The 55662-nt window shown below is 43.3% G+C and carries 62 protein-coding genes and 2 tRNA genes (2 of these 64 only partly in view); 33 read left to right on the forward strand and 31 right to left on the reverse strand.

All coding sequences use genetic code 11. The annotated features are described in order from the left end of the window. Nucleotides 1-165, reverse strand: partial view of an N-acetyl-alpha-D-glucosaminyl L-malate synthase BshA gene (gene bshA, locus BMX56_RS00545; protein WP_090638252.1) — the start only. The gene continues 978 nt to the left of window position 1, outside the view; 165 of the gene's 1143 nt are visible here — the first part of the coding sequence; its start codon is at nt 163-165; its stop codon lies beyond the left edge, outside the window. A gap of 234 nt (nt 166-399) precedes the next feature. After that, entirely contained in the window at nt 400-1803 is a 1404-nt protein-coding gene (locus BMX56_RS00550; RefSeq protein WP_090638257.1) for a tetratricopeptide repeat protein, read from the reverse strand. Between the two features lie 233 nt (nt 1804-2036). Between BMX56_RS00550 and BMX56_RS00555 the strand changes: the two genes are divergently transcribed. Together BMX56_RS00555 and BMX56_RS00560 are read left to right on the forward strand one after the other, a co-directional pair. Beyond that, a complete protein-coding gene (locus BMX56_RS00555; protein WP_090638262.1) occupies nt 2037-3578 on the forward strand; it encodes an L-piperidine-6-carboxylate dehydrogenase in 1542 nt (513 codons plus the stop codon). Between the two features lie 26 nt (nt 3579-3604). Next, entirely contained in the window at nt 3605-5251 is a 1647-nt protein-coding gene (locus tag BMX56_RS00560; RefSeq protein WP_090638267.1) for a S8 family serine peptidase, read from the forward strand. A 192-nt stretch (nt 5252-5443) separates the two neighbouring features. Here BMX56_RS00560 and BMX56_RS30445 read toward each other — a convergent pair whose 3' ends face one another. After that, a complete protein-coding gene (locus BMX56_RS30445) occupies nt 5444-5575 on the reverse strand; it encodes a hypothetical protein (RefSeq protein ID WP_255369735.1) in 132 nt (43 codons plus the stop codon). A 314-nt stretch (nt 5576-5889) separates the two neighbouring features. Between BMX56_RS30445 and BMX56_RS00565 the strand changes: the two genes are divergently transcribed. Next, entirely contained in the window at nt 5890-6297 is a 408-nt protein-coding gene (locus BMX56_RS00565; protein WP_090638272.1) for an SPW repeat domain-containing protein, read from the forward strand. A 56-nt stretch (nt 6298-6353) separates the two neighbouring features. Here BMX56_RS00565 and BMX56_RS00570 read toward each other — a convergent pair whose 3' ends face one another. After that, nucleotides 6354-7043: a PAS domain-containing protein gene (locus BMX56_RS00570; protein ID WP_090638276.1), complete on the reverse strand. Its 690-nt coding sequence runs from the start codon at nt 7041-7043 to the stop codon at nt 6354-6356. Between the two features lie 95 nt (nt 7044-7138). After that, on the reverse strand, nt 7139-8347 hold the full coding sequence (locus tag BMX56_RS00575) for a BamA/TamA family outer membrane protein (protein WP_143065337.1): 1209 nt from the start codon (nt 8345-8347) through the stop codon (nt 7139-7141). Nucleotides 8348-8790: 443 nt separating this feature from the next. Between BMX56_RS00575 and BMX56_RS00580 the strand changes: the two genes are divergently transcribed. After that, nucleotides 8791-9960 (forward strand): alpha/beta hydrolase, encoded by a 1170-nt coding sequence (locus BMX56_RS00580; protein ID WP_255369736.1) that lies wholly within the window; start codon nt 8791-8793, stop codon nt 9958-9960. A 53-nt stretch (nt 9961-10013) separates the two neighbouring features. Here the strand turns inward: BMX56_RS00580 and BMX56_RS00585 are convergent, their stop codons facing one another. The 5 genes from BMX56_RS00585 to BMX56_RS00605 form a co-directional block, all read right to left on the reverse strand. After that, the gene (locus BMX56_RS00585; RefSeq protein ID WP_090638283.1) at nt 10014-11507 is read right to left on the reverse strand and encodes a S41 family peptidase; all 1494 of its coding nucleotides are present in this window, start codon (nt 11505-11507) and stop codon (nt 10014-10016) included. A gap of 121 nt (nt 11508-11628) precedes the next feature. Beyond that, nucleotides 11629-12975, reverse strand: a complete 1347-nt coding sequence (locus BMX56_RS00590; RefSeq protein ID WP_090638287.1) for an MFS transporter — start codon at nt 12973-12975, stop codon at nt 11629-11631. Nucleotides 12976-13222: 247 nt separating this feature from the next. Beyond that, nucleotides 13223-14017, reverse strand: a complete 795-nt coding sequence (locus tag BMX56_RS00595) for a molybdopterin-dependent oxidoreductase (protein ID WP_090638290.1) — start codon at nt 14015-14017, stop codon at nt 13223-13225. Then, complete coding sequence (locus BMX56_RS00600) at nt 13998-14711, reverse strand: cytochrome b/b6 domain-containing protein (RefSeq protein ID WP_255369737.1); 714 nt, start codon at nt 14709-14711, stop codon at nt 13998-14000. The genes BMX56_RS00595 and BMX56_RS00600 overlap by 20 nt, the downstream gene beginning before the upstream one ends. 265 nt (nt 14712-14976) lie before the next feature. Continuing rightward, complete coding sequence (locus tag BMX56_RS00605) at nt 14977-15771, reverse strand: DUF1223 domain-containing protein (RefSeq protein ID WP_090638294.1); 795 nt, start codon at nt 15769-15771, stop codon at nt 14977-14979. A gap of 254 nt (nt 15772-16025) precedes the next feature. On the opposite strand from BMX56_RS00605, the gene BMX56_RS00610 reads away from it, so the two are divergent. The 11 genes from BMX56_RS00610 to BMX56_RS00660 all read left to right on the forward strand — a co-directional run bounded on the left by BMX56_RS00610 (nt 16026) and on the right by BMX56_RS00660 (nt 23511). Further along, nucleotides 16026-16598, forward strand: a complete 573-nt coding sequence (locus BMX56_RS00610) for a sigma-70 family RNA polymerase sigma factor (RefSeq protein WP_090638299.1) — start codon at nt 16026-16028, stop codon at nt 16596-16598. A 12-nt stretch (nt 16599-16610) separates the two neighbouring features. Further along, the gene (locus tag BMX56_RS00615) at nt 16611-16889 is read left to right on the forward strand and encodes a hypothetical protein (RefSeq protein WP_090638303.1); all 279 of its coding nucleotides are present in this window, start codon (nt 16611-16613) and stop codon (nt 16887-16889) included. Nucleotides 16890-16971: 82 nt separating this feature from the next. Further along, entirely contained in the window at nt 16972-17217 is a 246-nt protein-coding gene (locus tag BMX56_RS00620) for a hypothetical protein (RefSeq protein WP_143065338.1), read from the forward strand. Between the two features lie 85 nt (nt 17218-17302). Further along, a complete protein-coding gene (locus BMX56_RS00625; RefSeq protein ID WP_090638311.1) occupies nt 17303-17884 on the forward strand; it encodes a peroxiredoxin-like family protein in 582 nt (193 codons plus the stop codon). Nucleotides 17885-18229: 345 nt separating this feature from the next. Further along, nucleotides 18230-18739: a hypothetical protein gene (locus BMX56_RS00630; protein WP_090638316.1), complete on the forward strand. Its 510-nt coding sequence runs from the start codon at nt 18230-18232 to the stop codon at nt 18737-18739. A 4-nt stretch (nt 18740-18743) separates the two neighbouring features. Beyond that, nucleotides 18744-19373, forward strand: a complete 630-nt coding sequence (locus BMX56_RS00635; protein WP_090638319.1) for a DNA-3-methyladenine glycosylase family protein — start codon at nt 18744-18746, stop codon at nt 19371-19373. A gap of 280 nt (nt 19374-19653) precedes the next feature. Then, a complete protein-coding gene (locus BMX56_RS29975) occupies nt 19654-21303 on the forward strand; it encodes a DUF6600 domain-containing protein (RefSeq protein WP_177183673.1) in 1650 nt (549 codons plus the stop codon). A gap of 95 nt (nt 21304-21398) precedes the next feature. Beyond that, nucleotides 21399-21857, forward strand: coding sequence for a thioredoxin family protein (locus tag BMX56_RS00645; RefSeq protein WP_090638322.1), 459 nt, complete (start codon nt 21399-21401; stop codon nt 21855-21857). Nucleotides 21858-22403: 546 nt separating this feature from the next. Then, a complete protein-coding gene (locus tag BMX56_RS00650; protein WP_090638326.1) occupies nt 22404-22727 on the forward strand; it encodes a hypothetical protein in 324 nt (107 codons plus the stop codon). A 135-nt stretch (nt 22728-22862) separates the two neighbouring features. Further along, nucleotides 22863-22937, forward strand: a tRNA-Val gene (locus tag BMX56_RS00655). Between the two features lie 115 nt (nt 22938-23052). Next, the gene (locus tag BMX56_RS00660) at nt 23053-23511 is read left to right on the forward strand and encodes a hypothetical protein (protein ID WP_090638330.1); all 459 of its coding nucleotides are present in this window, start codon (nt 23053-23055) and stop codon (nt 23509-23511) included. Nucleotides 23512-23910: 399 nt separating this feature from the next. On the opposite strand, the gene BMX56_RS00665 is transcribed toward BMX56_RS00660, so the two are convergent. After that, complete coding sequence (locus BMX56_RS00665) at nt 23911-24462, reverse strand: hypothetical protein (protein WP_177183674.1); 552 nt, start codon at nt 24460-24462, stop codon at nt 23911-23913. Between the two features lie 175 nt (nt 24463-24637). Between BMX56_RS00665 and BMX56_RS00670 the strand changes: the two genes are divergently transcribed. The 3 genes from BMX56_RS00670 (at nt 24638) to BMX56_RS00680 (ending at nt 26584) form a co-directional block, all read left to right on the forward strand. Further along, the gene (locus tag BMX56_RS00670; RefSeq protein WP_090638334.1) at nt 24638-25225 is read left to right on the forward strand and encodes a Crp/Fnr family transcriptional regulator; all 588 of its coding nucleotides are present in this window, start codon (nt 24638-24640) and stop codon (nt 25223-25225) included. A 67-nt stretch (nt 25226-25292) separates the two neighbouring features. Next, a complete protein-coding gene (locus BMX56_RS00675) occupies nt 25293-25988 on the forward strand; it encodes an alpha/beta fold hydrolase (protein WP_255369738.1) in 696 nt (231 codons plus the stop codon). Beyond that, a complete protein-coding gene (locus tag BMX56_RS00680) occupies nt 25985-26584 on the forward strand; it encodes a Crp/Fnr family transcriptional regulator (protein ID WP_090638337.1) in 600 nt (199 codons plus the stop codon). Before BMX56_RS00675 ends, BMX56_RS00680 begins: the two co-directional genes overlap by 4 nt. A gap of 349 nt (nt 26585-26933) precedes the next feature. Here the strand turns inward: BMX56_RS00680 and BMX56_RS29980 are convergent. Next, nucleotides 26934-27045: transfer RNA gene (locus BMX56_RS29980), tRNA-Asp, on the reverse strand. A gap of 151 nt (nt 27046-27196) precedes the next feature. Between BMX56_RS29980 and BMX56_RS00685 the strand changes: the two genes are divergently transcribed. Further along, the gene (locus BMX56_RS00685) at nt 27197-27673 is read left to right on the forward strand and encodes an Lrp/AsnC ligand binding domain-containing protein (RefSeq protein ID WP_076373882.1); all 477 of its coding nucleotides are present in this window, start codon (nt 27197-27199) and stop codon (nt 27671-27673) included. A gap of 172 nt (nt 27674-27845) precedes the next feature. On the opposite strand, the gene BMX56_RS00690 is transcribed toward BMX56_RS00685, so the two are convergent. Next, nucleotides 27846-28562 carry a hypothetical protein gene (locus tag BMX56_RS00690; RefSeq protein WP_090638341.1) on the reverse strand — a complete coding sequence of 239 codons (717 nt, stop codon included), beginning with the start codon at nt 28560-28562 and terminating at the stop codon, nt 27846-27848. A 56-nt stretch (nt 28563-28618) separates the two neighbouring features. On the opposite strand from BMX56_RS00690, the gene BMX56_RS00695 reads away from it, so the two are divergent. Then, nucleotides 28619-29329, forward strand: a complete 711-nt coding sequence (locus BMX56_RS00695; RefSeq protein ID WP_090638345.1) for an SAM-dependent methyltransferase — start codon at nt 28619-28621, stop codon at nt 29327-29329. Between the two features lie 3 nt (nt 29330-29332). Next, nucleotides 29333-30934, forward strand: coding sequence for an FAD-dependent monooxygenase (locus BMX56_RS00700; RefSeq protein WP_090638350.1), 1602 nt, complete (start codon nt 29333-29335; stop codon nt 30932-30934). A gap of 318 nt (nt 30935-31252) precedes the next feature. On the opposite strand, the gene BMX56_RS00705 is transcribed toward BMX56_RS00700, so the two are convergent. The 7 genes from BMX56_RS00705 to BMX56_RS00735 all read right to left on the reverse strand — a co-directional run bounded on the left by BMX56_RS00705 (nt 31253) and on the right by BMX56_RS00735 (nt 35322). Continuing rightward, entirely contained in the window at nt 31253-31954 is a 702-nt protein-coding gene (locus BMX56_RS00705; protein WP_090638354.1) for a LytR/AlgR family response regulator transcription factor, read from the reverse strand. Between the two features lie 22 nt (nt 31955-31976). Beyond that, nucleotides 31977-32576: a MiaE family protein gene (locus BMX56_RS00710; RefSeq protein WP_218152358.1), complete on the reverse strand. Its 600-nt coding sequence runs from the start codon at nt 32574-32576 to the stop codon at nt 31977-31979. Nucleotides 32577-32607: 31 nt separating this feature from the next. Then, nucleotides 32608-32919 (reverse strand): type II toxin-antitoxin system RelE/ParE family toxin, encoded by a 312-nt coding sequence (locus tag BMX56_RS30640; RefSeq protein ID WP_177183675.1) that lies wholly within the window; start codon nt 32917-32919, stop codon nt 32608-32610. Next, nucleotides 32907-33089, reverse strand: coding sequence for a hypothetical protein (locus tag BMX56_RS00720; RefSeq protein ID WP_090638363.1), 183 nt, complete (start codon nt 33087-33089; stop codon nt 32907-32909). Before BMX56_RS00720 ends, BMX56_RS30640 begins: the two co-directional genes overlap by 13 nt. Nucleotides 33090-33120: 31 nt before the next feature. Then, nucleotides 33121-33693, reverse strand: a complete 573-nt coding sequence (gene nadD / locus BMX56_RS00725) for a nicotinate (nicotinamide) nucleotide adenylyltransferase (RefSeq protein ID WP_090638367.1) — start codon at nt 33691-33693, stop codon at nt 33121-33123. A gap of 97 nt (nt 33694-33790) precedes the next feature. Beyond that, entirely contained in the window at nt 33791-34363 is a 573-nt protein-coding gene (gmk, locus tag BMX56_RS00730) for a guanylate kinase (RefSeq protein WP_090638371.1), read from the reverse strand. Nucleotides 34364-34446: 83 nt separating this feature from the next. Next, nucleotides 34447-35322, reverse strand: coding sequence for a YicC/YloC family endoribonuclease (locus tag BMX56_RS00735; protein WP_255369739.1), 876 nt, complete (start codon nt 35320-35322; stop codon nt 34447-34449). A gap of 196 nt (nt 35323-35518) precedes the next feature. Between BMX56_RS00735 and BMX56_RS00740 the strand changes: the two genes are divergently transcribed. Continuing rightward, a complete protein-coding gene (locus BMX56_RS00740; protein ID WP_090638381.1) occupies nt 35519-36295 on the forward strand; it encodes a hypothetical protein in 777 nt (258 codons plus the stop codon). Nucleotides 36296-36425: 130 nt separating this feature from the next. Here BMX56_RS00740 and rnc read toward each other — a convergent pair whose 3' ends face one another. The 3 genes from rnc to BMX56_RS00755 are packed head-to-tail and all read right to left on the reverse strand — an operon-like array spanning nt 36426 to nt 38671. Beyond that, complete coding sequence (gene rnc / locus BMX56_RS00745; protein ID WP_090638385.1) at nt 36426-37151, reverse strand: ribonuclease III; 726 nt, start codon at nt 37149-37151, stop codon at nt 36426-36428. 10 nt (nt 37152-37161) lie between these two features. After that, nucleotides 37162-38415: a beta-ketoacyl-ACP synthase II gene (fabF, locus tag BMX56_RS00750; protein ID WP_090638389.1), complete on the reverse strand. Its 1254-nt coding sequence runs from the start codon at nt 38413-38415 to the stop codon at nt 37162-37164. Between the two features lie 19 nt (nt 38416-38434). Continuing rightward, nucleotides 38435-38671: an acyl carrier protein gene (locus BMX56_RS00755; protein ID WP_031266521.1), complete on the reverse strand. Its 237-nt coding sequence runs from the start codon at nt 38669-38671 to the stop codon at nt 38435-38437. 147 nt (nt 38672-38818) lie between these two features. On the opposite strand from BMX56_RS00755, the gene BMX56_RS00760 reads away from it, so the two are divergent. Together BMX56_RS00760 and pyk are read left to right on the forward strand one after the other, a co-directional pair. Next, the gene (locus BMX56_RS00760; RefSeq protein WP_255369740.1) at nt 38819-39244 is read left to right on the forward strand and encodes an IPExxxVDY family protein; all 426 of its coding nucleotides are present in this window, start codon (nt 38819-38821) and stop codon (nt 39242-39244) included. 66 nt (nt 39245-39310) lie between these two features. Further along, entirely contained in the window at nt 39311-40747 is a 1437-nt protein-coding gene (pyk, locus tag BMX56_RS00765; RefSeq protein ID WP_090638394.1) for a pyruvate kinase, read from the forward strand. A gap of 85 nt (nt 40748-40832) precedes the next feature. Here pyk and BMX56_RS00770 read toward each other — a convergent pair whose 3' ends face one another. After that, a complete protein-coding gene (locus BMX56_RS00770) occupies nt 40833-41066 on the reverse strand; it encodes a hypothetical protein (RefSeq protein WP_090638399.1) in 234 nt (77 codons plus the stop codon). 159 nt (nt 41067-41225) lie between these two features. Beyond that, entirely contained in the window at nt 41226-42629 is a 1404-nt protein-coding gene (locus BMX56_RS00775) for an MBL fold metallo-hydrolase RNA specificity domain-containing protein (protein ID WP_090638405.1), read from the reverse strand. 166 nt (nt 42630-42795) lie between these two features. On the opposite strand from BMX56_RS00775, the gene BMX56_RS00780 reads away from it, so the two are divergent. The 4 genes from BMX56_RS00780 to BMX56_RS00795 all read left to right on the forward strand — a co-directional run bounded on the left by BMX56_RS00780 (nt 42796) and on the right by BMX56_RS00795 (nt 46741). Continuing rightward, entirely contained in the window at nt 42796-43167 is a 372-nt protein-coding gene (locus tag BMX56_RS00780; RefSeq protein ID WP_090638409.1) for a BlaI/MecI/CopY family transcriptional regulator, read from the forward strand. A gap of 2 nt (nt 43168-43169) precedes the next feature. Further along, on the forward strand, nt 43170-45146 hold the full coding sequence (locus BMX56_RS00785; RefSeq protein ID WP_090638412.1) for a M56 family metallopeptidase: 1977 nt from the start codon (nt 43170-43172) through the stop codon (nt 45144-45146). 223 nt (nt 45147-45369) lie between these two features. Continuing rightward, nucleotides 45370-45792 carry a VOC family protein gene (locus BMX56_RS00790; protein WP_090638417.1) on the forward strand — a complete coding sequence of 141 codons (423 nt, stop codon included), beginning with the start codon at nt 45370-45372 and terminating at the stop codon, nt 45790-45792. A gap of 121 nt (nt 45793-45913) precedes the next feature. Then, nucleotides 45914-46741, forward strand: a complete 828-nt coding sequence (locus tag BMX56_RS00795; RefSeq protein WP_090638423.1) for an N-acetylmuramoyl-L-alanine amidase — start codon at nt 45914-45916, stop codon at nt 46739-46741. A gap of 103 nt (nt 46742-46844) precedes the next feature. Here BMX56_RS00795 and BMX56_RS00800 read toward each other — a convergent pair whose 3' ends face one another. The 6 genes from BMX56_RS00800 to BMX56_RS00825 form a co-directional block, all read right to left on the reverse strand. After that, nucleotides 46845-47873 (reverse strand): ferredoxin--NADP reductase, encoded by a 1029-nt coding sequence (locus BMX56_RS00800; protein WP_090638427.1) that lies wholly within the window; start codon nt 47871-47873, stop codon nt 46845-46847. A 64-nt stretch (nt 47874-47937) separates the two neighbouring features. Next, nucleotides 47938-48549, reverse strand: coding sequence for a superoxide dismutase (locus BMX56_RS00805; RefSeq protein ID WP_090641554.1), 612 nt, complete (start codon nt 48547-48549; stop codon nt 47938-47940). 197 nt (nt 48550-48746) lie between these two features. Beyond that, nucleotides 48747-49217: a nucleoside deaminase gene (locus BMX56_RS00810; protein WP_090638431.1), complete on the reverse strand. Its 471-nt coding sequence runs from the start codon at nt 49215-49217 to the stop codon at nt 48747-48749. Beyond that, nucleotides 49218-49553, reverse strand: a complete 336-nt coding sequence (locus tag BMX56_RS00815) for a tRNA-binding protein (RefSeq protein WP_090641557.1) — start codon at nt 49551-49553, stop codon at nt 49218-49220. A 143-nt stretch (nt 49554-49696) separates the two neighbouring features. Next, the gene (locus BMX56_RS00820) at nt 49697-50287 is read right to left on the reverse strand and encodes a porin family protein (RefSeq protein WP_090638435.1); all 591 of its coding nucleotides are present in this window, start codon (nt 50285-50287) and stop codon (nt 49697-49699) included. A 204-nt stretch (nt 50288-50491) separates the two neighbouring features. Then, entirely contained in the window at nt 50492-51943 is a 1452-nt protein-coding gene (locus BMX56_RS00825; protein ID WP_090638439.1) for a MocR-like pyridoxine biosynthesis transcription factor PdxR, read from the reverse strand. An 80-nt stretch (nt 51944-52023) separates the two neighbouring features. Between BMX56_RS00825 and BMX56_RS00830 the strand changes: the two genes are divergently transcribed. The 5 genes from BMX56_RS00830 to BMX56_RS29985 form a co-directional block, all read left to right on the forward strand. Further along, nucleotides 52024-52659: a pyridoxamine 5'-phosphate oxidase family protein gene (locus tag BMX56_RS00830; RefSeq protein WP_090641560.1), complete on the forward strand. Its 636-nt coding sequence runs from the start codon at nt 52024-52026 to the stop codon at nt 52657-52659. A gap of 78 nt (nt 52660-52737) precedes the next feature. Then, nucleotides 52738-52953 carry a hypothetical protein gene (locus BMX56_RS00835; protein ID WP_090638442.1) on the forward strand — a complete coding sequence of 72 codons (216 nt, stop codon included), beginning with the start codon at nt 52738-52740 and terminating at the stop codon, nt 52951-52953. A gap of 67 nt (nt 52954-53020) precedes the next feature. Beyond that, nucleotides 53021-54766 carry a S41 family peptidase gene (locus BMX56_RS00840; RefSeq protein ID WP_090638446.1) on the forward strand — a complete coding sequence of 582 codons (1746 nt, stop codon included), beginning with the start codon at nt 53021-53023 and terminating at the stop codon, nt 54764-54766. A gap of 125 nt (nt 54767-54891) precedes the next feature. Further along, nucleotides 54892-55389, forward strand: coding sequence for a hypothetical protein (locus BMX56_RS00845; RefSeq protein WP_090638450.1), 498 nt, complete (start codon nt 54892-54894; stop codon nt 55387-55389). A gap of 201 nt (nt 55390-55590) precedes the next feature. After that, a protein-coding gene (locus BMX56_RS29985) for a hypothetical protein (protein WP_090638453.1) crosses the window boundary here: on the forward strand, nt 55591-55662 show its beginning. 537 nt of this gene lie beyond the right edge of the window; only the first 72 of its 609 coding nucleotides appear in the window; the start codon lies at nt 55591-55593; the stop codon falls past the right edge of the window.

The raw sequence follows: 55662 nt of genomic DNA on the forward strand, positions 1-55662 counted from the left end.
TACCTCGTGATAAAACAGGTTTTCGGAAAAAAGGTCTAACCGTGCGGGCTGGTTATAGGTAACAAAATGTACCTGGTGTCCCCGGTCTGCAAGGGCTTTACCAAGTTCTGTAGCAACAACTCCGCTTCCGCCAAAGGTTGGGTAACAAACAATTCCGATCTTCATTGATGAGGGATAATTATCCGCAAGTTTAACAGCAATTTATGGCAAATGTGTTAACACTGTGTAAAATGATTTTGAATTTCGAAAGTTGGATTTTGCCTGTTATTGCAACTGCGCTACCTAATCAACGCCGCTTTTTTCGCCGCTGATTTTTGTTCCGAAACCGGCACATCATCAATTATCTGCACATCTGAAACAGCGAAGCCCTCAACCAAGTTAATCCGCATATCTGTACACCTACTTCGTATACCTGTTAATAATATCCACAATCACTTTGTTTTTTTGTAATTGAGGCAGATAATCAAATAAAATATAGTGCTTTTCCGGGTCGCTGGTCAGGGCCATTTCCAGGTGGTTTAGCGCCTCGTTGTATTCGCCTTTGGCAAACAGGTAGGCAACCATCCTGTAGTATAACTCTGCAGCTTCGGGGTTGTTTTTTATAGCTTGTGATATAATCTCGATAGCGCCAACCAATCGCTGCTGCTCATACAGTATAGACGAGTAATCCAGCCAGGCATCAATATCCAGCGGGTTTAGTTCAACCACCTTTTCATAGGCCTGTTCGGCTTCGGTCATGTGGCCCAGTTTATACTCGGCATCGGCAATGGCAAACCAGTAGTCGGCATTGGCAATATCCAAATCAAGCGCTTTTTTGTAAAAATGCAGTGCCTCAAAATAGCGTTCTTCAAAGTCAAGCGTAACCCCGATACCAAACCAGGCATCTGCCAGTTTAGGGTCCATTTTTACCGACTTTTTATAAAAAGCCCGTGCATCATCCATTTGCTCCAGTTTTTCGTAGCACTCGCCTATGGCGCAATAAGTATCGGCATTGGGTTGCTCGTACTCAAAGGTGTGGCGGTACACTTCAATAGCTTCGGCATATTTTTCCAGGTTAACCAGGGCGTTACCCTTGTTAAAGTAGGCCGATGCAAAGCTATCCTTAATCAGGATGGCATAGTCATACGCATCAATAGCTTTTTCAAACAAACTTAGTTTGGTATAGGCGTTGCCCAGGTTGTACCAGGCGGCATAGCTATAAGGCTCGTTATCGATGTATTGCTGGTAAAACTGCACGCTTTCCTGCTGGTTGTCCATTACATCGTAGCAAAAAGCCAATTCGTAAAGGGCATCCTGGTTTTCCATATTTTGCTTAAGGCAAAGCTTAAGATAACTTATGGCGGTGTCATAATCGCCCATGTTTTGGTAAACGTAGGCTATGTGTAGCAGTATTTCGTCGGTTTCTTCGGCCAGGCCAAGGGCTTTTTCGTAATTCTCCAGGGCCTCGCTAAAGCGCTCCATACTCTCGTACAGGTTACCGCGAATAATGTAAATATCGGCATCAGAGGCCTCCAGCATGGCTGCTTTTTCAAGCGCGGCAAAAGCTTCGGGCACCTTATTGCCTACTACCAGCAACTGGGCCTGCTTAATTAAAAATACTGCTGCAAAAGGGTGCTGATTGCGCGCATACTCTGCTACCTGTAGCGCCCTGGCCGGATCATTCTTTTCGATGTAATAGTCGATAATGTTCTCAAACGCCTGGGCATCAAAAAAGTACTGGTCTTGATTTCGAATCATTTCCTCGTACCGTTCTACCGAAAATTTGGGATCTTCAGTAAAACCAAATTCAAATTCTTCTTCCATTCAATTTTGTTTGCAGAACATCCGCTTTAGGTTAACAATTGTAATTGTCTTGTAAAGACTTATTGAAGTCAAAATACAAATAAGTAAGCAACCAATTTGCAAATAAGTTTTCAACATTCAAACATTGTTAACAACCGTTAATTACAAAGCATTGATAATTAACAGTAATCATTATAAACCCGCAATTCAAAAAATTGCTTCAAAGATTTCTACCTTTGGCAAAAGTAACAATTATGGGCCTTGATATAACAGACATTTTAAAACGTTTACATATAAACGATGTAAATGATGCTTTTAGTACAGGCAGCAACTGGGGCAGCAGCACCGGTGCAGCAATAAAAAATATTACATCGCCGGTTGACGGCCAAAAAATAGCTTCGGTTAAATTTGCTACCGAAGCCGATTATAACCAGGTAGTTGAGCAAGCTGCCGCAGCGTTTAAAGCATGGCGTACAACGCCGGCGCCCAAACGCGGCGAGATTGTGCGCCAGATAGGCGAGGCCCTGCGCGCTAATAAACAGGACCTGGGTACCCTGGTATCTTACGAGATGGGTAAAAGCCTGCAGGAGGGCCTGGGCGAAGTGCAGGAAATGATTGATATTGCCGATTTTGCCGTAGGCCTGAGCCGTCAGTTGTACGGCTTAACCATGCACAGCGAAAGGCCTGAACACCGCATGTATGAGCAATACCACCCGCTGGGAATTGTAGGCATTATATCGGCCTTTAACTTCCCGGTAGCCGTTTGGAGCTGGAACTCACTGCTGGCAATGGTTTGCGGCGATGTAAGTATATGGAAGCCATCTGAAAAAACACCGTTAACCGCTATTGCCTGCCAGCACATAGCGCAGGAGGTTTTAAAAAGAAACAACATAGCCGATGGCGTTTTGAATTTAATTAACGGCGACCGCAACATTGGAGAATTGATGGCCAATGACACCCGCATCCCGCTGGTATCGGCCACCGGATCAACCCGCATGGGTAAAGCTGTTGGCGCGGCAGTTGGCGCGCGGCTGGGCAAAAGCCTGCTGGAACTTGGTGGCAATAACTCTATCATCATTACCGAAAATGCCGACCTGGATATGTCATTAATTGGTGCAGTTTTTGGCGCGGTTGGCACCGCCGGGCAGCGTTGTACCAGTACCCGAAGGCTCATCATCCACGAAAGTGTTTACGATGCCTTTAAACAAAAACTGGTAAGCGCTTATGGCCAGATACGTATTGGCAACCCGCTGGATGAGCATAACCACATGGGGCCACTTATTGATACCGATGCTGTTGCGCTTTACCTTGATTCGATTGAGAAATGTAAAGCCGAAGGCGGTAATTTTGTGGTAGAAGGCGGCAGGCTGGAGGGCGATGCCTATGCTTCGGGCTGCTACGTAAAACCTTGTATTGCCGAGGTAGAAAACCACTACAAAATTGTACAGCACGAAACCTTTGCCCCAATATTATACCTGATTAAATATTCAACCATCGGGGAGGCTGTTGAATTGCAAAATGGGGTTCCGCAAGGCTTATCATCGGCCATTATGACCAATAATTTACGCGAGGCAGAACAATTTTTATCCTATGCTGGTTCTGATTGTGGAATTGCCAACGTAAACATTGGTACATCGGGTGCCGAAATTGGCGGCGCCTTTGGCGGCGAAAAAGAAACCGGCGGCGGCCGCGAATCGGGATCTGATGCATGGAAAGTTTACATGAGGAGGCAAACCAATACTATTAATTATTCAAAAACGTTGCCTTTAGCCCAGGGGATCAAATTCGACCTCTAATTTTTATTATTTTCTAATACTTGTACATGTTCAACTTTCGTTCATTTATTTTAAGCGGTCTTTTATTTTCGTCATTAGCAATAACTACAACGTTAACGGCCCAGGAGGCCGTGAAAAAGTCCGATCCCGAACCGCCAAAGTTCTGGCACCTGATGGATCTTAAAACTGATGGCTACTTTGGCGTCAGCTTAAAACAAGCTTATCTTTTTGTAAAAGGCAAGCAAAGTAAAACAGTGGTGGTGGCCACATTAGATAGTGGTATTGACACCCTGCAAAAAGACCTTAAAAGTATTTTATGGGTAAATAAAAAAGAAATTCCGGGCAATGGCATTGATGATGACCATAACGGTTATGTAGATGATATACATGGCTGGAATTTTTTGGGCGGTGCCGGCGGAAAAGCAGACTTTAACGAAACTACCGAGGAGGTGCGCGAGTACAATAAGCTGAAAGGCAGGTACGCAAATGTTACCGATAGCACCGCTACCAACAAAAAGGAATTTGCTTATTGGCAGCGCGTTAAAACTGTTTATGATACAACCCTAAACAAAGCCACTACCGAAACCGCGCAGCTGCAGCCTATTATGAACGCGCTGATGGCAACCAGCGGATATATTAAACAGGCGCTTAAAATAGGGGCAAGCGGCACTTTTAGGGAAGCGGATTTGGTGAACATGAAAACCGCCAACGATACTTTGAGCCAAAGTAAATATGTTTGGACAACCATATTTTCACAGGAAGGCGGTAATAAAACCAATGCCGAAATTATTAAAGATTTGAGCGAATACCTGGCCAAACTGAACAATGACCTTGCGCCCGACCTGGAAGCCCGTAAACGAATTGTTGGCGACAATGTGGATAGCATGGACCATAAACCTTATGGTAATAACCTGTTAAAATTTGCCGATGCATCGCATGGTACAGGCGTGGCCGGGCTTATTGGCGCTGTACGTAATAATGGTTATGGAATAAACGGGGTAGCCGATAATGTGCGCATTATGGCCGTTAAAACGGTGCCCAATGGCGATGAATACGATAAAGATGTTGCCAACGCCATCCGCTACGCGGTTGATAACGGGGCCAAAATCATTAACATGAGCTTTGGTAAAAAACTATCTCCTCATAAACAATGGGTTGATGACGCGTTTAAGTACGCTGCCTCTAAAGATGTGTTGCTGGTACTGGCTGCCGGGAATGATAACGACGATATGGATAAGAACCCCGATTATCCGAATGATTTATTTGCCGATGGTTCATCAACAGATGCGGATAACCTGATCAACGTAGGCGCTTCATCAGCAAAATTGGGCGATCACCTGGCCGGCGACTTTAGCAACTACGGCAAAAAAATGGTAGATGTTTTTGCCCCCGGTGTAAAGGTTACCACTGTTGATACCGATGCGGAGTTTAACACCGAGGACGGCACCAGTTTTTCGGCACCTATAACATCAGGCATCGCAGCTCTTTTGCTGGAGTATTATCCTAGTCTGAGTGCCAAACAACTAAAACAGGTGATCCTGGCATCAGCCACCCCGCTTACCGGCACTATGGTTTACAAACCCGGCAGCAAAACAGATAAGGTTGATTTTACAACCCTAAGCAAAACCGGCGGCATTGTAAACGCCTATAAAGCATTGCAAATGGCGGCAACATTGCAGGGGGAGCGGAAGTAAAAATTAGCGCGGGGATCGAACTGGTGTTGATGAGATTACTGATTCATAAAACCCCGGGACTATGAAGAAGGCATAGCATGTGGGTGAAACTTACGAAGTTTTTAAAACTTCGTAAGTTTGGAATTTTCAATTTGTTAACGGATGCGACGGACGAAGGAAATCTATCGTGCGAAAACCCTCTCACCCGAAAAACTACTTTTTCTTATCGGCATTAATGGGTTTTACCACATTGGCTTTGCCCGATTGATAATCAGATGGTGCTTTTTTACTGCCTTCGGCGGCAGGTTTCTTTTTTTCTTTTACGGCTTGTCTGTCCTTGCTCATGATGATTCTGTTTTATAGATGTTAATATTAGGCCAGCAAATTTGGCAGCCTGGTTTAATTTGTATTGGAAATGGTATTTAGCCGGGAGTTTCTTTTTGCCCCGCCATTAAAGGAAGAAAAGGAATTGCTTTATTTTTTAAAACGCTTATCTTTGAATCGAATTACTAAAGCAATTAATTAAAGGTACTTGTTTTAAGTAATATAAAACGTTACAGCAGATTTTAAATATCAAAAAACTGCATAAATGTTTAACTTTGAAACGGTTTTTAACATACGTACATTAATATAATTACAACACAACAATAGCTACAACAATGAAAAGCTTCATTCCTACAACTACTTATGCAGTTTTAAATTATGTAATTGCCCTTTTACTAATTTCGACACTGTGGACATTTGATACCTTGCACATTGGTGGCGCGGCTTTATTTTTACCATTAATTATAGGATGGTTGCAATTGATCATGGCTATTTTTGCTAATAACAAACTGGGCTTTTTAAAAGTATTCCCGATGAGCATGCATAATGTAAACGACGTAATTATGGGTTCGTTTTTAATGTGCTCGCCATGGGTGTATGATTTTCATTCAACAATCTGGATTCCGCAGGTACTTTTTGGTGGCGCGTTGTTCATCATGGGTATCTTTACCAAGGGTTCTCCGCTACTTAATAAAGAGCACACCCTACAACAAGGCGGTCTCACTTCAACCGATTCATTGTAATCCCGGTTAGATAGATCATAAGATATTAAAAAAGGGGCGCAATTTGCGTCCCTTTTTTATTCGGGAACTTTTTGTTCCTGTGCTTGTTCCCTTTCGCGCAGGTTGCGCATGATTTTGGTATATCCGCGGTGACTATGCTGATCATCATATAACGGAAATACCAGTCCGCTGCCCCAAAAACGGGTGCCATTTTTACGCCTATGATAGCGTTCGTCAATGGCGCGGCCATCTTTCAGTGCTGTTTTTAATTCCTGTTCCGGTACGCCGGCTGCCACGTCTTCGGGGGTAAAAAACACATCGGCGCATTTGCCTAAAATCTCCTGTTCTTTATAGCCTAAAACCTTTTCGGCGCCGGTATTCCAGCTGTTAATGTCGCCATTGGTATCGGTAGTAATTACCGCGTAATCTTCCAGGCTTTCCAATACCTGCCTGAAAAAATCTTCACTCATCCTAAAATAACGGTCGTCAAATAATTCGTCCTGGGTAATTGTATTATCAATAGTATGATATTCAATAAAAATGTTGCTGCTATCTACGCCACAGGCCAATTGCATTGGTTCGCGGGTAATTTTATAAAAGGTTTCGTAACCATCGGGCAGGTTGTTTAACGCCGGTTTTTGTTTTACCGGCATCATGGTAATGGTAACAGCTTCATCGGTAAGCTGACTGTTAATATTTACTAAAAGATAACCGTATCCTTTTTCTATCAGGTTACCAAGCAGCTCGGGTGTAAATGGAACGCGCATTTTATTAAGGTTAAAACTGTTCGCGTTACCCTCGCAAAAATGAAACCATTTGTTATTTATAGTTACCAGGGCTGGCTTATGTGTAGATAAAGTATCTAAAATACTTCGTTAAGCCCTAAAAAAAAGCCATTGGAACCATAGCTGCCGCGTGCATAATCAAAACACATGTTTGATCGGGTGTATTTGTTAAACAGCAACCTTAGCCCAAAACCCGCGCCGGGTTCCCAATACCTGAATAATTTAATATCCCGCTGATTATTGGCCGATTCGATATTTACAAAAGTAACGCCGCTTAGCAGTTTGTTTTTAGTTAGCGGAAAACGATATTCGGCCTCGTTGTAAACAAAGGATGGACCTTTAAACCGGCCTATTATAAATGCCCTGCCAATGCGGCCATAGGCATCGCTTGCGGTGCCGGGCAATTCAAGGTAAGGTAACGATCCGCTTAAAAGGTAGTTGGCCCAGTGCCAAAAGGCCAGCACGTTTTCTGGGTCGGTATCGCTCAGGCTCCAGTATTTCCTGAACTCGGTTTTTAGTTGCACGGCATTATGGTTGCTGCCCAGCCAGCCCTGGTTGGTACGCAAAATTATATCGGCATAAACACCTTTAAACGCCCGGTTGGGCTGATCGCGGCTGTTATACTGAAAATTTAACAGTACACCATTGGCATTGTATTTAAACGGGTAATACCCTTTGCGGATACTATACCTGTAGTTGTGCGTTTCTTCAACCGGGATGTTTTTGCGGTTGTCGTCGATGTTGTTATAAAAGTTAAAGCTAAGGCCGGCGCCCACATAAATATGGTCGGTTATTTTCCGGTAAATACGTTCGTTTATTTTTAAGTAAGTATACCTGATAGGAAACTCGTTAGGGTTATCGCCAAAGTGCTGATCGCCCATATGAAAAGGGCCGTCGCCAACACTACGCCGCCCGGTGCCCAGGCCATTATCTTTAGCTATGGTTTTGCCTACCTGAAGGGTGCCCTGCAGGTTCCAGATATTTTTTGAAGTAAAGGCGTTGTGTTTAAATTCAAGTGTGGAAAGACCGTTTGTGGATATATAAGCCCCTGCATTCATGACTGATAATATGGTATTGCGCCTATCGCCAAAATATTTGCCGGCGGCCGATGTTGCGCCTATGGCAAAGCCCACACTTGGGTTGTAGGCGGCGGAGGGTAATACCGCCCAAAAAAAGTTTTTTTCCTGGAGGCTGGTATCTGCGGTAGCCGGTCTTTTACTGCTGAAAAAGGAGTTTAAAAGACCATTGGCGTCACTTTGGGTTTTTAACGAATCCTCTAAACTCATCCTGGTTTGCGCGCGAATGGCGGTTGTAATTAGGATAAGAAAAAGTAGCGCAAGGGCAAACCTGCAAATAAGTGAAATCAATTTAGGGCATTAATTAGGGATTGCTAATATAAACTTATCATTTTGAAAATGCGCATGTTAGGGTACAATTTTGTTTGGTATTTGAGTACGCCCGGGGACTTAAAAACTGCAACAGCAATCCAAGTCTCAACGTGCAACGTATATCTCTAAAAAACAAGTAACAAAAAAAACGTATAACGTAATTGAACGCGAAAAAATCATGATCTGCTTTTAATCTGTATACTATTAAAGCGGTGCATTGACAGTAAAAACCCAATCAATGTTATTAAATTTGACCGCGAATACACGTGATTGTTTGAGGCGGTTCGCTGGCGCTCGTTTACTTAGCTGCTCCGGGTTATGGCGCTGTAATAATTGAACGAATGAATTGTATTCACTATTTATTTTATAAAAGCCGCATGGTCCGTTTTGCTATTTGTATTGTTTTATTGCTGATATCCCTGCTCACCATTTTTAAGGCCTTTGAATACTCGATGTGGATGGTGTCTATCATAGCCACAGAGTTTTGCTGGGTGTTTATGCTGCTTACTTTAGTCGTATTGTTATCGGGTTTCTTATCATCCAAATATCAGCTTGCGGGTACCATCGCGGGCATTATGGCTTTAATCTTGTTTACAACGCCTATCATTAGGGCGTACCGAGTTGCCGCGAACCTGAAGCAGGATTTTATAGCCGTATTTGGCCCGGGCGGCCCTATTGCTGATAGCGCCAATACGCAGCTGCCTTACAGCTTTTTCAATATGTTCAGGCGCAATAACGATATTGCCTATAAAACCTATATCTACAACAAGTACCCGGATTTAAACCTAACTATGGATTATTTTCCCTCGCAAAAAAAGGGCAACAGGCCATGCGTGGTGGTGGTACATGGAGGATCATGGAACAAAGGCGATAACAAACAACTGCCCGAACTGAACAGCTACCTGGCCGGCATTGGTTACAATGTGGCGGCAATAACCTATCGCCTGGCGCCCAAATACCAATCGCCGGCACCGGTTGAAGATGTTTATGCCGCTATAGCTTACCTGCGCCAACATGCCGCTGCGTTAAATATAGATACCGGCAACTTTGTGTTGCTGGGTAGGTCGGCGGGGGCGCAGATAGCTTTGCTTGCTGCTTATACCCTGCGCGAGCCGGGCTTAAAGGCCGTGATTGATTATTATGGCCCGGCCGATATGGTGTGGGGTTATTCTGTACCGGCAAGCCCCCTTATTATGGATTCGCGAAAGGTAATGTGCGATTATATTGGCGGAACGTATCAGCAGGTACCAAAAAAATTCGCGGCTTGCTCTCCGCTGGAATTTGTGAATAAGCAATCGATACCTACTTTGATCATTCATGGAGCAAACGATGTACTGGTATCGCCCGACCATAGCAGGCGGTTGAACCTTAAGCTGGAACAAAACGGCATTAAACATTTCTATCTCAGGTTACCCTGGGCTACCCACGGCTTCGATTTTAACCTGAACGGGCCCGGCGGCCAGCTGGCCACTTATACTGTTGAACGCTTTTTAAATGCCGTCACAAAATAATGCTAACAACGGGAATACCTTACCCGGCTCATCAATACCGGCCTCAGCGTTATTTAGTTCCCAATCAGGCTTAATGCTTTTTTCAGGTCGGGATCGTTTTTTGTTACCACATCCAGCGGGGTATACAGCACGGCATACTTTGGTATAATACCCCTTGTATATAGCGGGTTTTTTGCAAAAGCATCTAATCGCATCCACGGAAACTCAACAACTATATGGGTATTTGGAAGCGTTAAATGTTGTAGCGTGCCCCCATTACAACCTTCCTCTGCGCCGGCTGTTTCACGGCCTATAAATGTCGCATTTTTACATTGCGCTTTTAGCGCTGCAGTAAACAGGGCAGCAGACGAAAAAGTAGCGCCATCAATTAAAACCAATAAATTCCCATTGTAATGGTTGGCCATTGCAAGCGGCAATGCGCCATATAACTTGCCGAATATTGGTTTAACACCAATGTGATACCATGAACTTTCTTTATTGCCCGGCTCAAAACCCGTTTTAAAACTTGCGGTCCGGCTTGTATCAAAGTATTTTTCAAAACTGTTTGCAGCCGGGTCAGGAATCCTCGATTTCATTTCCTTAACAATATGAAAAGGGGCATCGGCAAGGTATGATAATAGCCGGATAGCTATCCTGATATCGCCGCCTGTATTGTGCCTTAAATCAAGCACCAGGTTTTTTGTGCCCTGTTGATGGATTTGTTTGAATACCTCCTTGTAAAGCGTAGTATCGTCGTACTGAAATGTTGTTGCCTTAAAGTACGCGGTGGATTTATTTTTTAAAAAAAGCAGGGGAAGGTTGCCGGTGTTTTTTGCCTCGGCCCAGCCCGCAAAATTGTCAACCGGTTTCGGCTGGATGCTTGTATTGTTGCCGGCAGTATCCAACACTAAGTTTTTTACTACCCCTGCCTGTGTTTTAATGTTAATGTGATAGGGCCCTTTCCAGTGGTAATATTTATAACATGCATCTTCAAAGCCATCGTATTCGCTTAAAAATAATTCTTTAAATGTTTGGCCCTTGCCATCGGCGCAATACAAATCGGCCCCATGATCAATTATTTGTGCTGCCGGGATGTTATTCATACTTAAAATTTCGTCGCCCGTATTTAATTTATCAGTTTGGTGGGTTGTAACCCAGGCATGATGATCGCGAACCAATACTTCAAATGGTAAATGAGGTTCTTTATCAGCGGCTGTTTTTTTGTATCCTTCGGAATGCCTTAGCTGCGTATGTCCGCATTTTAACCTGCACAAAAAGGGGTAAATACTACTGATAAATTCAGTTTCGGTGAGCGGCCTGTCAATGGCCGAATAGGCCTGGTGATATGCTCTTTGTAAACTATCGGAGGAGGTATAAATTCCGTAAGCCGGGTGCATTTCTTTAATGGCCGCCCATAGTACGTCCATATCGGCCTGCATGTTTTTAACGGTAAGCTTATTCGCTGTTGTATTTGGAATTGCCAAAGCTTTAGGTCCATTTTGATGGCAGGCCGTAATTGTAATAACTAATGCCCATGGCATTAGCAGGAATAGGTTTTTCAAATTCATTGCAAAAAATATTATCTATTTACTCTTAACCCCTGATCCCGAAACAGTCTGAAATATTTTGTTTTTTCCTTTACGCAGGTCGGACATTTCAACCATTCACCCAATCAACTATTCGCATTATTCACCCACTCACCTTCGGCTCCCTGAACCGGCTAAAAAACACTATAGCCAACAGGCAAAGCACAGCTCCGCAAATACCATTAAGCCGCAGTCCGTAATCATGCCCCGGATCTTTACCATATACGGTTAAAAAAGCAAACAGGGCTATACCCAGTGTTTGGCCTAATTTTACAAACAGGTATTTAACGGCAAAAAACATCCCCTCGCGGTTTTCGCCGGTACGCAGGGCCTCGCTTTGGGCAATCTCGGCAAGTATCGCGTTCGGGAGGATCCCTAATGAGGCCAGCGGAAAAGAGGCGCTTAAAACCAGGATATAAATTTGTACCTGGGGCGCAAATGGAAATTTACCCAAAAAAAATATCGCTACAAAAATGAGGCTCAACAAGCCAAATGAAAAAAGTACAATTGTTTTTTTGCCGATTTTTTTTGACAGGTAATTAACAACAGGGTAAAACAACAGGGAAAGAAGCACCATCGACCCCATTAATATGCCACCCATTGATTTGGGCAAGGGCAGCAGTACTGTCAAAAAATATAATAAGCCACTGGATATGATGCTGAGCGACATGTAATACGAAAAATCGGATATGAGGTAGTACTTAAAATTACGGTTCTCGAAAGTTTTTTTGATAGCCGGAAAAAAGCGTAAATGTGTGGGCTTACTGCTGGAGTATTTTTTTTCATCGATGGTTAAAACCGGCACCAGCATAATAAGGCCGGCAAAGCCACACAAGCCCCAGATGGTATACTGCACTGCCGAATTGCGGTCAAATACGTGGAAACTTTGCTGCACCTGGTCGGCAAAGTTATTTACCATGGCCGATATGATGATACCAATAACAAAACCCACCTGTTGAAAAGATGAAAGCTCTACTTTTTCGGCAGCGGTATCGGCCATCTCGGGTAACAGCGCATTATACGGAATAATATAGCTGGTGGCAGCCATAAAAAAGCAAACAAGGGTAAACATGATCCAGGCCGCATTTTTCATGCTTTCCATTCGCATTACGGGATGAAAGGTAAGCGCACAAAACACAACCGCGGGCAAAATAGCCCATTTCATGAAAGGGATACGCCGGCCTCCCGGGTTTTCACTTTTATCGCTCAGCGAACCTATGAAGGGATCAAAAACGGCATCAACAAACCTGCCCGAAGCAACGATGATTGACATGATATTGAGCACCCCAAACACCAGCAATTGCGGCACCAGCGGAATTAAACCCGAGTTGGATGGCGGCAGGTAAAAATAAGGCAGCATCACGATAATGATATTAGTCATTACGCTCCAGCCTATCATCCCGCAAGCGTATGCAAGTTGTTTTGAAAGTGGAAGTTTAGCTGCCGGCATGGTATGCAATATGCAAATATTAACTCAATGCCGCAAAGGGTGGGAGGGAAAAGGTTAAAGGCGAAAGGTCAAAGGCAAAAGGTAGCTTCGGCGGCAGAGAGGGGGCGGATAAAAGGTGAAAGCCGAAAAGGTGGCTTCGGGTGAAGGAGATAAGCTACCGGAGGGTAGTGCTTAAATAAAGGCTCACCTTTCGCCTTTGACCTTTCGCCTTTGACCTTTCGCCTTTAACCTTTCACCTTCAACCTCCTTACAGTCCCGAGTAATAATCATAGCCTTGCTCGGCCCAGTAATCGGGCGGGCGGTTATCGCTAAAAGTCATGGTGCCTATGCGTTTCAGGTTTTTGATGCCATATTTAACCGGGATGATGAGCCTTAAGGGCGCGCCGTGTTTTGGCGGCAGCGGCTGTTCATTTACCTCGTAAGCCAGCAGGGTTTGCGGGTGCATAGCGCTCGGCATATCAATGCCCACGTAATATCCTTTATCGGGCGTTGCCAGGCCTACATATTGTAGTTTTGCCTGGTCGTCTAATTTAAAGTGACTGATAAAATCGCTGAATTTTACGCCACCCCAATGCGATATCTGGTCCCAGCCCTCAACGCATTTAAAATCATAAACAATATCGGTTTTTGGTAGGGCTTTAATATCATCAATAGAGATGTTCAGCACTTCGCCCGAGTGTTTTTTTACCTGCAACCGCCAGGCGGCTACATCTATTTTTCCTTCACTGCCAATATCTTCATTATGGCGTACATTTTTGGCCGCCATTTCTTTGGGGTAAGTTTTTACCAGGTTATTATTGCTGAATACCCTGCGGAAGGCAAGCTCGGTTTTGTTTAAAGCCCTGCGTAAAGGGGCCCGCGCCCCCGCGGTTACGGTTGCCGTTTCTTCGGGCGAATTATAAAGCCATTTCCAGCCACCATACGCGGCTCCGGCTGCTATAAAAAAGGTGCCGAATGATATAAAATTGCGGCGGCTTATCTTCTGCTCCACCGTAAGCGGTTTTTTAGGGCTTATATTTTTTTTATTGAACGGGTTTTTCATCGGTTTGTGGGGTTGGGGTTTCGGTAATTGGTTCAGGATCTTTTACTGCGATAACTTCAAAGCCGGATATTACCGAGCGGAAATTATTCCAGCCGGCCAGTATCACCTGTATGATGTGGATCAGGAAGAAAAATACATAGCCAATAGTTAGGGCAAAGTGAAGTATGCGGGCAAAATGATAGCCGCCGCAAAGCCAGGTTAAATAATAAAACTGCACCGGTTTGTAAATAGCCAGCCCTGTTATCAGCGAGCCAAAACCCATTACAATAATTGCAGTGTACGCAATGCGCTGCGCGGCATTATATTTGTTTTGAGGCGGCGCCATTTTGCGGATGTGCAGATCATGCAGCAGCACCAGCCAGGCTTCTTTAAATGATTTTTTTTGCGGCACCAGTTCGCGCCACTCGCCAGATATGATGGTGTACAATACATAAACCAGGCCGTTAAGCGCAAAAGCCCACATAAACAGAAAATGGAAGGCCATCCCCTCAGATAACCGGTGGGTTATGTTAAAGGCATGGTAAAACCCCTGCGGAAAAAAGCTGAAAAAAGTATGCCCAAACAGGGTGATGCTGTACTCATCATTGGCCCAGTAAATAAGCATCCCGCTCCATATCATAATGGTGAGGATGGGAAAATTTACCCAGTGCGTCCAGCGCATGACCAGCGGGTGTTTTTCTTTTATTGTTTTCATTGAGTATTATGTTTGACCTTGGAAAATTAAAGTGTTGAATGTTCAAAAGAGCGTCGGCTTGTGCGATTCCTTCCTTGGGGAAGGGGGAGGTAGGGGTTAAATCAGGCGTTCAGCACCATTCTGCTTGTCGCTCGTATAACCCCTCCCTGCCTTTGCGCTCATTGTCAGCCGCACCACTCCCATTGGGAGGGAATTAAAAAAACTTTCTGAAATTCCTTGTTTGTAATCCACAACCCGTTTGTGAACAACAAAGCTTTCTTTTTAATTATTTACTCGCACCCATATCAAATCCCGATTTTGCCGCAGCCAATATAGCACCATTGCCGGTGTTTTGTACAAAGCCAATAACCTCATAGCCGGCAGCGCTAAAACCATTTGGCAAAGCAATATTTGCTGTGCCGGCGCCAGCTGTGTTTAATGGTACGCTTTGTAGGTTACGTACTATTTGAACGTGCGATAATGTGCGGCCGCCGTTTTCGCCACGCTGCACTTTGGTTTGCCCGTTTTTTTGCACCAGGGCCAATAGTAATGTGGTGTTCTTGCCTGCACCTTCGGCCTTGTACTGCACGGCAATATGGCCAGCGTTATTTTGCGCGTTAAGCGTTAGGCCGCCCGCCGGGGCGGCGCGTAAGCCGGCGCTAATAGCATTACGCAAAGTACCTTCTTCCGATCCTACAAATTCCTTATGCCCGTTAACCACTACCTGTGGCGTATAAACCGATTGCAGGTTTAGCCAGTTAGCATATTGGTTTTGGCGTTTCGAGTAATCGGCACTGCTAAAAGGATCTTTCCAACCCAGGCGGTTCCAATAGTCAACGTGGAAAGCCAGAATGTAAACCGGTTTATCGCCATCTTCCTTCTGTATCCGGGCAACCAGCTCATCGGCCGGCGGGCAACTGGAGCAACCCTCGGATGTAAAAAGCTCAATTACCGCAAATCCGTTGCCTGTAATTTCCGGATGCCTTTTGTTTGCTGCACTATCGGAGATAGTAAATGCCAACGTTGCCAAAACCGTTACTGTAAGGCCGGCAGCGATAGCCAATATTTTAAATCGTTTCATAATCTTTATCAGTTTGATATACGTTTTTATGGCTTAGTCGGCTTGTTTTGGATATCCTTACAAAAAATTATTTTTTATTTGGCAGGCCCTATTGCAGGCAAATAAATGCGTAATTAAAATATAATCAACAGGATATATGTAAATTTAAGCAATTATAAACCGGTTTCGGGCAAGTAAAAAAAGCAATATTATATTGTAAGGATTGGACGGCATAAACGACTAATAGAATAAAGTTTCATGAATATACATGTTTAATGGCTACCGAAAATCAACTTTTAAATCCCCGGCTATGGGTTGCAGCCCATGCCGATTATCTGTATGGCTATACGCTGTCGCGATTGAACGACGAAGAACTGGCTAAAGACCTTGTGCAGGAAACTTTTTTGGCAGCTTTACAAAGGGCCGATAAGTTTGAAGGCAAAAGCTCCGAACGTACCTGGCTAACAGCTATCCTTAAAAACAAAATCATTGATGTTTACCGGAAAAAATCATCGGGCTTAAAAAACACCGATGTTAAACAGGCCGAAGAGGAGCAGCAGGATTTTTTTGACGAAGACAACGGGCATTGGAACAAGGCCTACCAGCCAAAGCCTTTTGGTATTGAAGACCATGACCCATTGGCGGGCAAGGAGTTTAACAGCATATTACAAAAGTGCATGCAAAAACTCCCCTCTCTTTGGATGGCTGTTTTTACCATGAAACATATTGATGATGCCAATACAGATATTATTTGCAGCGAGCTTAAAGTTACACAGGCCAACTTTTGGGTAATTATCCACAGAGCCAAATTGAACCTGCGTGCCTGCCTTCAAAAAAACTGGGTTTAAAAAATTAGCTATATGAGTCCACTAAAACATATTATATACAATTGCAGGCAGGCTACATTTTTGATTGAAAAAAAACAATACAAAAAATTAAGCTTCCGCGAATTTATCGAGCTGCGCATCCACCTGGCGGGATGCTCGGTTTGTACATTGTATAACAAGCAAAGCCGAGTTATTAACCAAATGGTGCAGCAGCTTTTTCATGACTCGATGAAAAACGAAGGGGCACATCTTGATGAGGGTTTTAAAAAAGACCTGCAACACCGTATTGACGAGGAACTGAATAAAAATTGAAATACTTTGTAAGGTATCATTAAGCCGCCCGACTAAGGTTGAAATGTTGGTATAAAACAACATGAAAACTAAAAATCAAAGTATGAAAACAATTATTTCAGGCGCATTGGCAGCAACAGTAGTTGCACTATGTTTAACCCTTAACGTGCAGGCTAAATCATTAACTCCGGCAAATTTAAAAGCACCGGTTACCGCAGTAAGCGATACCGGCAAAATGGCCAAGGGCAAAATGAAAATGGCTAAAATGGAAAAGAAAAAAATGGCCAAAATGGAAAAAAGCAAGATGAAGATGGATAAAATGAAAAAAGACACAGCAGGTAAAATGTAACCTGGTTTTGGTTTGTTGATCGTTTAGAGGGAGGTGATGCTCCCTCTTGTTTTTTAATCCTATTTTATAATTCTTAATTAATTCAATGATGAAAAAATACGTTTTAATGTTAGTGCTTGCTTTTGCGGGCTTACAGCTTCGCGCGCAAACAGGACTTAATAAAGGGGACGACGCCCCCGTTTTTAGCACTACCGATAATGCGGGCAAAGCCGTTGATTTGAAAGCTTTATTAAAGGCGCATAAATCGGTAGTGTTGTTTTTTTACCGTGGCGAATGGTGCCCCTATTGTAATAAACACATTGCCCAGTTGCAGGATTCGTTACAACTGCTGAGTGCAAGGGGAGCCTACGTAATTGCGGTAACTCCCGAAACTAAGGAAGGGATTGGCAAAACCGTCCAAAAAACACATGCGTCATTTTCGATAGTGCAGGATAAAGGGTACACCATTATGAAAGATTATAAGGTTAATTATGTACTTGATGATGCCACCGTAGCTAAATACAAAGGCTTTGGCCTTGATTTAAATGTAAGTAACGGCAATACCGACCATGTACTGCCGGTGCCTGCTACCTATGTAATTAATCGATCAGGAAAAATTGCTTTTGTACATTTTAATAAGGATTATACCAGGCGGGCATCAATAAGCGATATTATACGGGCTTTATAATGGCAACGCTGATTGGCAGGTCATGGATAGACAGTAAACGTATCTAATGGCTTATAAAATGAGCTTATGGCGCCGGGAAGATAAAAGCATAAAATGACGCCCGATCCAAATGCCGAAGGGTCCCTTTTATCTGGTATAAACAGGCACAAATATTTGGATGCGTCTAAATTGCGCGCTCAGTTTAGTGTTAACCATGATTAAATATAAAATATTGATTATCAAATAATTATAAATAAAATATCTGAAATGTGTTAAGTTATGTTAACCCAATTAGAAGCGTTGACCCGGGTGTAATAGGGGAGTCTTGTTTAAATTTTCAATAAGGCTCCCTATATTTACCAAACCATGAAAAAACTACTGCTAATTGCATTTCTCTATAGCACGGCTGCCTTTGCCCAGGAAAAGCTTAGCTCAACACAAAAGTTCAGCATTACCGGGCTGGTTGTAAAAGAATCGGTTATCACCCTTGATTCCATTATGCAGTACAAAGTGCAGGATATTGGTGAAATGAACGTGACCAACCATTTAGGTGAGTTTAAACATAAAGACGACCAACTGAAAGGGGTTTTACTAAAAGATATTTTAAGCCACACAACCTTTAAAACGGGCAGTCCTAAGTTGCTGAGTACTTTTTATTTTGTTTGCCAGGGTATCGATGGCTACAAAGTGGTTTACTCATGGAACGAGCTATACAATACCGAAGTAGGCAATTATGTTTTTATACTGACAGAAAAGAATGGTATAAAAGCCGATAAAATGCCCGAAAGCCTGCAAATGAGCTCGGCTGCCGATTTTAAAACCGGCCGGAGGTATTTACATAACCTGGATAAGATCATTGTAAAGCAAGCCGAATAAATCCATGTTCGACCGGATTAACCATACCAACTATCACCAAATTTGTGATGAACTTGCTTTAGCCGATCCTGATCTGGCTGATGTCATTAGTGCATACGGCTATCCGCCGCTTTGGTCGCGGCCCAACACGTTCGAAACCCTGGTGCATATTATCCTGGAGCAACAGGTTTCGCTGGCCTCGGCGCTATCCGCATTAAACAAAATGCGAGAGCGGGTACAGAAGATTACCCCGGCGAGGGTGCTGTTACTTACCGATGAGGAATTTAAAGCCTGTTACTTTAGCCGGCAAAAAACCAGCTATACCAAATACCTGGCCGAAGCTATCATTAGTGGCCAGATGGATTTAGCAGATCTTGAACAATTACCTGACGACGTTATCCGCGCTAAACTAACCGCCCTGAAAGGCATCGGTAACTGGACAGCCGATGTATACCTGATGTTTGTGCTGCAGCACGCCAATGTATTCCCCATTGGCGACCTTGCCGCGGTGAATGCCTTAAAGCGGGTAAAAAAACTGCCAAAAGATGCGACCAGGGAAGAAGTGCTTGCCGTGGCCGAACGATGGGCGCCATATAAAACCGTGGCAAGCATGTTGTTATGGCATTATTATCTATCGGCGTCGAAGGGGAAATAAACACAATGTACAAATCGATGATCTATTTAAATAGCCTTCTTTGTTGTCCTGGAACATAATGAAGGATCAATTCATTTACACAACATTGGCTTTAAACGATGGTTAAGACTCACCAACGAGGCTACGCCGGGCGTTTAAAACTATGTGTCCGTGTATCTCCCAAACACGTAGTGTAAACAAAGTAAACTGCCTAAAACAATTTTTGATTTAAACGTTTTATATTCTGCATTGTCATACATGTGTACATCAATGATAAATTGACTATCAAAACCTGATGAAAATGAAATATATCAATAGAATATGCGGAATAAGCTTAATAGCATTTTTGATGATGCTTGCCGCACCAAATATAAGCAAGGCCCAGGAGGGAGGCTATGTATCTGACCAGGAGTTTTACGACAATCTTGATCCTTACGGCACCTGGGTTGATGACCCGCAATACGGCAACGTTTGGATACCAGACGCCGAAGATGGTTTTAGGCCCTACGCAACACGCGGGCACTGGGTAGTTACCGATTATGGAAATACCTGGGTATCTGATTACCCATGGGGTTGGGCAACGTTTCACTACGGCCGCTGGCGCTATGATGATTATTATGGCTGGGAATGGATTCCGGGTCATGAATGGGCACCGGCATGGGTAAGCTGGCGCAGGGGGGGAGGCTATTATGGCTGGGCTCCGCTAACACCTGGTATCAGCATTAGTATATCATTTGGCCGTAGTTATCGCGTACCCGATTCATATTGGGTTTGCGCGCCGCAAAACTATATTAACAGCCCCAATATTTACAATTATTACGCACCCCATGCCCGGGTAGTAAATATTATAAACCGCACCACGGTTATTAACAATACCTACGTATATAACAACCGCACCTATGTAACCGGCCCAAGGGTTACCGAAATAAGACGCGTTACGCACAATAACAATGTGCCGGTATACAGAGTAGGCAACGATAGCCGGCCAAATGGAGGCGGCCGCATTGTGAACAACACCGTTAATATTTACAGGCCCCAGATAAAAAAAGCACCAGATGCCAGGCCGGCAAGGGTTGTAAACGCAGCCGAATACCGAAAAGCAAACCCTAACCAGGGCATTGCCAACCGCGCCGGCGGCCAGGCAACGGTAAATCGCAACAACGCCGCAAGATTGGCTCAGGTAGCCAAAAGCAATGATAATAAGTTTGTAAAGATTAACAACAACCGCCCTGCTGCACAACCAGGCCAACAACCAAACAACAGGCCTGCACAACAACCAAATGCAAGGCCAAACGACCAGCAAAATAAACAGCAGGCAGCCGAACAGGCAAAGCAGCAACGCACACGGCAGCAAAGCCAAGCAGTTCAGCAACGTGACGAAGCAGTTCAGCAACGAGAGCAGCAAGCTAAGCAGCAGCCGGCACAACCGCAACAACGCCAGCAGCGGGCAGAGCAGGGGCGTCAACAACAGCCACAGGTTCAGCAACAACAACGAGACCGGGCGGTTCAGCAACGAGAGCAGCAAGCTAAGCAACAGCAAGCGGCACAGGAGCGTCAGCAACAACAGGCCCAGCAACAGCAACGCCAGCAGCAAGCGGCACAGGAACGTCAGCAACAACAGCAGGCCCAGCAACAGCAACGCCAGCAGCAGGCGGCACAGGAACGTCAGCAACAACAGCAGGCCCAGCAACAGCAACGCCAGCAGCAGGCGGCACAAGAGCGTCAGCAACAACAACAGGCCCAGCAACAGCAACGCCAGCAGCAGGCGGCACAAGAGCGTCAGCAACAACAGCAGGCCCAGCAACAGCAACGCCAGCAGCAGGCGGCACAGCAGCGTCAGCAACAACAGCAGGCTCAGCAACAACAACGCCAGCAGCAAGCGGCACAGCAGCGTCAGCAGCAACAGCAGCAACGTCAGCAACAGCAACGCGACAAAAAGCCGGCAAATTAAACATCGGCTTTAACCATATTTTTAATAGCACATATAAACACCTGTTTTGGTTATATATGTGCTATTTTTATTGCAGCAATAACCCGTTATAAATTATGAAACACCTATCCAATCTGCCCCGTTTTATCGCCTCTTTACTCGTACTTGCCTTTTTGGGCTTTTCAGATGCCAAAGCACAGGGCTCCAAAAACTCCAGCAACTCCAGCCAGATAAATTTTATCGAAAACTCCCTGGGCGAGGCTATTAAACAGGCCTCCGCTAAAAATAAATATATTTTTGTTGATGCCTACGCCAGCTGGTGTGGCCCCTGCAAAATGTTGAAGGCAACCACTTTTAAAAATAACAAAGTAGCTGAGTTTTATAACAATAATTTTATTAATGTAGCCATTGATATGGAAAAAGGCGATGGCCCGCAACTCGCCGCAGCCTGGGGGTTGCGGGCTTATCCCACCCTTATTATACTCAATTCAAAAGGGAAAGCCGTTTATGGTACAGTAGGTTTCATAAAACCCGATGACCTGATTAAATTTGGTGTACAAGGCCTCAATAAATAACGAGAGATAAAAAAGCCGGACAGCTTTCTTGGTTGTCCGGCTTTTTACAATCCATATTTATCAACTTTATTTTACAATAAACAAGCCCGCCAACAGCACCAGGCCCAAGCTTAATAGCTCATCGAATGATGCGGTTGCAACAGCATATTTGTAGAAAAAAGACGTTAAAATTTGTAGGGTGGTATAATCAATTGCGGTTAAAATAACAGGAATAAAGTTGTTTTACATAAAAAAGACCGAAAGAACTCTCGCAGTTTTTTCGGCCCTACATCTACCTATGAAAAACAACCCTTTGAGAAGGGTATTATATTGAATTCAAATGCAATGCCAAAACAAAAACGGCCCCCAAAACCAATAGAATATCGCTTTTTGTTTGACCACTTTCGCGCATTGTAGAAATACTTCCCCCAACTATGTAGACTTTTTACTCAACCAACTGGTAAATAAGCCGGTACCGTAAGTTAAAAATATAAAAGCCGGCATACCGCTTTTTAATATAAATGAACATTCCAGAAACCATAAACCTTAAACATTGTTAACCTTTTTATGGATCATAACGTTTACTTATTGGCAACCGACCCTAAAAACCCTTGCCGGGATATCATTCATTCGCGGGATACCCGTTTGAAAGTGAGGGTATTTTGCCTTGATGAAGAAAGCTTTAGTCCGGATGATAATGAAATTCAATTGTACGGGTATGCCAACAATAAACTATATGCTTTTGAAACCATAAATATAGCAGCAGAGGACGCCCTTGACCTGATGGATGCCATACAATGGTATGCCGGATATATAGAATACCCAGATATGGAAATCTTGCCAGAAGACCCCAGGCCCGGGGCAACATACAGCGATGCAAAGTCAAATTAAGCATTTCTTAAAATATAACCCCCTAAAGTATAGTGTCTTAAAATAAAATGTAAAATATTTTTTGAAGAATAGATCAAAGCTTCTATATTTGCAGACCCAAACGCAAGGGGGTTAATCGAAAGATTAATACAAAAAGGGAGTTTAGCTCAGCTGGTTCAGAGCATCTGCCTTACAAGCAGAGGGTCACTGGTTCGAACCCAGTAACTCCCACATAGAAATCACACTGTGTTATAATAGTGTAAGAATTAATTAAAATGCAAAAAGCCTTCAGATTGTTCCCTGGAGGCTTTTTGCATTTTAGTTATATTTAGTATTTTTCATTTATATGAACGGTTTCATCACGTTAGAAAATGGCGGGAACTTTTCCATCAAATGGACTGGCTATGAGGAAATTATTAGAATTGCGATAAAAGAATTGTCGCTTTTAGACAATAGTAATGAACTGTCGGTATGGCTGGATGCGCAAGTTCCAAATGAGAATGAAGATGACGGAAATTCCGTCCCCTTTTACAAAGAAAATGGCGAAATGATATCGAGAATTATTGATGTGAGGGGATTAACAACAGCCAATAGGCGACTTTTTTGGACGGCACTTGAAAACGGAGAGGAAAAATTGTTAAGGTTGGGGAATGTTTATTCTGATTTAAATCCAATTGTGATAACCGACCTAATGAAAATGCATCTGACAATCCCTGATAATATTGAAATTTTTGAGGAAGACGCAGAATACATCGTAACGAATAATGACATTATAAAAAAAATTGGGCTTGGGTGGGCAAACTAATGTTTGATAGTTCGATAAATTATTCTGATGTAATAATCCTTGTCCCTGTATAACCTCTACTTTTTGAACCTGAAAATTTATTGGTTCAAATCCGCGATTAAACGCAAATCAGAAAGGAAATGGTTCGATATATGTACAGTAGGGGCCACCAAAACAAAAGCCTCTTAGGTATTCTCTTAGAGGCTTTTGTTGTCTTTAACTTTCTGTTAATCAGGGCGATATTCAACACAATTTCATCGACCTTTGGCGGTTCGAACTTTCGAGCCGTCAAAGGTCAATTTTTCCGGAAAAACTTTTTTTTTCGTCGCGTTATTGTTTTTGCACCCATATAAGCCTTATACAGATTCGATAGATTCCGTCGAATTACTCACCCCGATACCGGTTCAGTAAATTAATTATTTAGTTCGCAGTAGGATTGGCCGTCCTTGACAGCCGATATGCCGCCAGCAGATAATAAAAAGCGCCAAAGGCGGCATAGCCAGCCAGGCTACCGATTCCTTTTGACGTGTCGTGTGCCAATAGGATAAACGAGATGCCACCGATCATGGACTGGCCGCCGCTGATAATCATCGGCCACTGACCGCCCAGCAGTTTCCTGCGGCGTAGGCCTAAGATCAACTGGATCAGGCCGGTACAGATCGCCCAGGCACCAAACACAACTAACGCTTCCGGAACTCCTTTTTGAATAGCAACAGCTACTGCAAAAGTGGTGATACCACTGATCACCAGATTTATATATTGCGGTGTTTTTGACGGAACTGCCCTATTGGCACGAATATCTAAGATGGTGCCGATTACGTCCCAGGCCGGGTAAATGAGCAGCAAAATGGTAGCGAATATTGGTGATGTTTTAGCAAAAAGAGCGACTATGATCACCCAGGTAATAGAAAAGCCGGCACGGATAAAATAAAGCTTACACAAGGAGCGGGCAATTGAGGGAGCTGTTTTCATGGTTTTGATTTTTAAATATTTGTTGCCGCAAAATTGCCCTGCATCATTTGGCTAATTTTTCACTTAAGTGAAAATGCATTTAAAACTGACGCTATTATTACATTGCCGGATTTTAACTTAAGTTAAAATCATGGGTTAAATTTTCACTTATATTTGATCAGTAAAACTGTTCGAGATGAAACATGATCTACCATATTGGTACGAGCCGCTTAAAAAGAAATACCCGGTAGTAACCGATGCGGAGTGGGCTTTGCTTAATCGCATCGCCTCAGTTAAACACATCCGGAAAGGCGATCCTTTTTTAAAATACGGCAAAGTAGCCCGTTACTCGGCCTTTGTCATCTCGGGTTTGTTTAAATTTTCAATCCAGGATGAAGAGAGCGATGAAAAGATCATCAGGTTCGGCTTCCCGACGGATTTTCTGGCCAACTGTGAAAGTTATAACAAGAAAGCACCTTCGGCGGTGAGTATTACCGCGCTGGAGGATGCTGTAATTTTAAAACTGAACATCAAAAAACTGCAGCCGCTTTACGACCTGCACATGAACCTGCTGCATGTTAACCTGGATCTATACCGGGAAATATCAGAACAGCAATCAGAACACCAGCATATCCTTTCGCTGAAAAGCCCGCTGGGACGTTACCGCTATTTGCTGGAGCGCCGGCCGGTGATCATTCAAAAAATTACGCTGACCAATATTGCGCGTTACTTGTACGTTAGCCGGGAGGCACTGAGCCGGGCCAGGTTATTGATTTCCAAATAGCCTGGCGTGTTTTGTGACCGAAATCACAAAATCGGAAATGCGGGAAAGATAGCTTTGTTAAAAAACGATGAAGCAAAGCATGATCCTGCTGCATGGCCTATTCGGCGGCTTAAGCAACTGGGCCGGGGTGGTCAAATATTTTGAGAACCGTTATGATATGTATATTCCCGAACTGCCTTTATACGAAAAACATGAGGGGGACACTGTAAGATACCTGGTTGATTTTTTGGCTACTATGATCGATGCTGCGAAATTAACTAAAGTGATATTAGTTGGCAATTCGCTGGGCGGCCATATCGCGATACGTTACAGCTACCAATATCCGCATAAGGTTGATAGATTAGTCCTGACCGGCAGTTCCGGCCTGTATGAAAACACCCAGGTGGGCAGTTACTTTAAGCGCGGTAATTACGGCTACATCCGGGAACGGGTGGCGGCAACATTTTATGATCCGGCGGTCGCTACCGATGATCTGGTTGCTGAAGTGCTGGAGGTTACCACTAATGCTTATAAATGCTTAAGCATTATTAAATGCGCTAAATCTACCCAAAGAGACCGGGTGCTCACGCTGCTTCCGGAAATCAACAAACCGGTATTATTGATATGGGGTGAGGAAGATAGCATCACCCCTCCCGCAGTTGCACGGCAATTCCGGGAGAACCTGCCAGATGCAGCGTTAGTGATGCTACCGGAATGCGGGCATGCCCCCATGATGGAAAAACCAGCGGCGTTTAATGCCGCTTTACAAGAATTTATAAAATGACAGATAAAAACGATAAACTATCTGAACAGCTAAGGAATTTCGCGCAGCTGAGCGACAAAGATATTACCGACAGTCAGCTGTTTTGGAAAGCGCGAAAAATGCGCAAAGGGGATTTTTTTAATATGCAACAGATGGTGTGCAATGACCTCGGTTTGATCGCCAAAGGTATCTTCCGCATCTATTTTCGTCACCCGGATACCTCGGAAGATAAGAACATTTTCTTTTTTTCGGAGGGTCAGTTCGTCGTTTCCTTCCGAAGTTTCGTCACCCGCAACCCTTGCTGGTACTTTATTGAAGCGATGGAGGATTCGGAAATTTTTTTTATCTCCCATAAGGATCTTCATGGTTTATATGAAAGCCATCCAAACTGGGGAAAATTCGGCCGGCTGCTTGCCGAATTGTTTTTTACCATTGCGCAAACGCGCACTGAAGAACTGCTCTTTTTTTCGCCCGAAGAGCGCTATACCAGGTTACTAAAGGCGCATCCGGCAATTATTGAACGCATCCCGGCCTATCATATCTCGTCGTACCTGGGTATTACCAATCCTTCGCTGAGCCGGATCCGAAAACGCATTGAGAATAAAAAACTAAAATAGCCATCAGAATATTTGGATCAGGCAAAAATCTCGCGGGGCAATAAAAGTGTTTGATTTGTATTAGCAAGTCAAATACGTACGCTCTTGTCATCCTAATCTTTTTTATCCAAAATCCGAACGCCGAAAAAAACCTATAAAAACAGCAAAGCCCCTGATGGGCAGGGGCCTTTACTAACCAATTATAAACCTAAATTATGAGAAGAGCTGTAGGAGAAGGAGTCGAACCTCCACGGAGTGGTTATTTTTATTGCTAAAAGTTTCCCAATTTCTCCGCCACCGCGACAAGGAGGTGTGTCTGCCAAAAATTTCACCATCCTACAGTATATAAATCCCGTCTTTCATGGATTTGCTGTTGGGGAAGGATTCGAACCTCCACAGAGTAGTTAGCCCGCTTCGGGTTTTCTATGATCTCCGCCACCGGGACAAGGAGGTGTGTCTGCCAAAAATTTCACCACCCAACATTGTTTTTTGTTTAAAGAACGATAGGCAATTGTCATTTGCTTGATACAAATTTAAGAGACCTGTCAATTCCTTGCAAATATTTCAACAAAAATATTTTATTTTTATTCAAATTTTAATTAAACTTGTATTTCAATATAGATATTCAAATTTATGTCCCACAGAAAAGCTCAAAATTTAGAAATTGATAATCTCGATATCCAGATTTTATCAATATTAATGAAAAATGCTACCACGCCATACACCGAGATAGCTAAAGAGTTAATAGTTTCTGGCGGAACCATACACGTGCGGATGAAAAAGCTGGAGGAGATGGGTGTAATTAAGGGTGCCAGTCTGGAGGTAGATCCGCAGAAGTTAGGGTATGATATTACCGCTTTTTTGGGCATTTACCTGGAGAAGGGATCGCAATATAACGAGGCTGTAAAGCAGTTAAAAACTATAAAAGAGATAGTTGAGTTGCATTATACTACCGGCGAATGGAGTATTTTTGCCAAAATTGTATGCCACGATACCACCCACCTGCGCGAGGTTTTAAACGAGCAGATACAGGGCGTAAAAGGCATTCAACGTACCGAAACCTTCATTTCGCTTGAAGAAAGCATAAGAAGGCAGATTACCTTAGAATAACTATTACCAAACGATTCGCGATTTTTTTAAAAGAGGCTGTTATCTGGGCTTTGGCCCGGGGTAACGGTCTTTTTTATGATCAGAATTTGCAGGGTTTAAGAATTAACAGAATAAAAAATGTACATTAACTGGCATTCTGAACATTCTAAAATTCTGTAAATTATGATTCAGATTACGCCGCATTCGATATATACTTCACCAAACTCCTTTTTGCCACCGGCAACAGCGTTTGCTCCAATGGGAACGTGATGTCGCTGTGTACATAATATACCGCCGGATTGGGCATAAATTTATTGCGGTTGATAAGTTTTAGCTTCATGGCCTCGGGAGTGTTCACGATGCTGTATTCGTAGTTTTCAAGAAAATTAATGTTGATGCCCCGGTATTTATCATCCTTGCCCTCAAAAATGGTGATCTGGTACTCGTAAATAAAGCAGGTATGTTCTTTGCCGTTACGTAACGAGAAATAACCATGGTACGGCATCAGGGGTATAATACCAATAGGGTTTATATTCAATCGGCTCTCTACAAAGTCATAAATCTCCTTGCCTATTTGTATCGCGGGATTCATTTGGGCCATGGCGTAGGCGATAATCTGCTCTATCTCCTGCATACTTTGATCGTCCTGGATGATTTTCTGGTAGGTGAGCTTTACGGCATCAATATCAGCCTGGGTAAGTCGCAGCGGAAAGGCCTGCTGCATAAGCGATTTATTTTTCTTAAATTCTACCAGGTTATTATAATGGAATATCAAATCGGCAAGGTTGGGATATAGCCGGCTTTTATCAAAGTGCCGGTTAATTTCCTGCAGATAACTTAATAATACGTACTTTTTTTGTTCAAAGTCAATGTATCCTTCAATAAACCAGTTAACACTAAGTGGTTTCATCTTTTTCGGGCTCCTTTCAATAGCTTAAATTAAACAAAAAACACCAACTTTGCAATATGCCCTATGGAACCCTTTATTTAATACCCGTGCCCCTTGCAGAGGAAGCGGCCGCAAAATCATTCACCCCCTACCTGGTTAATACAATTAATAGTATTAAGGAATATATTGTTGAGAATGAAAAAACTGCCCGCAAGTTTTTAAAAGAAGCCGGTTTAAAAACCCCGCAAAGCGAACTTACCATTCACGATTACAGCAAGCATAACCGCGATATGGGTAAAGCCGATTTTTTTAAAGGCTTACAAGCAGGTAACGATGTTGGCCTGATGAGCGAAGCCGGTTGCCCCGGCATAGCCGATCCTGGTGCCGAAATAGTGGACAAAGCCCATCGCATGGGTATTAAAGTGGTGCCCCTGGTTGGCCCAAGCTCTATTTTATTAGCGCTGATGGCATCCGGCTTTAATGGCCAAAGCTTTACTTTTAATGGTTACCTGCCTATTGATAAGCTGCTGCGCAGTAAAAAAATAAAAGAACTTGAAGGCCTGGCCACCCGGCTTGACCAAACACAGATTTTTATTGAAACCCCTTTCCGCAATAACTCTTTGTTGGAAGAGGTACTAAAAACGGCATCACCCAAAACAAAACTTTGTATAGCTACAGACCTTACCGCAGCTACCGAATTTGTGCAAACCAAAACCATTATGGATTGGCAAAAGAAAGTGCCTGAACTGCATAAACGCCCCACCATATTTTTACTCTTCCACGGATAAAGTATGCAGATTACGCAGCAACATACCCAGGTGTTGATAGTAGGCGCCGGTCCATCGGGATTAATGATGGCTGCCCAGCTATTACGTTATGGTGTGCAGCCCGTAATTATTGATAGTAAGCAAGGGCCTACCGATAAGTCGAAAGCACTGGCTGTACAGGCGCGATCGATGGAGATTTTCAGGCAGATGGGCGTTATTGACCGGGTGATTGCCGGTAGCAGAGCAGTTGCCGGGGCAGTTATTAACCAGGAGGGCCTTGAAGTAGCATCCTTAGCCCTTGAAGGCATTGGCGCTGGGCAAACAGCCTTCCCATACATTTATATGTATCAGCAAAGCAAAACCGAACGCCTGCTGCTTGATTATTTAACACTTAACTGCTGCCCGGTTTATTGGAATACTACTTTACTAAGTGCGGAGCAGGATGCCTCAAAGGCCACCGTGCAACTGCAAACCGGTGCGGATACGCAAACACTTACCTGCGATTGGTTGATAGCCGCAGATGGTGCACGCAGCCCCATCCGCAAACACTTACAGCTAACTTTTAACGGCGATACTTACCAACACCAGTTTTATGTAGCCGATGTTAAAATAAAGGATGTTTTGGGCGATAAAGTGAGCCTATATCTATCAAAAAAGGGATTCGCGGCTTTTTTCCTGATGCCCGAGGAGCATTATTGCCGTATTGTTGGCAACCTGCCCGATGAGTTTGACAACCGCGAAGGGCTACAAATGGACGACGTAATACCTTACCTGGATACCATAACCGGAGCGGGCATTAAAATAGCACACACCAACTGGTTTACTACCTATAAACTACACCACCGCATGGCTGGTAAATTCAGGGACCAGCGTTGTTTTTTAATAGGCGATGCCGCGCATATCCACTCGCCGGTTGGCGGGCAGGGTATGAATACGGGTTTGCAGGATGCCTATAACCTGGCCTGGAAATTAGCAGGTGTGGTTAATAACCAATTAAAAGAATCCATTTTAGATAGTTATGCCGCCGAGCGCATGCCCGTGGCGCGTGAACTGCTAAACACTACCGACCGGATTTTTAAAATGATCCTCTTGCGTAACTGGTTTGTTGGGCTATTTAAAAAATGGCTGCTGCCGGTATTGCTGAAAAGGACATGGAGCAAGCCCGCATCACGGCAGGCGTTTTTTAAGCGGGTATCTCAAACGGGCATCAGTTATCGCGATAGCCAGATTAGCCTGAACCTGAGCCATGCTACTCAAATAAAGGCCGGCGACAGATTACCCTATCTCAAAGTTTTCGATGAGAAGAAACAACAAGAAACCGACCTGCACGAATGGTGCAGCAAGCCAGGCTTTACCATCATAGCGCTTGGCAAGCTACAGGAAATAGACCTGTTTACCCTTGCCAAATGGATAACCCAGAAATACCCGGCCAACCTCAACTTTTTTTATCTGCCCCCATCAGCCAAAAACCAGCCTGTATTTGATGCTTTCGAGATCAAAGAAAGTCAAAAAAAGGCCATCATTGTTCGTCCGGATATGCACATTGGCTTTTTAAATGATGTGGTGGATATAGATATGATGGATAATTATTTACAGAATGTAGTGGGGTTTGTTGGTGGGCAGTAAGCGGTTTGTAATGGGTAGTTTGCACTAATTGGAAACACGAGAATAAACCCTGTGGGTCCGGCCTTGTCCTAAAGTCGTGTAAAAAAGAAAGCGCCTGTGTGTCATAAACACAGACGCCTTATCGAAACTATTATGAAAAAAGGGTATGTTAAACCCAACTTTGCCCTGCAACGCCGTTGGGATAACGATGTAAAGATGCGATGGAATTGCTCCTTAACCAACCGTGTATCGGCGAATGGGCATTTTGTATAGATGAATAAATAAAATCCGGATTATTGAAGCGAAAAAACGGACTACAAGTATCCTTAGCGTGCTTTTTTAACGTGATTTCATCCAGTTTCTGACAAAATCAAGATAACTCTCGCTCACAGGCAGTTCAATATCGGTGAGTTTAACTTTACGGTTTTGGATAGACCGGATCTTGTTCACCGGAACAATATAACTGCGGTGAATCCGCTGAAATTTATCTGCGGGCAGCTTTTCCAGTACTTTTTTTAATGGCATCAGTGTAAGCACCGTTTTGGCATTGGTAACATGAATTTTGATATAATCTTCCATGCTTTCAATATATTCGATGGTGTTTAAGTCAACCTTCACCATCCGGTATTCCGAGTATACGTAAAGGCTTTCGTCGGCCTGTTCGGCGGCGGGCCTGGTTTTGTACTGGTGATAATCAACCGCTTTTTCAACGGCCTTTTCAAAGCGTTTAAAGTCGATAGGTTTCAGGATATAATCAATGGCCTCCAGTTCGAAGCCCTCAAACGCAAAGTTTTTATAGGCGGTGGTAAATATCACCATTGGTTTAACTTTGAGCGCGCGCACCAGGTCAATCCCTGTAATATCGGGCATATTGATGTCGATAAAAAGCAGGTCGATTGGTGTGTTTTTTAAAAACTCCGCGCCCGTAATGGCATCCTCAAAAGTATTCAGCAACTGCAAAAACGGAAAACGTGCAACATAGCCGGCAATGAGTTTTAATGCTAGGGGTTCGTCGTCAATTGCGATACATTTAAGCAGCATAGTTTTTATTTATAAAGAGGGGTTAACCGTGTATTGTCTCGCTTTTACCGTAGTTCTGAATCACTTTAGCTTCATAAGCCAAAAACTCCTTCCAGCGCATTTCCACATCTATCTCCACCGCATATTTTTTGGCCAGACGTATAAACATCGAATAGTGTGTGGCCTCGCTTATCATCAATTCATGGTAAAATTCAGATAGTTCCGCATCGTTAATGTTTTCAGATAGTACCTTAAAACGTTCGCAACTGCGTGCCTCAATCATGGCCGAAAACAATAAGCGATCTATCAATTGTGCCTCGCGGCGGCCGCCAATGATAATAAACTTACGCAGCTCATTCACATAATTGTCTTTACGTTCGCGGCCCAATAAAAAACCACGTGCTACAATTATATCATGTACCCGTTTAAAGTGGTCCATTTCTTCCTGTACCAACAGGGCCATTTCCTGCACCAGGTCGGATAAGTTTGGGTTTTGTACAATGAGGGTAATGGCATTACTGGCCGCCTTTTGTTCGCAAAAAGCGTGGTCGGTCAACAATTCTTCAATATTGCTTTCCACCACATTTTTAACCCAAAGCGGATCAGTAGGTAGTTGTAATTTAAGTATGGTTTTCTCGCTCACGAGGACAAATATAGTGGAAGTAGGTGAAAAGTTATTCTCCTGGCCCGAATGCCGGATTATTAGATATTAACCGGGAATGATGGTGGATGGAAAGAATATAAATTTTTTCGGAAGATACTATCTTATAAATTATCCTGTAATTTTGAAAAATTAGCTCTCTGTAATTAGGATCTTCCAATTCAGGAACAACCCGGCCAATTAATGGGTGCAAAACCAATCTGTTTATGGTACCCTCAATTTTTATTCTTTCCAGCCGCGCATATTTTATAGAATCGCGCTTTATGTAATCTATAATGTCTTTTAAGTCTAATCTGGCTGTTTTGGATAGTATTATTTTAACCACAGGTCCATCTCTTTTTTCATGTCCTCCCAGTCTATCCCCTCACCATCTTCAATTTCCTTCTCGCCATTTTCAATTTTCTGCAGTAAGATCACTTTATCCACCAGATCATCAACCGAAAAGGTTTCTGGCATGTGATCTATCAATTCCTTTACTTTATCTTTAGTAAGCATATCGAGCCCTCCTTTTTATAAATATACGGTTTTACTTATACAAACTCTTACTTTCGATAAATTTCAAAACAGGATCGGGCACAAAATATTGTACGTTTTTTTTCTCGGATATGGATTTGCGGATGAAGGTTGCCGATAATTCCATCTGCGGTGTCATGGTAATGGTTACGGATGGATGGTCGGCCAATTCGGCGTTCTCATAGCCTGGGCGGGGGTACACGTAAATGCGGTAATCGCGCAGGATAAGTTTATAATTCTTCCACTTATGCAAGGTGCCCAGGTTATCTGAGCCCATGATAAGGGCAAATTCATGCTCAGGATATTTTTCTTTAAGGTGGGTTAGCGTATCTATAGTATAGGATGGTTGCGGTAGCCTCAACTCAACATCGCTTACAGCAATATTGGTAGCATTGTCGGTTGCCAGGCGGGCCATCTCCAACCTGTCATAGGTATTAATCAGGTCGCCGTATTTTTTGAGCGGATTTTGGGGCGATACTACCAGCCAAACCTTATCTAATGTGGTATGGTTGGCCATGTAGTTGGCAATAATAAGGTGCCCTATATGTATTGGATTAAATGAACCGAACAGTAAGCCTATTTTCATTCTTTGTTCATAGTTAATAGTTCATGGATCATAGTTGTAGCGATCATAGCATTATAACAGATGGTTCACTATGAACAATGAACCATCAACTATGAACTCAGGCCCCAATAAAGTTCCTCACCAATTCCTGCGCTTCTTTGCAAGCCGTTTCAAGATCGTAATTTTTGAGGATAATATCAAACTGGGGCGCGTATTTTAGTTCTTTTTCTGCTTTGGCAAAGCGTTCTTTCAATTTCTCTTCACTATCGGTGCCGCGGCCGGTTAATCGCTCAATTAAAACCTCTAATGATGGGGGCTGAACGAAGATAGCCAACGCCTGGCCATCGTATTTACGTTTCAGGTGTAGGCCGCCTTCTACATCGATATCAAAAATTACAGTTTTGCCTTTTGCCCAGATGCGCTCAATTTCAGCTCGTAATGTGCCGTAAAATGTTCCGGTGTAAACTTCTTCAAACTCAACAAATTGCTTTTTGGCAATACGGTGCGTAAACTCGGCCAGGCTAATAAAGTAATAGTCTTTGCCGTCTTGCTCATCGCCGCGCGCCTGGCGGGTAGTTGCCGAAATGGAAAACTCCAGCTCGGGCATTACACCCAACAGGTGATGTACTATTGTGGTTTTACCAGCGCCGGATGGGGCCGAAAATATGATGAGTTTGCCGTTTTGGTTCATAGTTCATAGTTCATGGTTCATAGCAAGGTTGGTTATAGTTATGATACCTATGTTACCATGAACTATGAACCATCAACTATGAACTATAATACATTTAAAAGTTGTTCTTTAATTTTTTCCAATTCTTCTTTCATACCTACAACCAGTTTTTGGATGTTAGCATCGTTGGCTTTTGAGCCAAGGGTATTGATTTCCCGGCCTATCTCCTGCGAAATAAAACCAAGCTTTTTGCCATTGGCATCAGCATTTTTAAGGGTTTCGATAAAGTATTCGCAGTGGGTTTTAAGGCGAATCTTTTCTTCGGTGATATCCAGCTTATCTATGTAATAAATAAGCTCCTGCTCAAACCGATTTTGATCAATGGCTTCACGATTGGTGGCTTCCGCCAGGAAAGTATTCAACCTTTCGCGAATCAGCGGTATCCGTTTAGGGTCTTCCAGTTCAACCAGTTCAAGGTTTTTAAGGATGATGCCAATGCGGTATTTTACATCATTCTCCAGCACATTGCCTTCATCGGCCCTGAATTGCTGAAAAGCAGCCATAGCCTGCTGAAAGGTTTTTTCAACCTGCTTCCACTCATCTTCAGATACCGTTTCCTCGTCGTATTTAACAACTTCGGGCAAGCCCAAGGCAAGTTGCATCAGGTTGGCGGCAGGTTCGTTAAGCTCGTCGCTTACATCCTTAAGCTGCTGATAATAGTGCTTAAGCAACACTTTATCAATACCAGCTGCTTTTACAGAGGCATTAACCTGCTCTACATTGATAGATAAGTTTACCTTACCACGTTCAATCAGTTTACTGCAATCGTTACGCAGCTGAAATTCCTTTTCAGAGAAAATTTTAGGCAAACGAAGCGAAAGTTCAAGAAATTTACTGTTCAGGGATTTAATTTCAACGGTGTATTTAGTATTACCCGAATCAAAACTGGCAATTCCATACCCTGTCATGGATTTTATCATGTGCAAAGATAGGGTTTTAGTCGGAAAGTCCGAAAGTCGGGAAAGTCAGGAAGGCCAAAAGGTAAAAAATGCCTCACAAGGCTCCTTCTTTCAGACTTTCCCGACTTTCGGACTTTCCGACTTCCCCACAACCTTTAACACTTTTTCACACTTGGTGTAAAATACTCTGTATATATTTACGTTCTTATTTGTACTAATGCGCATTCGTTTTACCCTGCAGTTACTCGTTTGCTTTTGCTTTGTTTTAAATGCATCAGCACAGGAATTTACCCTAAAAGGGGTGATATCTAAAAAAAGCACACCCGAGCGTGTTGGCCAGGTAATGATCAAGGATTTAAAATCCAACGTCACTATCATGAGCGACGACCTGGGCTGGTTTTCTATCAAGGTTTCTGTTGGAGATACGCTGCTTTTCTCGAAAGAAAAATTTACACCGCAAAAAATAGAGGTACTAAATAACAGCGATATGCCTGTTTACCTGCAGCCCCAAATTGTATTGGCCGAAGTAAAAATTACCGGCCAAACCAAGCGGCAGGAGGTTAACGAAATTATGGGCGATTACCGCAAACAAGGCACTTTTTACGCCGGCAAACCACCTGTAACATCATTTATAACCAATCCGTTAACAGGAATTTATGAGCTTTTTGGCCAAACGCCAAACAGGGCCAAACGCTTTGCGCAGTTCTCTAAAGGCGAAATTGAGCAGGCCGAGGTAAACAGGCGATATAATATCAATTTTGTAAAACAAGTTACCAAAGTAAAATCAGATACCGAGGCGCAGCGTTTCATGAATTATTATACGCCGACATTCGACGAATTGAAAGGCTGGAATGATTACGACCTGATAAGCCACATCCAAAAATCGTATGATTATTACAAAAACAGCGGGGAAAAAGAGAAACTGGAATTGCTGAATTCGCCAACGTTTATTAAGCCAGATTCTACCAAGCTATCAAAACCGGGGCAACACTAAAGAAAGAGGTATTGTTAAGTCAACAGTATTAAGTCGCAAGCCTAAAGTTAAATTTTTTCTTTTTCGACTTAGAACTTAAGACTTTGGGCTAACGACAATCCGTCAATTTATCGTTGACACGACAGTATTGTTAAATGCCCAACGTTTCGCAGGCTTTTTCGGCGGCAAGCTTCTCGGCATTTTTTTTGCTGAATTCCTTCCCCGAGCCTGTTATTTCGCCATCAACCAGTGCCTGTACAGTAAACAGTTTTGTGTTTTCGCCATCCTGGTTGGTTACCAGTTCAAAAGTAATATCGCGGCCGTGACGCTGGCACCACTCAATTAATTTACTTTTAAAGTTGGTTTCGGTTTGCTCCAGTTTATGAATATCTATGTGCGATTTGATGATGTGGTTTATCAAAAAGCTTTTGGTAAAATCATATCCCTTATCCAAATAAACGGCGCCAATGAGCGCTTCAAAGGCATCGCCAAGTAATGAGCCTTGCCTGCTGGAGTTTAGCATGCGGCTATCGTATTCAATCAACTTATCGAAGCCAAGCTTACGGCCAAGGGCATTAAGGTTGTTACGGCTTACAATTTTTGACCGCAACTCAGTTAAGAAACCTTCGTCCTCATAGGGATATAGTTTAAAAAGCACTTCGGCTACAACACTGCCTAAAACGGCATCGCCCAGGAACTCCAGGCGTTCATTACTGTTCTTTACCCCCTTTTTTACGTTTTGGGCAACAGACTTATGCCTGAATGCTAACCGGTATAAAGACAAATTGCCCGGCACGAAACCGAGCAAATTATTTAAAACCTTAACATATTTTCTATTGGGCGATATATAAAGCTTGTATAACCGGCTGATAGGCATTAAACCACAATTAGTCTACGTATTTTTTAAATATCACAGAAGCATTATGGCCGCCGAAACCAAACCCATTGCTTTGAACTATATTAATATCTCTTTTTTGCGCGGCATTAAAGGTGAAATTAATTTTAGGGTCAAAAGAAGGATCATCGGTAAAATGGTTAATAGTAGGGGGTATTATACCATTCTGTAAAGCCAATATAGAGGCAATAGCTTCAACCGCGCCGGCAGCACCTAAAAGGTGACCTGTCATTGATTTGGTTGAGCTGATATTTATACGGTAAATATCATCGCCAAACACATCCTGTATCGCTTTAATTTCCTGCGGATCGCCTATTGGGGTGGATGTTCCGTGAACATTCACATAGTCGATATCTGCAGGGGTTAAGTTTGCGTCTTCCAATGCCGACCGCATTACCAGTGCGGCTCCAAGCCCATCAGGGTGTGGGGCCGTCATGTGATAAGCATCGGCGCTCATGCCGCCGCCCATCATTTCGGCATAAATTTTAGCGCCGCGGGCCTTTGCATGCTCCAGCTCTTCTAAAATTATAGTACCTGCGCCTTCGCCGGCCACAAAACCATCCCTGTCCAAATCAAACGGGCGCGATGCCGTTGCCGGATCATCGTTACGGGTTGATAATGCGTGCATAGCGTTAAAGCCACCGATACCAGCTTCGTTAATGATTGCTTCAGAACCGCCGCTGATGAACATATTAGCTTTACCCAAACGGATATAGTTAAAAGAATCGATAAGCGAATTGTTTGATGAAGCACAGGCGGAAACTGTTGAAAAGTTTGGACCGCGCAAACCATATTTGATCGAGATATGGCCGGGGGCTATATCCGCTATCATTTTAGGAATAAAAAATGGGTTAAAGCGTGGGGTGCCATCGCCTTTGGCAAAGTTTACAACTTCATCCAAAAACGTTTTTAAACCGCCAATGCCCGAACCCCAGATAACGCCTATACGGCTGGTATCCAGTTTCGAGAAATCTAAACCAGCATCCTTCACTGCCTCTTCTGTTGAGAAAAGCGCGTATTGAACAAACGGATCTAATTTACGGGCATCTTTACGACCCAAAAAACCATCCGCATCAAAGCCCTTTACTTCACATGCGAACTTAGTTTTGAAATGTGTGGTATCAAAACTTTTAATAAAGGCAGCGCCACTTACCCCATTGATTAAGCCATTCCAATACTCAGAAACGGTATTACCAATTGGAGTAAGTGCTCCAAGCCCGGTTACTACAACTCTTTTGAACTCCATTTAATCCAGTTAGGGAGTCTTATTTAACGTTTTTTTCAAGGTAAGCAACAGCCTGACCTACAGTACCGATAGTTTCAGCCTGATCGTCAGGAATAGCCACGTTAAATTCTTTTTCAAACTCCATGATTAATTCCACGGTGTCTAACGAGTCGGCACCAAGGTCATTGGTGAAACTCGCTTCTGGTGTAACTTCACTTTCGTCAACACCCAGTTTTTCTACGATAATAGCTTTTACTCTTGAAGCGATATCAGACATAGTCTTTATAGTTTAATGATTAATAAAAATTCAGTGCAAAGAAAAATAAATTCTGTCAATAATCAAATCTAAAACTTTTACAATATATTTCGATAACAAAATTTTATTGGAGCGGTTTGTATTTGTATTTTTGATGCGGTAAAAGTAATGATTTTGAACAGGAAATTTTTAAAGTTTGAGATCGATTTTGATTTTGTGCTTATTGCGGTAACTTCTTCTTTAAAAGATTACCGTGTATGTTATCTTATCAACAAATTTTTAAATTTTAATTTTATTAAAACTGAGGATTTGTCTGTTGATATCCACCCCGGAAGCGAACCCGTTTTATTCTCGAAGTACTATTATAGCTGGGAAACCACCGAAACAGATTTTTATTTTATAGGAAATAAAGGCTCTGAAGGCTATTTAGTGCCCGAAATGAAGAGCGCCGATTATTTTTTGATGGTGCGTAATTATATTGATGATACCGACCTTGATAACCTGATATCAACCCTAAATAAAATACCTGAAATTGTTGCCGCAGTAAAGATTGATCCGAAAAAAATAAAATCACGGGAAAATCTGTTATTTTAGCGCAAAATTTTAAAAGTGTTGGTATCACACCTAATGTGAATACAGTGCCAGTTTAACCCGATTAATATGAAATTATACTATAACCGTACTAAGATTGTTGCCACCATGGGCCCGGCATCAGCTAAAAAAGAAGTTTTATTAGCGATGATAAAGGCTGGTGTAAACGTTTGCCGCCTCAATTTTTCGCATGGACGCCCGGAAGATCATAAAGGCGTTATTGATACCATTAGGGAAATTAATGCCGAATATAAAACCAATGTAGGTATCCTTGCCGATTTGCAAGGCCCTAAAATTCGTATTGGTTTGGTAAAAGATGGCGGTATCCACTTAGTAAACGGAACCCAAATAAAAATTACTACGCAGGAGTGTATTGGCAATGACGAGCAGATTTATATCACTTACGATACCTTCCCTCAGGATGTACAGGCTGATGAGATTATTTTATTAGACGATGGCAAGCTGCAGTTGAGGGTTATTGAAACAAACAGGCTTGATACTGTTATGTGCGAAGTTGTACACGGCGGTATATTAACATCACGTAAAGGCGTTAACCTGCCAAATACCAAAGTATCTATCCCCAGCTTAACCGAAGAGGATTTAATTAACCTGCAGTTCGCGTTAAAATATGATGTAGAGTGGATTGGCTTATCATTTGTACGCACCGGACAGGATATTATTGAACTTAAAGAAATTATTGCCAAAAGCGGTAAGGCCGCTAAGGTTATTGCTAAAGTTGAGAAACCGGAAGCAATTGATAATATAGACGAAATTATTGCCGCTACCGATGGCGTAATGGTTGCCCGTGGCGATTTAGGTGTTGAAATGCCTTTAGAAGAAGTGCCACTGCTGCAAAAAATGATTGCCCGCAAATGCCGCGCGGCTTCAAAACCGGTAATTGTTGCTACCCAGATGCTGGAATCAATGATTACCACCCCGCGCCCAACGCGCGCCGAAGTTAATGACGTGGCCAACTCGGTACTTGATGGTGCCGACGCGGTAATGCTAAGCGGCGAAACATCTGTTGGCGAGTTCCCGATTATTGTTATTGAAACCATGGCCAAAATTGTACGCAATGTAGAAGAGCTGGGCTATCCATATAATACATCAAAACAAGGGAAAGTTGATCCTACAGCTGTAAATTACTTAAGTAACGCGCTTTGCGAATCGGCAGTGCACCTGGCGCAACGTACCGATGCGGTAGGTATTGTATCCATGACAACATCTGGCTATACCGCGTTTGAAATATCAAGCCACCGGCCTAAGGCAAGCACCTACATATTTACGTCGAACAAGCAATTGCTTAATGCGCTTAGCCTGGTTTGGGGCGTACGCTCTTTTTACTACGATAAATTGGAAAGTACAGATGATACCATTAGCGATGTAAATAATATACTTAAAACTGCAGACCTTATACAAGCTGGAGATGTGGTAATAAACACTGCAGCAGTACCAATTATTAAACAAGGCAAAACCAATATGCTTAAAGTAAGCGTTATTGAATAGATAATTAAGGCTCAGCCTAATATTAACGGCGGGTAATGTTTATGCATTACCCGCTTTTGTTTTTTTACGAGGTATAAAAATGCTATCAGTTGGCTATGTCAATCTGTTGCCCGATAGCATCAAGTTCGTGCTGGAGGAAGTCCTTAGTGTATGAAAGTGCTTTGTATTGCTCCATACTTGTTTTATAAATATTGGCCACCCAAACTCCATGCATATAAAGCGAATAATAAACACCTTTGATGACGGCATCGGTTTTGGTGCGGATATTTAAATTAAACTGTTTGTCTTTTACGGCGTACTGTATGTCGAATTTTTTCATAGATGTAAGTGATTGATGATTTAAACATTCAAAGCTGGTACTTTGTTTGTTTAAGTCATTGGTTTGTAGGCGACTTTAAAAACTAAATTAAGGAAAAAAAAATAAAAAAGCAACCACCGTGCACAATTGCAAGTGATTGCATGATTTTAATGCATGAACTTACCTCAATTCTATCCGCTGATGCTGATAAGGAATTTCAACCCGGGCAACCCCTTTTTCCTTTAACTTCACGCTAAAATGTTGCTGAACATCATATTCTCCATGAACCAAAAAAATCTCCTTTACCTTTGCCGGATCCTGGCAGGCCAAAAAATGCAGGAGGTCTTCATAGTCGCCATGGGCGCTCATTGATCTTATCGAGCGAACTTCGGCATTAACCTGGTACGTTTCGCCAAAAATATGTACTTCACTGTCGCCGGCAAGCAGGTGGCCGCCAAGGGAATTGGGTTCGCAATAGCCTACCATCAAAATGGTATTTTTATTATTGTTAATGTTGTTCTTAATATGATGCTTCACCCGTCCAGCCTCGGCCATGCCCGATGAGGAGATGATAACAGATGGCCGCGGATCGTTATTCAGCGCCTTTGATTCCTCGGTTGATTGGATAAAACGCAATCCTTTAAAACCAAAAGGATTGGCATCGGTTTTTAATACTTGCTTTACCTGTTTATTATAAACCTCCGGGTGGTTCATTAAAACTTCGGTGGCTTTTTCAGACAACGGACTATCTACGTAATAACGCAAATCAGGAAGTGTGCCTTTTAGCTCCAAAGCATTTAATGCGTATAGCAGTTCCTGTGTACGCCCGACACTAAAAGCCGGAATAATTACCTTGCCCCCTTTTACCTCGCAGGTTTGTTTAATAATTTCCAGTAAAGCTTCCTCTATCGGGCCCTGGTCTTTGTGCAATGAATCGCCATAGGTAGATTCCAGCAAAATATAGTCGGCCTGGGCAAACGGTTGCGGGTCGTTCAGCAGCATGTCGTCATAACGGCCAACATCGCCGCTAAAAGTGATGTTGGTAAGTTTGGCATCCTCGGTAATTGCCAGATGTACCGATGCACTGCCTAAAATATGGCCGGCATCTGTGAACTTTAACTTCACCTGGGGGGTTATTTCAAATTCTTCATTGTATTCCACAATCTTAAATAACCTTAGCGCATCCATGGCCTCTTTATCCGTGTAAAGTGGCTCAATCAAGGGTAACCCTTTGCGTGCGCGGTGTTTGTTGCTATACTCCGCGTCCTGCATCTGGATATGTGCCGAATCCATCAGGAGGATGCGGGTAAGATCCATAGTGGCCGGTGTGCAATAGATCGGGCCATTATAACCCTCGGCAACCAACCGGGGTATCAATCCGCAATGATCTATATGCGCGTGCGACAGTACCATATAATCAACCTTTTCAGGATTGAAACCGAAATGCTCGTTCAGGTTGTCAGACTGATCGCCCATACCCTGGAACATGCCGCAATCTAATAAAATTGCGGTTTCGTCTTTTAAGCGGATAAGGTGTTTGCTGCCGGTAACGTTACGTGCAGCGCCATGAAAGGTTATATTCATTTATAATAGGGTATAAAGTATACATAACGAAGATGGCGATTTAATGTTTAATAAAACAAAACTAAGTTTTTAGTTGTTATTTTGGTTTATAGTTTATAACTTAGATTAACCAATTGGACAAGCCACTGCGATTTTAAATAAGCATTGGCATTTTTACACAAAGCACATGGAAATTAAAGAGTTAACCCGCGCCGAAGAACAATTAATGCAGGTATTATGGCAACTGGAAAAAGCATATGTAAAAGATGTGATTGACATGTTGCCCGAACCTAAGCCTGCATATAACACGGTATCAACCATTATCAGGATACTGGAAACAAAGGGCTTTGTAGGGCATACGGCGTTTGGCAAAAGCCACCAATACCACCCGATAGTAAGTAAAGATCAATACCAGGATTTTGCATCTGATAAATTATTGAGCGGATATTTTGATAATTCGGTTAACCGCATGCTTTCCTTTTTTGTAAAAAAAGAGAAGATTGACCTTAAAGAGGCTGACGAGATCATGAAACTGATTGAAAAACTTAAAGACAAATAGCGATGAGCTGGTGGCAATATTTATTACTGGTAAACATTTACCTGGTTTTGTTTTACGTGTTTTATGTTTTGTTGCTGCGTAAGGAAACCTTTTTTCAGTTAAACAGAATTTATCTTGTCACGGCGGCATTGCTGTCATTTTTTATACCCGTTATACAGGCCGATTGGGTGCAAAACCTTTTTATAACCCAACAGGTAAAATATACTATATATAGCATTCCCGTAATTCAATACCAGTTTAGTGCAACAGAAAACAGCCATCTTAAAATGGGCGAAATTTTGGCATTTTTGTATTTAACGGGCATTTTAATTTTATCGGCCAGGCTTACCTGGCAGTTGTTTAAACTACGCCGCGTTATGCGGATGCCCAAAGCCGAAGTGCCTTATTCTTTTTTTAAAACGGTAAAGCTAAGTGAAGATAGCCCGGATAATGCCGTTATTGAAGCGCATGAGCAAGTGCATGCGCAGCAATGGCATTCGGCCGATGTGCTGCTGGTAGAAATGGTGATGATCATTAACTGGTTTAACCCGGTAGTTTACCTGTACCGTATTGCTATTAAACATATTCACGAGTATATTGCCGACAGGCAGGCCGTACAAGCCGGCGCCAGCAAAGCCGACTATGCATTGCTACTGTTGAGCCAAACATTTAACAGCCCGGTACACCGGCTGGTAAATCCTTTTTTTAATCATAGTTTGTTGAAACAACGCATTATGATGCTGCAAAAAAACAAATCGCAACGCATTTCGCTCATAAAATATGGCCTTTCGGCGCCCCTGTTTATATTAATGCTGGTTTTATCTTCGGCCACCATTAATAACAGCAAAACAGTTACTGCAATCAACAATAAGGCCAGGGAAATATTTATAATGCCGGCATCGCAGGTAGGCCTGGCCTCCATGATGCCTGATGACAGGCAGCCGTTTGCAAACGCCCGAAAAAGCACCGAAGCAGATACAAGTAAAAAAGATACGAGTAAAGTATTTTCGTCGGTTGAGCAATTGCCCGAGTTTCCGGGCGGCGTTCCCGGATTTATGAAATTCATAAGTATGAATATCAGGTATCCGCAAGATGCAAGGGAGAAAAAAATACAGGGCAGAGAGTTTTGTTCATTTATTATCGAAGAAGATGGATCACTATCGCACATAAAAACGTTACGTGGAATTGATCCTTCGTTAGATGCCGAGTCTATCCGGGTGCTTACACTCTCGCCCAGGTGGAAGCCCGGGATGCAAAACGGAAAACCTGTACGAACTCAATACTCTGTTCCGATAAGTTTTGCACTGGAACTTGATAACCAAGTTAATAAAGCAGAAGCTCAACCAGTAGCCGCCCCTGCCGACGTTTACAATACTGTATCTGATTTGCCTGCTTTTCCGGGCGGCTTTGAGGCATTAAGCAAATTTTTGGCCACCAATATAAAGTATCCAAAAGATGCCCGGGAAAAAGGAATAGAAGGGCGGGTAATATGTACGTTTGTGATAGAAACCGATGGTACATTATCAAACATCAAGGTTTCCAGGAGCGTTAGTCCTGATGTGGATGAGGAAGCAATGAGGGTACTTAAACTATCGCCCAATTGGATACCAGGCAAGCAAGCCGGTAAAACGGTGCGCGTACAATATAGCATACCTATCAGCTTTAAACTGAACGATGATAAGCACCCTATTAAATCTATCGGAACTAAAACTGGCAAAGTAATATCAGTAAACGATAACACGCCGTTTTACACAGGCGTTGAAACTCCAGGCGATACAATTAAAGATAATGCATCGCACCAATTACGCTTAACCGGGAAGGCCGATTATAAATATCAACCGCTTTATGTACTGAATGGAGAAATATCCTCTGCAACAGCAGTTAACCTGCTTGACGTTGATAAAATAGAATCAATAACCGTTTTGAAAGACAAAAGCGCGATAACCCTCTGGGGCGACAAGGGAAAAAATGGCGTTGTGGTGGTAAAAACCAAGAAATAGGTGTGGATGGTTATGAATGTGCAAATTTCAAGTATGCTGATGGTTGCATTATACGCGCAGGTTATACTATTCAAAAAACACTATCATCGACTAATACCTGGCAATATTTTGGTTTAATGCCCCCGGCAATTTGAATTGCACCTGGTTAGAGTTATTTACCGGTTAAATCTTTTTAATTTAGCTTAGCACCGTTATAAACCCTGAAAGCAAAATACTTATTGCTATGAACAACGCCATCAATATAACAATCAACGCTATACAACACATTGGTATTCCTGTTACCGATGTAACTGCCTCCCAATTATTTTACAGCCGGCTTGGGTTTAACAAGGTAATGGAGGCACCTTTTACCGACAATGGCGGCACCGGTACCTGCGTAATGATGCAACGAGGCAATATGATAATGGAACTGTACCAGCTACCCGGGGCAGGCTTGTCAGAAATCCGGGCAAGAGGTAACGGCCATATCGACCATGTGGCCTTTGACGTGTCCGATATCGATGAAGCTTTCAACGTAATATCTGAAGCCGGGTTTAATGTGATAGAGCCCGAACCGGTGTTTCTTCAGTTTTGGAAAAATGGGTGTAAATATTTTAATATTACCGGGCCAGACGGCGAGCGGCTGGAGTTTAACCAGGTACTTTAATGGCTATATGGTGCTCCACATAGGAAACTTTCTTGAAACATGTTTGGCCATTGTGGGCCACAACTGAACATCTTAGGGGCTTAAGTGTTATTTGCTTACTTTAGCATTAAGCTTACCGTACATGAAAAATACCACATACTTTTTACTGGCCCTGGCTGCAGCAGCCAGCCTGGCATCTTGCTCGCCTAAGGGGCCCTACGCTCTTACCAACAAAGTGTACAAACATCAAACAGACTCAGTACTTGAAGTGATATCCCGTGAACAGCCAGCCATGCTACAGGATAGCCTGGGCGTTCAGATACCCAGCGAATGGGTTGGTACGGTGAACTTTAACGCCAGGAAGCCTAACTATGTGATCATCCATTTTACGGCCCAGGATTCGGCCAAGCAAACGCTCAAAACTTTTACACTGGTAAAGCCGCAGGTGAGCGCCCATTACGTGGTAGCCAAGGATGGCAAGGTATACCACATGCTAAATGATTACCTGCGCGCCTGGCAGGCCGGCATCAGCAAATGGGGCAGCATTACCGATATGAACAGCTGCTCTATAGGTATCGAAATTGATAACAACGGGCACGAGCCTTTTAATGAAGTACAGGTAAAAAGCCTGCTGGCGCTGCTGGCACAGCTTAAAAAAGCTTATAATATTCCAACAGCCAACTTTATCGGGCACCAGGATATTGCCCCGGCCCGCAAGCCCGATCCGGGGCCACTGTTCCCCTGGAAGTTGCTGGCAACCAAAGGTTTTGGATACTGGAGCGATGAGCTGCTGGAGCTTCCGCCCGACAACTTTGACTATGCTACCGCGCTGCGCCTGATTGGTTACGATATCAGTAACCTGCAGGCTGCTATAACCGCCTTTAAACGCCACTTTGTACAGGTAGAGGACAGCCCGGTTATGAGTCAGCTTGATTTGAATGTATTATACAATGTGTACAGGAAATATTAAAAGAAAGACAAGGCCTGGGAGATCGATCCGGAGAATGAGCTTTATTATCTAACCTTATTTATTATCCCTGCTCTTTGGTTTTTCCACTTTTGGCCTCAATAAACTACTCATCAAAGGATATCTCCACATTGTTGCTTACCGGGTGCCCGGTGCAGGTGAGTACCAGGCCAGCGGCTATATCGGTATTAGTGAGCACATCGTTTTTGACCATCTCCACCTCGCCGCTAACACGTCTGGCGATGCAAGTAGAGCATACACCATTGCGGCAGCTATAGGGCAGGGGCAAATTGCTTTGCAGGGCAGCCTGTAAAATAGATTGGTTTTCGCCCACGGGCAAATCATGCAACTCGCCTTTGAATCTGATCCTGATGTTACGGGGAGGGAAATTGGTAGTGGAACCGGTTACCGCTACGGTCTCTAAAACAAAATTTTCCTTCCGGATCTGGCTGGGTTCAATCCCCATATATATCAACGCAAAGCGGATCATCCGCATGTACGGGAATGGGCCGCAGAGGTAAAATTCGGCATTTTTAAGTTTTGCGGGTACTATTTGCCGGGTTAAGGTTTCAACCCTATCGGCATTTAGCCGATTGGCTTCGCTGCTTAGAAGGTGGATAACAGCAAACCTATTGGCATGCTGTATGGCCAGTTGATTAAGCTCGTTTTTAAACAGTATGGCGCTGGCATCCTGACTGCTGTAAATAATTGTAAGCCGGCTTTTGCCTGCCCGGTTCAGGATATATTTTACCTGCGAAAATATAGGGGCAATGCCACTGCCGCCTGCAAAAAATAATATAGATTTATCTTGTTCATAACCACTCACTATAAACCTGCCCGCCGGCGCCAGGGCATTGAGCATATCGCCAACCTTTATTTTAGTAAGCATAAAGCGCGAAATTTCGCCGTTGCTGATACGCTTTACGGTGATGGAAAGCAGTGGCTCGTCTGGCGATGAACTAAGGGAATACGACCTGCGGATTTCCTCGCTCCGGTGGTTAAATATCAGTGTCAGAAATTGTCCGGCTTTATAACGCAAAGGCGGGCCCGACGAATTGGACAGGTAAAAGGTGGCCGTATCCGGAGTTTCCCACTTAATTTGCTCAACTTTAAGTTTTAGTATATCGATGGTCATATGTTAAAAAAACGGCCCCGTTGCGTTGTACGGGGCCGTTTCTGTTTTTAAATACCTGCTTAAATTAAGCTATTGCTTTTGCATAAAGCTCGGCAACATGTGCCCAGTTGATTACGCTCCAGATGCCCGCCAGATAATCAGGACGGCGATTTTGATATTTAAGGTAATAAGCATGTTCCCAAACATCGATACCTAAAATAGGGGTGCCTTTTACTTCGGCAATATCCATTAAAGGGTTATCCTGGTTTGGAGTTGAGCAAACGGCCAGTTTTTTATCAGCAGTAACAATTAACCATGCCCAGCCCGAGCCAAAACGGGTTGCACCGGCTTCGTTAACTTTAGTTTTTAAATCGGCAATTGAACCAAAAGTGCTGGTAATTGCAGCAGCTAAGGCACCTGTAGGTTCGCCGCCGCCATTTGGTGAAAGCAAAGTCCAGAACAGGGTGTGGTTGTAGTGACCACCGCCATTGTTGCGTACAGCAGGCGCGAATTTTGAAATGTTTTTGATGATATCCTCAATGCTGCTATCAGCTTCTGGCTTACCTTCAAGGGCTTTATTTAAATTAGTAACGTAAGCCTGGTGATGTTTACCATGGTGAATTTCCATAGTAAGTTTATCAATGTGCGGTTCCAATGCATCGGTAGCGTAGGATAACGCCGGTAGTGTAAATGCCATAATTACAATTTTAAAGTTTAATGATTGTTGTGTAACAAATATAAGAGTAGATTTTACTTTTTGTTCTAAAAATATTGTCAAGGTTGTGTCGTAAGAAAGTTCATGGTTCATAGATCATAGGTCATGGTAGCTTCACTATTTGCTAAGTGCAGCAGGCCATGAGCCATGAACTATGAACCATGATCTATGAACAAATCCTACTTCCTCTTCCCCCTGAAAAAATTCTTCACAAGTTCGGAGCATTCGTTTTCGCGGATGCCGCCGGTGATTACGGTTTTAGGGTGCGTTATTTTTTGGTTAAGCCTGCCAAAACCCAGTTTAACATCGTAGGCCCCAAAAACTATCCGCGCCACCTGGAACCAGTAGGATGCCCCGGCACACATTACACAGGGCTCCATAGTAACATACAAGGTGCATCCTTGTAAATATTTACCCCCCATTGAATTTGCAGCTGCGGTAAGCGCCTGCATTTCGGCATGGGCCGATACATCGTTAAGGCGTTCTGTAAGGTTATGGCCGCGGCCAATGATTTTGCCGCCATATGTTACTATAGCACCAATCGGTATCTCATCTTCCTCAAGTGCGTAGCGTGCCTCTTTTAAAGCCTCGCCCATAAAAAAATCGTCGGGAGATATGGCGGGTTCGTCTTCGAAATTTATATACCTCATTTAAATCAGTTTACTGCCGTTGGGCACGGGTTTATCAACGGCTGCCAGCACAATGTCGCCATTTTCATCGGCAAAGCCGGTCACCAAAAATTCCGACATGAATTTGCCAATTTGCTTTTTAGGGAAATTGATCACCCCCAAAATCTGTCTGCCAATAAGGGTGTCTTTTGTATAGTGTTTAGTAATTTGTGCGCTCGACCATTTGATGCCAAACTCGCCAAAATCAACCTTCACCTTATAGGCTGGCTTGCGTGCCTCCGGGAAATCAAGGGTCTCTAATATGGTTCCTGCCCGCAGTTCTACTTGTTCAAAATTTTGCCAGGTAATGGTTTCCATAGGGGCAAAGGTAAAAACATGTGGATTAGAATCAAGGGGCATTTGCTAACTTGTAACCGCTATAACACAACAAACCCCGATATGCTATTGGTTCAGCATATCGGGGTTTGTTTATTATTTGCTATTGTTGGTTGGCTGTCGGCCTATAAAATCTTAAAACCAACGCTTAAAGCCCAAAGGTTTTGGCGCTGACCATAGTTAGAGTTTACTTTGGATAAGCCACCCTCGTAACGCAGATCGGCAGTTATTGCACCGATATCAACGCCGGCACCAGCCTGGAAACCTAATGTGCTTTTGTTGTAGTTACCAAAATCCTGGTAAGCGCCGTTTACGTTATCGCTAAAACTTTGATTTTTATCAAGAGCATAGCTATAAACAGGGCCTGCCATAACTCTGAAATTCAGGTTTTTGGCCCCAAATGACTTGCCCAAAAGCAATGGTACATTCAACGTAGTAAATTTAACTTTACCCTCTGTTGTTACAGTGGTACCATCAGTTGCCTGAAAATCAAACTTTCCTCCCTTACTGGCTAAATAAAGTTCTGGTTGTAAATACAAGCCGCTACCAACCCGGGCAAATAAGCCGGCCTGGTAACCAGTTACAGAAGACTCGCCAACGGCGGAAGTATTGATTTTAGAAAAATTGACACCACCTTTAACACCTAAAGAAAACTGTGCCTGCGCGCTGATGCTCACTGCTATCAGTAATGCGGCACTTAATAAATACTTTTTCATAAATTTTAATTTTTAGCGGGGCGAAGCTATAATTTTTTCGAATAATTATAACCAAACCCCTTGTTTACATAGTTAGTTTACAAACTGGCTGTGTTGATAGCCTGTTTTATTGCCTATCAATTGACGCGCCAAAGTTTTAAACGTTGCTTTCGCCCGTTTTTTATAATCCGGCCAAAATAATTTTAACAGGGCTAACGCTCGAGGCTATTTTGCCAGTAATTTTTCCAGTATATCTATACATTGCTCCAGCTCTGCCGGGGTCGAGGAGGCAAAGCCCAGCCTGGTAAAATTTGGTGTCAGCAGGCTATTCCCGCCCTGGAAATACAGTCCTTTTTTTAAGGCATTTTGGGCAAGCCTGTTCAAATCTATCGCCGAATCAAAATAAGTCCACACGGCCATCCCCCCTTCGGGCACTTTAAATTGTACGTGATTTTTTAGGCGATCATTCAATAATCCGCAAAAAACATCACGCCGCTGTTGGTATACCCGTAATGATTTACGGAGATGGCGTTGTATTACACCATTTTGCAATAACTCGGCCATGGCATTCTCCAGCATAGTATCGCCCTGGCGGTCAATGGTGCGCCGTAATTGGGCCAAATGTTCAATCACGTTTTCGGGGCCAACCAAATACCCCACCCTTATGGCCGGCGAAATACTTTTGGAAAAAGCGCCACAATACAACACCATCCCCGCATCATCGGCGCTGGCCAATGGCATCAGCGGTTTGTTTTGGTAATGAAAATCGTAATCATAATCATCTTCAAAAATTATGAAGCCATGCTTTCGGGCCAGCTCAAGCAAGTGCACCCTCCTATCGGGCCGCAAGGCTACCGTTGTGGGGTAATGATGGTGCGACGTAACGTACACCAGGCGCACGGTTTGTCTGCTGCAAAGTTCATCAAGCCTATCTACATCCAATCCATGTTCATCAACCGGCACTTTTAACAGGTTTGCCCCGGCCTGTAAAAAATTGGCTTCGGCACCTGCCCAGCCCGGTTCGGCGGTAACTACGGTGTCGCCTGGTTGCAGCAGTCCGGTGCAGGCTAAATAAAGCCCCATAATAGTGCCCCGTACTATCAGGATATTGGCCGGCGTAACCCGCAGGCCGCGGGAAATATTTAAATAAGTAGCCAACTCCGCACGCAACCACGCTGACCCTTTCGGGTCGGCGTAACCCAAACGGGTATAAGGGTTGCCTGTTAAAAGCTGTGTGCGGTAAGCTCTCGAAAGTTCGGTTACAGGTGCCATGCGGGTGTCCGGGAAGCCATCGTCAAGGTGCAGATCAATGTTTAAATCGACGATCCCGCGCTGCAGGTGCGGCGCTTCCTTTATGCTAAAGCCGGCTACTTTAGCTACATCGGGACTATTATTTAACAACTGCCGGGGCTTTGTTACCGGTAAATGGCCGGCCACAAAAGTTCCGCTGCCCGCATGGCTTTGCAGCCAGCCCTGGGCCAGCAATTCGTCATAAGCCCTTATCACTGTTTTACGGTGCAGGTTTAGTAAAGTGGCCAGCTGCCGGGTACTGGGCAACCGGTGGCCGGGCTGTAACGTACCCCCTTTTACCATCGCCATAAGTTGGTTGGCCAGCTGAATATAAACCGGCAACGGTACCTTTTTATCAATTATTAAGCTTGATGAATATATCTGCATGAAATTGGACTACCTGTTTTGTGTTATCTGGAGCATTGTCGCCATCCAATAAACGCATAATTTTATCAAAAAACAAAATCATGGCTAATCCACCGACACATCTTATCCCCAGCAGGGCAGCAAAAAGGGCAAATTACGAGCCCGAAACTATCAACAGTATCCTGGATGAAGCGTTATATTGCACCATCAGCTATTCGGCAGATAACAAACCTTACGCTATCCCCACCGCGTTTGTGCGGTACGGCAGCCGCATTTATGTACATGGCTCGGTAGGCAGCCATTTGATGCGCGAACTGGAAAAAGGCATCCCGGTTTGCATTACCGTTGCCCTGATGGATGAATTGGTGGTAGCCAAATCGGCATTTCACCACTCGGTAAATTACCGGTCGGTAGTGATATTTGCGCAGGCAGAAAAAATTGAAAGCGTAGCCGATAAAACCGAGGCTTTTAAATGGCTTACCGAAAAGATTGTACCCGGCAGCTGGGATTATCTGCGCCCTATAACCGACAGGGAAGTGCTTAAAACCACCGCCCTTGCATTTAAAATTGATGAGGCATCGGCTAAGTTGCGCACAGGCATGCCGGTTGATGACGACGACGACCTGGAACTGCCCATTTGGTCGGGCCTTATCCCCCTGCAAACCAAACGACTGACGCCCATTCCCGATAAACTGAGTGAAGGATTGCCAGTGCCGCCTCATCTTGCTGTAATTTAATGTTAAAAAGGGCGTGCAACCTCATTTTTAATTCAGCCAACGTGTATTTTTTATATTTTTGCTTAAAATAATTTAACAATGGCCGAAATCAGTATCTCCAATAAAGATTGGGAACGTGTAAAAATTAAAGTTCAACGCAAATACAACAACCTGAGCGATGAGCAATTAAAATATACCGAAGGACAGGAGGAAGCCCTGATAACCAAACTTATGGAGCTTGTAAACCGTAACAGGGAATATGTGGTGTTCACCCTGAAAAAAGCTTTGGTGAATATTGACAATAACAGGCTGTAAATAAGCGTTCAATTGTAAAAATCGATAAGCTTTTCGTATTTTTATATGCTTTAATGTTGTACCGGGTATGGTGATCTCAAAAAAATACAAAAAGATAGGCTTGTTTGCTGGCATTGTAACGCTGGCTGTTGGTGTTGCGGCTTTTGACGATGACCTTTTCCAGATCTCGAAAAACCTGGATGTTTTTGCATCAGTTTATAAAGAAGTTAATATTAACTACGTTGATAACGTTAACTCGGCCAAACTGGTAAAAACCGGCGTAGATGCTATGCTGGATGGTTTGGATCCCTATACCGAATTTGTACCCGAGTCGGAAATTGAAGATTATAAGCTGCACTATGTAAGTACCCAATACGGCGGCATTGGCGCAAGCATTTTTACCCGCAACGGCAAAGTATACGTATCTGATGTATTTGAAGGTTTCCCGGCGCAAAAGGGCGATATACACCCTGGCGACCAGGTGCTAAAAATAAACGACATTGATCTTAACGGAAAAAACAACGACCAGGTAAGCCTTTTACTTAAAGGATCAAAAGGGGCGGCCATCAAGCTCTTTATTAAACGCGATAATGTTCCTCAGCCTTTTGAAAAAAACCTGTTGCGCGATGAAATAAAACAGCCAAACGTATCCTACTTTGGTATGGTGCAGGGTAATATGGGCTATATTAAGCTGGATAAGTTTTTAGAAAACTCCGCAGCCGAAGTAACCAACGCCCTGGTAACCCTAAAAAAGAATAACCCTAATGGCATTATCCTCGATCTGCGTTCAAACGGTGGCGGTATTTTGCAGGAGGCTGTAAAAATCGTAAACCTTTTTGTACAGAAGGATGTAGAAGTGGTATCGCAAAAAGGAAAAATAAAAGAAAAGAATTTTACTTACAGTACCGTAAGCGCGCCGCTTGAGCCAAACCTGCCGTTGGTAGTATTGGTTAACAGTCATTCGGCATCAGCGTCAGAAATTGTTGCCGGCTCGTTACAAGACCTTGACCGGGCTATTATTATTGGGCAACGCAGCTATGGCAAAGGCCTGGTACAGCAAACTTTTAACCTGCCGTATAACAGCCTGGTTAAAATTACCATAGCCAAATACTATATCCCATCGGGCCGTTGCATCCAGGAGCTGGACTATACACATCGTAAGGACGATGGCAGCGTGGTTAAAGTTGCCGATTCATTAATCCACGAGTTTAAAACTAAAAATGGCCGCTCGGTTTATGACGGGAGCGCCATTTACCCGGATATTTTTATCAAACAGGAAAAATTTGCCAATGTAACCCAAGCGTTGGTGGGTAAGCTGCTGATATTTGATTACGCCACCGTTTACCGCGATAAGCATGCTAAAATAGCCGACACAAAATCGTTCGTGTTATCTGACGGCGATTACGGCGATTTTGTGAAATACCTGGCCGACAAAAACTATAACTACACCACCTCATCAGAAAAGGTACTGAACAGCCTGAAGACCGAAGCCACCAAAGAAAAACAGTTTACCGACATACAGGCGGAGTACGATGTACTGAAAGCCAAGCTGATGGCTACCAAAAAGAACGACCTTCAGCTACATAAGGACGAGATTAAGCAGATACTTGAAAACGAGATAGCCTCCCGCTATTACTACGAAAAGGGCCGCTACGAAGTAAACTTTAAATACGATAAAGAACTGGCCCAGGCCGTAAAAACCATGCAGGATAAAACTCAGCTGGCATCCATCCTTAAAGGCGAAGGCAATTACAAAGTAATTGGTAAACCGATGCTGGCCATGGCAGGTAAAAAGGTTGCGGCCGAGAAAGACACCGACGACGACAATAACTAAACTCCGCAACTGACAATTAGCCCCTCTGAAATTATTGTAACTGATTAGTTACTCCCCCGGCCTATGCTTTAAACTAAACTTTTTCTGTCGGTTATTGTCATACATCGAAACAAAACGATAGCACTATGAAAAAGATAATTTTAACAGCCGCGATATTTTTAGGCTGTTTAGCAATAAAGCCCGCAAGCGCCCAGATTAGTTTAAGTATTAATATTGGCAGCCAGCCCGAATGGGGGCCAACCGGTTATGACAGGGCCGATTATTACTATATGCCCGACATTGATTCATATTATGATGTAAACGCGCATCAGTATGTTTATTTTAACAATAATGTATGGGTGCACTCGGTTGCGTTACCGCCCCGTTACAACAATTACGATGTTTACCATAGCTACAAAGTGGTAGTTAATGAGCGTGCACCATGGGTGCATAACACGGTTTACCGTACCAAATACGCAAACTATAGGGGTAGACATGATCAAACTATTATCCGCGACAGCCGCGAGGTTAAATACAAAAACCATTGGACAGGTAATGGCCGGGGCAACTCGCGCAAGGTAATTATACACAAAGAAGTACGCAAAACCAGCCATGGCAATAAAAGGCATGGTCACAAAGATTAATTTTTGATTGCTAATTTTTAAATACAAAACAGGTTTCCGATAAAATGGGGGCCTGTTTTTTGTGTATTGAACATGCGTCTCGCATGGAGGTTTGATTTATATTAAACTTTTTTGATTTAATATTGTCATACATCCAAACAATGCTACCGGTTGGCAATCTATTGATGGTTAACAAGGGGCACTACTTAAAAAACAAAACAAATGAAAAAGATCATCCTGTCGGCAGCTATATTATTAAGCTGCTTCGTTATTAAAACAGCCAGTGCCCAGGTA

Origin of the sequence: Mucilaginibacter sp. OK283 (assembly GCF_900110415.1) — a bacterium.
Taxonomy (GTDB): Bacteria; Bacteroidota; Bacteroidia; order Sphingobacteriales; family Sphingobacteriaceae; genus Mucilaginibacter.

What these genes read in the sequence shown, in the direction of transcription:
- BMX56_RS00630 (WP_090638316.1), top strand. Translation starts at nt 18,230, where the DNA reads ATGAAAAAACTACTGCTAATTGCATTTCTCTATAGCACGGCTGCCTTT.
- BMX56_RS00600 (WP_255369737.1), bottom strand. Translation starts at nt 14,711, where the DNA reads ATGAAAACAATAAAAGAAAAACACCCGCTGGTCATGCGCTGGACGCAC.
- BMX56_RS00680 (WP_090638337.1), top strand. Translation starts at nt 25,985, where the DNA reads ATGACAGATAAAAACGATAAACTATCTGAACAGCTAAGGAATTTCGCG.
- BMX56_RS00675 (WP_255369738.1), top strand. Translation starts at nt 25,293, where the DNA reads ATGAAGCAAAGCATGATCCTGCTGCATGGCCTATTCGGCGGCTTAAGC.
- BMX56_RS00610 (WP_090638299.1), top strand. Translation starts at nt 16,026, where the DNA reads ATGGCTACCGAAAATCAACTTTTAAATCCCCGGCTATGGGTTGCAGCC.
- BMX56_RS00575 (WP_143065337.1), bottom strand. Translation starts at nt 8,347, where the DNA reads ATGAGTTTAGAGGATTCGTTAAAAACCCAAAGTGACGCCAATGGTCTT.
- rnc (WP_090638385.1), bottom strand. Translation starts at nt 37,151, where the DNA reads ATGCCTATCAGCCGGTTATACAAGCTTTATATATCGCCCAATAGAAAA.
- BMX56_RS00665 (WP_177183674.1), bottom strand. Translation starts at nt 24,462, where the DNA reads ATGAAAACAGCTCCCTCAATTGCCCGCTCCTTGTGTAAGCTTTATTTT.
- BMX56_RS29975 (WP_177183673.1), top strand. Translation starts at nt 19,654, where the DNA reads ATGAAATATATCAATAGAATATGCGGAATAAGCTTAATAGCATTTTTG.
- BMX56_RS00770 (WP_090638399.1), bottom strand. Translation starts at nt 41,066, where the DNA reads ATGAAAAAATTCGACATACAGTACGCCGTAAAAGACAAACAGTTTAAT.
- BMX56_RS00560 (WP_090638267.1), top strand. Translation starts at nt 3,605, where the DNA reads ATGTTCAACTTTCGTTCATTTATTTTAAGCGGTCTTTTATTTTCGTCA.
- BMX56_RS00815 (WP_090641557.1), bottom strand. Translation starts at nt 49,553, where the DNA reads ATGGAAACCATTACCTGGCAAAATTTTGAACAAGTAGAACTGCGGGCA.
- gmk (WP_090638371.1), bottom strand. Translation starts at nt 34,363, where the DNA reads ATGAACCAAAACGGCAAACTCATCATATTTTCGGCCCCATCCGGCGCT.
- BMX56_RS00690 (WP_090638341.1), bottom strand. Translation starts at nt 28,562, where the DNA reads ATGAAACCACTTAGTGTTAACTGGTTTATTGAAGGATACATTGACTTT.
- BMX56_RS00670 (WP_090638334.1), top strand. Translation starts at nt 24,638, where the DNA reads ATGAAACATGATCTACCATATTGGTACGAGCCGCTTAAAAAGAAATAC.
- BMX56_RS00775 (WP_090638405.1), bottom strand. Translation starts at nt 42,629, where the DNA reads ATGAATATAACCTTTCATGGCGCTGCACGTAACGTTACCGGCAGCAAA.
- BMX56_RS00705 (WP_090638354.1), bottom strand. Translation starts at nt 31,954, where the DNA reads ATGCTGCTTAAATGTATCGCAATTGACGACGAACCCCTAGCATTAAAA.
- BMX56_RS00785 (WP_090638412.1), top strand. Translation starts at nt 43,170, where the DNA reads ATGAGCTGGTGGCAATATTTATTACTGGTAAACATTTACCTGGTTTTG.
- BMX56_RS00840 (WP_090638446.1), top strand. Translation starts at nt 53,021, where the DNA reads ATGGTGATCTCAAAAAAATACAAAAAGATAGGCTTGTTTGCTGGCATT.
- BMX56_RS00805 (WP_090641554.1), bottom strand. Translation starts at nt 48,549, where the DNA reads ATGGCATTTACACTACCGGCGTTATCCTACGCTACCGATGCATTGGAA.
- nadD (WP_090638367.1), bottom strand. Translation starts at nt 33,693, where the DNA reads ATGAAAATAGGCTTACTGTTCGGTTCATTTAATCCAATACATATAGGG.
- BMX56_RS00650 (WP_090638326.1), top strand. Translation starts at nt 22,404, where the DNA reads ATGGATCATAACGTTTACTTATTGGCAACCGACCCTAAAAACCCTTGC.
- pyk (WP_090638394.1), top strand. Translation starts at nt 39,311, where the DNA reads ATGAAATTATACTATAACCGTACTAAGATTGTTGCCACCATGGGCCCG.
- BMX56_RS00550 (WP_090638257.1), bottom strand. Translation starts at nt 1,803, where the DNA reads ATGGAAGAAGAATTTGAATTTGGTTTTACTGAAGATCCCAAATTTTCG.
- BMX56_RS00830 (WP_090641560.1), top strand. Translation starts at nt 52,024, where the DNA reads ATGGCTAATCCACCGACACATCTTATCCCCAGCAGGGCAGCAAAAAGG.
- BMX56_RS00735 (WP_255369739.1), bottom strand. Translation starts at nt 35,322, where the DNA reads ATGATAAAATCCATGACAGGGTATGGAATTGCCAGTTTTGATTCGGGT.
- BMX56_RS00570 (WP_090638276.1), bottom strand. Translation starts at nt 7,043, where the DNA reads ATGCGCGTTCCATTTACACCCGAGCTGCTTGGTAACCTGATAGAAAAA.
- BMX56_RS00685 (WP_076373882.1), top strand. Translation starts at nt 27,197, where the DNA reads ATGTCCCACAGAAAAGCTCAAAATTTAGAAATTGATAATCTCGATATC.
- BMX56_RS00645 (WP_090638322.1), top strand. Translation starts at nt 21,399, where the DNA reads ATGAAACACCTATCCAATCTGCCCCGTTTTATCGCCTCTTTACTCGTA.
- BMX56_RS00825 (WP_090638439.1), bottom strand. Translation starts at nt 51,943, where the DNA reads ATGCAGATATATTCATCAAGCTTAATAATTGATAAAAAGGTACCGTTG.
- BMX56_RS00755 (WP_031266521.1), bottom strand. Translation starts at nt 38,671, where the DNA reads ATGTCTGATATCGCTTCAAGAGTAAAAGCTATTATCGTAGAAAAACTG.
- BMX56_RS00695 (WP_090638345.1), top strand. Translation starts at nt 28,619, where the DNA reads ATGCCCTATGGAACCCTTTATTTAATACCCGTGCCCCTTGCAGAGGAA.
- BMX56_RS00615 (WP_090638303.1), top strand. Translation starts at nt 16,611, where the DNA reads ATGAGTCCACTAAAACATATTATATACAATTGCAGGCAGGCTACATTT.
- fabF (WP_090638389.1), bottom strand. Translation starts at nt 38,415, where the DNA reads ATGGAGTTCAAAAGAGTTGTAGTAACCGGGCTTGGAGCACTTACTCCA.
- BMX56_RS00585 (WP_090638283.1), bottom strand. Translation starts at nt 11,507, where the DNA reads ATGAATTTGAAAAACCTATTCCTGCTAATGCCATGGGCATTAGTTATT.
- BMX56_RS00555 (WP_090638262.1), top strand. Translation starts at nt 2,037, where the DNA reads ATGGGCCTTGATATAACAGACATTTTAAAACGTTTACATATAAACGAT.
- BMX56_RS00590 (WP_090638287.1), bottom strand. Translation starts at nt 12,975, where the DNA reads ATGCCGGCAGCTAAACTTCCACTTTCAAAACAACTTGCATACGCTTGC.
- BMX56_RS00780 (WP_090638409.1), top strand. Translation starts at nt 42,796, where the DNA reads ATGGAAATTAAAGAGTTAACCCGCGCCGAAGAACAATTAATGCAGGTA.
- BMX56_RS30445 (WP_255369735.1), bottom strand. Translation starts at nt 5,575, where the DNA reads ATGAGCAAGGACAGACAAGCCGTAAAAGAAAAAAAGAAACCTGCCGCC.
- BMX56_RS00820 (WP_090638435.1), bottom strand. Translation starts at nt 50,287, where the DNA reads ATGAAAAAGTATTTATTAAGTGCCGCATTACTGATAGCAGTGAGCATC.
- BMX56_RS00835 (WP_090638442.1), top strand. Translation starts at nt 52,738, where the DNA reads ATGGCCGAAATCAGTATCTCCAATAAAGATTGGGAACGTGTAAAAATT.
- BMX56_RS00740 (WP_090638381.1), top strand. Translation starts at nt 35,519, where the DNA reads ATGCGCATTCGTTTTACCCTGCAGTTACTCGTTTGCTTTTGCTTTGTT.
- BMX56_RS00790 (WP_090638417.1), top strand. Translation starts at nt 45,370, where the DNA reads ATGAACAACGCCATCAATATAACAATCAACGCTATACAACACATTGGT.
- BMX56_RS00845 (WP_090638450.1), top strand. Translation starts at nt 54,892, where the DNA reads ATGAAAAAGATAATTTTAACAGCCGCGATATTTTTAGGCTGTTTAGCA.
- BMX56_RS00625 (WP_090638311.1), top strand. Translation starts at nt 17,303, where the DNA reads ATGATGAAAAAATACGTTTTAATGTTAGTGCTTGCTTTTGCGGGCTTA.
- BMX56_RS00580 (WP_255369736.1), top strand. Translation starts at nt 8,791, where the DNA reads ATGAATTGTATTCACTATTTATTTTATAAAAGCCGCATGGTCCGTTTT.
- BMX56_RS00565 (WP_090638272.1), top strand. Translation starts at nt 5,890, where the DNA reads ATGAAAAGCTTCATTCCTACAACTACTTATGCAGTTTTAAATTATGTA.
- BMX56_RS00700 (WP_090638350.1), top strand. Translation starts at nt 29,333, where the DNA reads ATGCAGATTACGCAGCAACATACCCAGGTGTTGATAGTAGGCGCCGGT.
- BMX56_RS00720 (WP_090638363.1), bottom strand. Translation starts at nt 33,089, where the DNA reads ATGCTTACTAAAGATAAAGTAAAGGAATTGATAGATCACATGCCAGAA.
- BMX56_RS00620 (WP_143065338.1), top strand. Translation starts at nt 16,972, where the DNA reads ATGAAAACAATTATTTCAGGCGCATTGGCAGCAACAGTAGTTGCACTA.
- BMX56_RS00635 (WP_090638319.1), top strand. Translation starts at nt 18,744, where the DNA reads ATGTTCGACCGGATTAACCATACCAACTATCACCAAATTTGTGATGAA.
- BMX56_RS00605 (WP_090638294.1), bottom strand. Translation starts at nt 15,771, where the DNA reads ATGAAACGATTTAAAATATTGGCTATCGCTGCCGGCCTTACAGTAACG.
- BMX56_RS00660 (WP_090638330.1), top strand. Translation starts at nt 23,053, where the DNA reads ATGAACGGTTTCATCACGTTAGAAAATGGCGGGAACTTTTCCATCAAA.
- BMX56_RS00760 (WP_255369740.1), top strand. Translation starts at nt 38,819, where the DNA reads ATGATTTTGAACAGGAAATTTTTAAAGTTTGAGATCGATTTTGATTTT.
- BMX56_RS00795 (WP_090638423.1), top strand. Translation starts at nt 45,914, where the DNA reads ATGAAAAATACCACATACTTTTTACTGGCCCTGGCTGCAGCAGCCAGC.
- BMX56_RS00810 (WP_090638431.1), bottom strand. Translation starts at nt 49,217, where the DNA reads ATGAGGTATATAAATTTCGAAGACGAACCCGCCATATCTCCCGACGAT.
- BMX56_RS00800 (WP_090638427.1), bottom strand. Translation starts at nt 47,873, where the DNA reads ATGACCATCGATATACTAAAACTTAAAGTTGAGCAAATTAAGTGGGAA.
- BMX56_RS00595 (WP_090638290.1), bottom strand. Translation starts at nt 14,017, where the DNA reads ATGAAAAACCCGTTCAATAAAAAAAATATAAGCCCTAAAAAACCGCTT.